The sequence below is a fragment of the Candidatus Zymogenus saltonus genome (assembly GCA_016929395.1).
Classification (GTDB): Bacteria; Desulfobacterota; Zymogenia; order Zymogenales; family Zymogenaceae; genus Zymogenus; species Zymogenus saltonus.
In genome coordinates, this window is record JAFGIX010000010.1 from 1 (window position 1) to 57,468 (window position 57,468).

The window sequence follows — 57,468 nt, forward strand, 5'->3', positions numbered from 1 at the left end:
ACCCCTTACTAAAAGTATCGACAACCACCCCACTAAAAATACCGACAACCCCTTACTAAAAGTATCGACAACCACCCCACTAAAAATACCGGCAACCGCCCCAATAAAAATGCCGACCCCCCCATCTGAACAAGATGCCTGCCGCAATATCGACCAACCAACACTCGACCAACCAACACTAGACCAACCAACACTCGACCAACAACCAACCAACCAACACCCAACTAACAAACACCAACCCCCTCCCCAAAGTTTTACTCCCCCAGGCTCCAGCCCCGACCACAAGGTCAGCCGAAAGGCTGCGTTCCTAAAATGCTCATAAAAGGGGGGGAAAAGCCCCTTAAAAGGACTTTACGACACAAAATCCCAGTTTAAAATATAATAATTTTCTTATTTTGTCAATATTATGTTTTACCAGTTTAAATCCCCATCGATCATGCTCACCCTGTCTATTACGACGTCGCCCAAATCCGCCCCCAGCTTCCCGAGTATGTTGGTAGCCACAAGGAGAAGGTAGAAGAGAGGGATTATAACGAGGATATATCCGAATTTGATCGACATGAGCAGATAACAGATAAAGAAAAATACGAGGCTTACCAGCCAAACAATAAGGACATTTATAGTATAGGTCTTTACAGCCTTTCTGATGTTAAGGAGGACCTCCGAAAATGCAAATATCGTCTTCAGCCTCTCGTCACATTTCAGCATGTAGATTATCGCCATTGGGAATATATAGGCGGACGAAAGGGCTAAAATTGTCCCGATCATTACAATGAAGAAGCCCAGCAATACCGCCCACGCCGATTTGACCACTACAAACAAAAACATCCCTATGGAAAAGGGGATAAAAAAAGGTATGCCGTAGACCACAAGCGCGAGAATGAACTTCCCTCCGGAAAGAAACAATCCCATAAAATCGTTCCAGAGGGGCATCCCCTCCCTCTCAACCATTATCTCCCTCATCCCCCTCATAGCATAGCCGGCCGCCACTGCATTACCCAAGAGGGGAACTAAGTTTATCGCACATCCCAACAGGAACTTCAATGAAGTTTTTCTCCCGTTTACGGGATATATAAGAGTCTCTACTATTTTTTCCATACTCAATCCAATTAACGTCAAACAGAGCGGTTTCCCCTCCCCGCCCTATCGGTGCATCTAAAGGGGTATCCCCTGCCAAAAAAGGTCGAATCGGCACACTTCCGTATTTGTATCAAAGTATACTGCTTATGGTGTCTCTAACGATACTTGTGGCAATTTTGTTGTTTATTATTTCCAGAAATCCCCAGACAACGATTCCCCCGATGACGGTCATGACGGTGTAGGCCAGGATCGTCGTCTTGGGACACTCCATCAAAATGGAAAGGCCTTGATACAGGATGTAAATACCGTAAATGGCGATAATCAATCCGAGGAGAAATCCCGCCGTCGATCCTGTCAGGGACAGCCTGGGATGGATTGATAAAAACCCGCCGATGAGGGAGGGGGTACATGCGTAGGCGATGGTCTTGAACGCCTGAAGGAAGTTTTCCTTCCCGCCCATTTTGGGGGCCAATAGGTTCACGATCAAGGCAAGTATAAAAACTCCCCCAACGGTCAAAATATACTGTACCATCACATGGATCAGTGTGGATCCGACAGCTATCCTGATATTGCCCTCAGGGCCGCCCGAAAAGCCAACGGCCGTATATCCTATAAATGTCGTCATAAAGGGTACCAGGGCGAGCATGCAAAGATAGATCAGAGTCTGCTGGAGGGTATTGCGCTCTTCCTTTAACAAATAAAGAGTATCACCCGGCTTTAGCAAAAGCCCAAATATTTTTTCAACTATACTCATATTACCCCCATATAAACGATATTATAAAATAACTACGGTAAAACTACACCTGGAATCCATCCAGATCGGTATTTCTCTCTATTCAGGTCGTTAAAAACTTTAGAAAAAAACTTAAACATCAGTTAATGAAATTTTTGCAACCATCTCTATAGAATAGCGTTGAATAGAAATGTTGTCAAGAAAAAGAATTTACACAATATTACATCCTTTTACGAGCATATCACAAGGAAGAAAGCTTGTTCTCCGAGATTAGATGAACCCAGTTCCTCTTCATTACATCGATGGCCTCGTCCAATTTATCCACCCCGACGATCAGAATTGCGTTGTCGCCTATACGCCCGATGTAGGGATACAGGTAGTGGACGTTGATATTGGCTTCTTTCAGGGGCTTAAGCACGGCGTTCAATCCCCCCGGGTGGTCCGGCGTCTCCACCGCCAAGACGTCCCTCTGCCTGACCTTGTAATCCATCCCCTCGAGGACCAAGATCGCCTTTTTGGGATCATCGACCACCATCCTTATTGTTGTAAGGTCGGATGTGTCCGCGACGGTTATCGCCCTGATATTTATCCCCTCCCCACCCAAGACATCCGATATCTCCGAAAGCTTCCCCGGGATGTTCTCTAATACCACTGAAATCTGCTTAATCCGCATTGTACAAAACCCTTTCCGCTGTTTATTTAACCTCTACCAGTTCTACTCTATAGATTCGTATCCCAACATAAGCGCCTTTGAATTCATCTCTATGACCTTATTTTTCCCCTCAAATATCTCACCCAGTCCGTCAAGGGCCGCATCAACGGAAACCAGATTCCCCTTCTTTATAAAGGCCCCCAGCATCACCATATTTGCGGTCCTCATATCACCGATCCCCTCCGCCAGATTTCCCGCATCAACCAGGACGTATTCGATGTCCCCCCTGCTCGGGACTTCGTCTATCATCGTGGAGTTGAGAAACAGAATCCCCCCAGTTTGGACCTTGTTCTGAAAGTTGTGGAGGGAGGGCTTGTTCATAACGACGATAAACTCCGGGGAAGACGCGATGGGGGACGCTATCTCCTCATCGGAAACCGCCACCGTGCAGTTTGCGGTACCCCCCCTGACCTCCGCCCCGTAGGACGGGAGATAAGTCACCACCTTGTCCTCCATCATCGCGGCCACCGCAAAGGCGTATCCCATCATAAGGACTCCCTGGCCGCCGAACCCGGCAAATATGGTCTTAATCTGCATTTACGGCCTCTTTGACTCCTTCCTTTTCCGTAATATCCTTTATAACCCCAAGGGGATACTCCTTTGACATCACCTCGTCGATCCATTTGCACGCATCCAGGGGTTTCATCTTCCAGTTTGTCGGGCAGGGGGAGAGAACCTCCACGAGTGAGAAGCCGATATCATCCATCTGTATCTGAAAGGCCTTTCTGATCGCCTTTTTGGTCTTCTTTATAGCGGAAACGCTGTTTACCGTGGTCCGCTCGATATACGCGACGCCGTCGAGGAGGGCCAGCATCTCGCTTATCTTTATCGGCGCTCCCTCCCTCCTCATATCCCTCCCGAAGGGAGATGTGGTGGTCTTCTGATTAAAGAGGGTCGTCGGCGCCATCTGTCCCCCGGTCATGCCGTAGACTGCGTTGTTTATGAAGATCGTCGTGAACCTCTCGCCGCGGTTTGCCGCGTGGATCGTCTCCGCCGTGCCGATGGCCGCCAGGTCCCCGTCGCCCTGATATGTAAAGATCAGACAATCGGGAAGAATTCTCTTCATGGCCGTCGCCATGGCGCCGCCCCTGCCGTGGGCGGATTCAACCGAGTCGATATCGAGGTAGTTATAGGTCAAGACGGCACATCCCGCGGGCGGGATGCAGATGGCCTTCTCGGCGAGGTCCATCTCTTCTATGAGCTCGGCGATAAGCCTGGTAACGATGCTGTGCCCGCAGCCGGGACAGTAATGCATCGGGACTTTCTTTAGATACTTTGGTCGGGAATAAATCTTTTTCATCTCCCTATAATCCCTTCTGTAAATATTGGCGTGATATTATCCTCGAAAGCTCCACAGGCGTCGGCACAACCCCGCCCGGCCTTCCGTAAAAGTAGACCTCCGACGCCCCCTTCAACGAGAGCTCCACGTCTTCGACCATCTGGCCCGCGCTCATCTCGAAGACGAAGAAGAGAGAGACCGACTTCACCCATTTCCTTATAACCTCGGAGGGAAACGGCCAGAGGGTGATGGGGCGTATCAAACCAACCTTAAGCCCCTCCTTTCTCGCCCTCTTAACGCCCCCCTTCGCAATCCTCGCGGCCGTGCCGTAGGCGACGACCGCAAGTTTTGCGTCGTCCATCATGAACTCTTCGCACTTGACCTCTTTTTTCGTGATCATCTGATATTTGCGCATGAGCTTCCAGTTGTGCTCTTCCATCTCCTGCGTATTCAAAATGAGGGAGCAGACGATCCTCGACGGCCTCCCCTTCGCACCGGTTATCGTATAATCCTTTTTCGGGAGCTTCCTGGGCTTGTAGTTGTCGAACGTCACCGGCTCCATCATCTGCCCCAGCATTCCGTCGGCCAAGATAATAACCGGATTTCTGTAGTAGTCGGAAATGTCGAAGGCCTCCATCGTCAGATCAGCCAGCTCCTGACAGGAGGCGGGCGCCAGGACTACCACCCGGTAATCGCCGTGGCCGCCGCCGCGGGTTGACTGGAAATAGTCGGACTGGGCGGGCGAGATGTTCCCGAGGCCGGGGCCTCCCCTCACCATGTTTACGATAACGGCCGGGAGCTCGTCCCCGCAGAGAAAGGAGATCCCCTCCTGCTTCAGGCTTATTCCGGGACTTGAAGACGAGGTCATTGCCCTTGCCCCCGCCGCGCTGGCCCCAAGAACCATATTTATGGCCGATATTTCGCTCTCGGACTGGATAAATATGCCGTCCTTGACCTCGGCAAGCCTTCTCGACATATATTCGGGAAGCTGATTCTGTGGCGTTATGGGATAGCCGAAATAGCAGGTGCACCCGGCCCTCACGGCGGCCTCCCCCACCACCGTGTTTCCCCTCATAAGCTTCTTGCTGCTCTTTTGCCTGACGACCTTCTGTTTGCCGCCGTCTTTGGCTTCCCCTTCCATATCAATGCTCTGCTTCACGATACACCTCTATCGCCACATCAGGACACGCAACCGCACAAAGGGCGCACCCGGTGCACCTGTTCTCACCGGAGTCAACGACCCTGGCCGGATAGTATCCCTTCAGATTAAGATTGTCCGATACTTCAATCATATCCCTTGGACACGCCTCTATGCAGAAGAGGCATCCCTTACAGGCTTCCTCGTCTATTACTATCTTCCCTTTCAATTATTTATTCCCCTTAGGTGATCTCTATAATATCAGATTAAAACTATAATTTAATATAATTCAATTCAAAATGTCAAGAAAATTAATTACACCGCAGCTACATTATGCCACACTTCGATAAAAATGTAAAAGTCTAATCTCCTCAATAAATACACCCATTATGACGATAAAAAGGTTTGCTTTTATTTTTATTTCATATTACCATACAAAAAAATCTTGAAGGGATTTAGGAAATGAAAGACGGATTTAAAACAAAACTCGATCCTATATTCTATCCTGAAAGCGTCGCCATTATAGGGGCCAGCAACAACTTTGCGAAGTGGGGATCTTTTATCACGGCCCACATGATCGTCGGCGGGTACCTCGGGAAGATCTACCCGATAAACCCGAAGAAAGATACGATATACGGAAGGAAGGCCTATAAAAATATCGCCGACGTTCCAGGGAAGGTGGACCTCGCCATAATAACCACCCCCGCAAAGACGGTCTTCAACGTCGTCAAAGAGTGTATCGAGAAAAAAGTCGGCGGTATCGTGGTGGTCACGTCCGGCTTTTCCGAGACGGACGAGGAGGGAATTAAGTTTGAGAGGGAACTGGCAGAACTTCTGGAAAAGGCCAAGATACCGATGGTTGGGCCGAACACGATGGGTGTAATGTGCACCCAGAAGCGCCTTTTCTCAATAGGCGCCCCCCTATATCCCCACCGTGGCGATATCTCGTTCATGTCCCAGAGCGGGAACCTCGGAAACCAGATGCTCGAATGGGCGGAGATGCACAGCGTCGGCATGGGCAAGTTCGTGGGATCGGGGAACGAGGCGCTCCTGAAAAAGTCGGATTTCCTGAGATATTTCAAAGACGATCCCGACACCAAGGTAATACTCCTCTACGTTGAGGGGGTCGAGGAGGGAGAGAAATTTCTCGAGATCGCCCAGGAGACCACAAAGAGAAAACCGATTGTGGCCCTCAAAGGCGGAAGGACCGAGGCCGGCGGTGTCGCCGCCCGCTCCCACACCGGCTCCCTTGCCGGGGACAGCGAGATAATCACCTCGGCCTTTAGGCAGGCGGGAATTATCGAGGCGAGGACCCCCACTGATATGCTCGATTACTCCATGGCCCTGGACAACCTCCCCCTCCCCAAGGGCGACAGGGTGGGAATAATCACCCTGGGCGGAGGCTGGGGCGTGGTCACGTCCGACAACGTGGTGGAGTGCGGGCTTACCGTCGCCAAGCTCGGGAAGAAGGTGATCGACAAGCTCGACAAGATCCTCCCCCCCTTCTGGAGCAAGAGAAATCCCGTAGACCTCGTGGGACAGATAAACCCGGAGGCGTACGTGCAATCGGTGGAGGCGGTCACTTCATCCGACGACGTGGACGCCGTGATCTGCCTCGGGATCGTCGGGGTTTCCAGCATGGGAATCCGCTCCTTTGCGGCCTCGGCCACGGCCGCCGACCTCGACAACATCGAATACGCAATCCGTCAAGCACAGGGACGCCTGGCATCGATCGAGAGGAGTTTCCTGGACAAGGTAAACGAGCTCATGAACGAATACAAAAAGCCGATCATTAACGTCTCTCTCTACGCCGGGGGAAGGAGGGAGCGCTACCAGTCGAGGACGGGCTATTCCGAGGTCGTTTACTCAACGCCGGAAAAGGCGGTGCAGTCCCTCGCCGCCATGTACGAATACTACAAATATCTCTCCGGACACGGCATTACGGAGCTGAAGGGATTCCTATAAAAACTCGGCTTAGTCATTTGCCTCGCTCATCAATCAAGGGGGAGTGATTTTTTTAAGAGATGGCCCCAATCTTATTCGGGAGACATGAGCTCCGATTTATATATGGCGGGGCCTTCAAAACGGCCGCGGCCTGTTGTCATGGGTCTTGAGACCCTCCCTCAATTCTAGACACCGAAATAGAGGAGATCAAAAACAGAATTCAGTGAATTTTTAAGTATAACGTAATTTTTTTTGCAAAACGACATTATACGTGTAATCCTTAAATTAGATCTTTCCACCCGAGAACGTCCGTCCGCTCAAAACACCAAAAAGTGCAATAATATCAAGTATTCCTTCAAATTCATAATTTGGATCGATTCAAATATTGAATTTTTTTGCATAAATTCTTTACTATTTCCTTTTACCTGTTGACAATAAGCAATTTATAGTAAAAAATATAACAAGGGGCCTAATAAACCATGTTAAGGGCCTTTATAAATATGATAGAGCATAGAAGTACCTTTACCAAATGGAGGACGTTTTATTTTCGGTCTTAATATATAAATGGCCTAAAACCAGCGCCGCTCAAAATTGAGGTTTTTCAAAATCGAGCTTAAAATCTAAACTCTGTGACGCCTGACAAAAAGCGAAGGAATCGTAAAGAAGTATCAATAATGCTCTTTTCCGCTTCCGACGATTTCATTTCCTCCCATACTCGATTTTGAAGAATTTTTCAAAAACCACCCAACGGTGCCTTAAATCACATAATTAGTACTTCAGATGATGTATTTATGCGATTAACAGTCCAATAGGCTCGTATAGTCAGATTAGCGAAGATTACCGTAAAAATGGTGTTAGAGAATATGATTATTGAAGATTCAAGAGAGATTTTAGGGGCATCAGCAATCAGGGGAGAGATGCTCAATCTTGAGGTGGGCTGCGCCCCAAACTAAGGGAGATAAAAGTACCGATTTTTTATAATGTTAAGGAGGAGGTATCTATTATGTCGAAAAGATTAATTTTCATGTTTCTGGTCTTTTTCGGATTGACGGCCGTATCGGCGGGCGAAAACACATTTTCCACCCTTGCCAAGGGGTATTATGCATCGGGGATCGAAGAGAAGGTGGAGGCGGTCTTTTACGATGCGGACGCATTTTCTTCATTCTTTAAAAAAAACTACATTGGAGTGACGCCGGCACCAAAGATCCCCGAGGTGGATTTCAAAAAGGATATGGTGGTAGCGGTCTCCCCGGGGCCCAGGATGTCCGGGGGATACGATGTTGAGATAGTCGAGATTGTCGAGATGGAAGGAAAGCTCGTGGTTGAAATCCGATACAGTGAGCCCGGCCCGAGCGCCATCGTGACAACGGCCATCACCCAGCCCCATCACATAGTATCCACACCTAAGAGGGATCTGCCGGTGGTGTTCAGATGGGAAGAGAAAAAATCCGAATGATAGCGGGAAAGGTTAAATCATTTTTCAAAGAGGTTGTTTCGAGTCTAACAATCCCCTTACAATGGCAAGTAAATAATGCCCGATAAGTTCAAAATTTTAAATCCGGAGGTTGTCGAAGAGGCCCTCTTTAGAGGCGGAAAGTCGAGAAACGGCCTTATCAAGGAGCTGGGCAACATCTCCTACGAAATGGTACACAAGGCGATGCGAGGGGAACCGGTGCCTCCTGAGATAGCATATAAAATAATAATCACCATCGAGAAGCTCAACGGCAAGACCGGGGATGACGTAGACTTCGATCATTACCTCGAGGAGCTGTCCTTAGAATAGGGTTTGACCTTTGTTATCTATGCTTCTTCCCTTGATTCTGAAGGAGCCTTATTAAACAGCTTTTGAAACAGATGAGAGCTCCCGCCATAAAAGATCGCAACACAAAAACCGACGGGTGGGAATTACAGGAGATAAGAGATCCGGACAAAATCCAATTGTAGAAAAGCATGCGGGTCGTTAGGTGTTACGGCCCAATCGTTTTTTCTATTTTTAGTCTAGTCTTCCGGGGGGCTTGGAGATCAAAAAAATGGTGGAGATGATGGGATTCGAACCCACGACCTCAGCGTTGCGAACGCTGCGCTCTCCCAACTGAGCTACATCCCCACGCGATAATTTTCGGTATTTTTAGCACCAATCGCGATGCTTGTCAACATCTAAAATATTTAAAATCTCCGCCGCACCGACAATACTGATAATCCCTCTTCCCCCCTTCCCCCTCAAAACTTCAGCTTTTCGAGATCGCCCGTGATGTTTCCAAGCTCGAACCAGAGCCTCGACATCTTGATATTGACGCCCACGAACTTCGTCTGGATCAGCTCGAAGATGATACCGCCGATCTCCACCGTATCGAGATAGGCGTATTTCGTCACCGACCCTCCGGCCTTACCCACGCTCTTTATGACACCGGACTGGAGGACGCCGATTCCCATCTTGTCTAAAGCCTCCATCCTTTTGTCGAAGTCGGAGACGAAAAAGCCAAGGTGGTGAAGACCCTCTCCATGCTTTTCTAGGTGGTCAAGGTAGATATTGCGATCGCCTTTTACATGCCTGATCAGCTCGAACTGGATCTTCCCGGAAAAGGCCATCACGATATCCACGTCGAAATCGAGCCTCTTCTTTCCCCCCAGGTTGTGCTCCTCGTCAGAAAGCCCTGCCCTGAACCAGGGCTTAAGTCCGAATGTATCGGAGTAGAACTTAGCCGTCTTTTCGATGTCCTTGACGACAATCCCCAGCTGACCCAGCTTCGGAAGTTTCAAAACCTTGGCAAGCCTTTTCGCCTTATCGTCCATCTTTTCACCCCCCGAAATCGATTTTATTAGAACAATCCCTCCGACCCCCCTCCCTAACTTAAACTGATTCCCCATAAATCTCTATCTAACTTTCGACACGACCTCCCTCGCAAAATCCTCGGCCGCCCTCTCGTCCTCCTCGTCAGGATGCTTGTCCAGCTTCTCCATTCTCTTCGCCCACTCATCGTCCGGGATCTTCTTTGCCTGCTGGACCATCGGCCGGATATTCGGATCGAGCCTGCCCCGGCAGTCGAAACACCCAAGATATTCGATCCCCTTAGCCTTCGCCGCATCGGAAAAAGCGTTAATTCCCCTATCAAAGCCCTCTTTTCTCTCGTACACACCCGACGCATGGGTGACGAATCCCGCGAGCCTGAATCCGGGGGAGTCCGGCAATGCATTCAGAAACTCCCCTGCCGCGGCCGAAAGCCCGCCGGCGTGGATGGGAGACCCCAGGAACACCAGGTCAAAGGCTTTTACGTCTTCCGCCCTCACGTCTTCGAGCCTCTTGATCTCCGCATCGTGGGAGGCCTCAACCCCCCCCAATATCGCCCCGGCGATCTTCTCGGTGTTTCCGGTACCTGTGGTATATGCAATCAGGACTTTCATCGCGAATCCCCCAAGTATATAAATCGTCGTTTGGCCCTATACCCTCACCACATATTTCCGGGCATAAAAACCACCCTGCAGTTTTTTCAACACCCCTTCCGGCCCCTTCAATCAAAAATACCGCACATCTAAATCGAGAATCCTAATCGTGCGGCTAAATCATGTTGTTTAACCGCTTCTTCGTCTCCTCGGCCTCCTTAACCATTCGACTCGTTCCTCGCTCATGGCGGGCCTAAGACAAGGGGCCTATCAAAGGCAAGGGGCTTAAGCCCCTTGTCTGTCCTGATCCCGTCGAAGGGAGCCTGCCGAAGGACATGGTGAACCATCCAAGTAACTAAATCATCTCGTTTAACTTCTTTTTCGTCTCCTCCGCCTCCTTCACCATCCTCTCCATCAGCTCCTTGATCGTCGGCACGTCTTCGATCAGGCCGGTTACCTGCCCCACAGGGAGGATACCCCTCTTAACGTCCCCGTCCTCGGTGGCGAGGTTCGCCGCCCGGTAGGTGTTTGCAAGATAGGCCATCTGAATGGCGTTTTTCGGCCCCGAGGCGAGCACCCCGAGGAAGAGCTTGAAAAACGGGAGCTTCAGCTGCTTTGCAATAATCCTCGAGTTGAAAAACGCCGCCGGGAGATTCAAGCCCCGCTTGACCGCCCTTCGTGTGGCCTTCGTGTCCATGCAGCGGCACGGGATACCGTCGATCCTCGTCGAGTATATCGTATCGTATATCGTCTTTTCGATGGAGAGGTCCTTGAAGTTCTGATGGAGGGGGCTCTCCGCTGTCGACATGAAGCGGCTTCCCATCGCTATACCTTCGGCCCCGAGGGCGAGCGCCGCGGCAAGAGCCATCCCGCTGGAAAATCCGCCGGCCGCGATGATCGGTATATTCATAGCCTTGGAGATGCTCGGGATAAGTACCAGGCTCGTGGCGTCCCCGCCGTGGCCCGCCGCCTCGTGCCCCGTAACGATCAGCCCGTCAGTCCCGTAGTCCTGGGCGCGCTTTGCGTGGTAGTGGTTTATCACCGTGGCAATCACCTTGCCGCCGTATTTATGGGCCTTGTCCACCAGCCAGTCACCCTTTCCCAGGGCGAAGTTTATCACGGGGACCTTCTCCTCAATTAAAATCTCGGCGTTTTCCCTCCCCGCCGGAAGCAAGAGGGACGCGTTGGCGCCGAAGGGTTTATCGGTCAGAGACCTTACCTCTTTTATCGCCTCTCTCGTCTCGTCCAGGCTCAACGGGCCTGTCGCCAGAATCCCCAACCCTCCGGCGTTGGAGACCGCCGCCACCACCTTGGGAATGCTGATCCAGCTCATCCCCGAAAGTAGTATAGGATACTTGATACCAAAAAGTTCCGTAATCTTCGTCTTCATAAAAACCTCGTATTTGGTTACAGTTCAGCTCGATATGATCTGTCGCATTTTTTGCCCGAATAGAGTAGCACACCCAACCGGCTTTTGTAAAACCTTATTTAAAGGGACTCCGAAAAAAAACGACGGTGAAAGTAGTTATTGGGATGATCGAGCCGGATATTCGCTAAAGGAAGAGGGTCTCCCCGTGGGCGATCTTGACCAGGCGATCGGAAAGACCCGCGGCCTCCATCTCCCTCTCGATATCGATGGGCGGAAAGTAGACAGGCTCATCCCCCAGGCGGAACGTCCCCCAGTGGATCACCATCAGCCTCTCGGCGTTGAGCTCCCTGAAAGCCCTGACCGTCTCCTTCGGATCCATGTGGCTCCCCTTCATGAACCACCTCGGCTCGTAGGCGCCCAGGCATATTATCGCAAGGTCGATCTTGCACTGTTCGCCTATCTCCTTGAAGTAGTCGAAATAGGCCGTATCCCCAGAGACGAAGATATTACCGCCCGAGGCGGTCTTTATGAGATACGATCCCCAGAGGGAGCGGTTCGGCCCCTCGATCGGGTCCCTCATCGTCCAGTGGTTACAGGGAAGGAGGGTTATCTCGAATCCGCCGTTCCTGTAGCTCTCGTACCAATCGAGCTTGGTTCGGTTCTTCATCCTCAATATCTTGAAGATCCAATCGTAGCCCAGGGGAGTGACCAGATGGGTATTCCTGTCGAGTCTTCTCAATGAATTGAAATCGAGGTGGTCGCGGTGGCCGTGGCTGATCAGGACGTGGTCCGGGGCGGGCATCTCCGCCACGTCAAAATTGAGGGGCGTGAAGTCCCTGATCTTCCCTATGAACCTGTAAAAAACGGGGTCGACCAGGAGATACTTGCCCTCATCCTTTATCAGCACGGTGGAGTGCTTCAGGAAGGTTGCGGACAGCCCCTTGTGTTTTTTAACGGCGTTCCAGTCCACGGAGACGCCCACGACCCTCTCGTCCTTGTAAAAACCCTTGAACCTGTTGTCGGAGAGGAACTTCCACTTGAAGAGATTCTTGAAGCCTCCCTGATCCTTGATGCTCCCGAAGGGACTCAGAAAGCGCTCAAAGCCGTGATGGAGCTTCTTCTTGGCATATTCTCTCAAGGAAAGTCCATCGTAGTTTACGATGAGCGCCCTCTCGTCCTCGGATTCAGCCACATCGGCTCCCCTTGAACACGATGGAAACAGGGAGAAAACAGCCACTCCCTTTGAAAGGGCGGCTATTTTTTTCAGACACGTCCTTCTGTCAATTTTCTCTGTGTACATTGCGCTTAGTTAAATCATCGATCAAGTTGGAAATCTTCTATAAGTATATTACAAATACCTCGTTTTGTAAATGGTTTATATCGTTAAGGCTGGTTTTTTTTAGTAAGTGCAAAAAGTGCTTCGAGGCGGGCCGTAAAACGGCGACCGCCCCTCCCCTCTTTACAAAGGCTCACTAAAAAAGGGCTTTGTCAACAGTCTGGACAAGGGGCTTAAGCCCCTTGTCTCAGCCAAGCCCCTTGTCTTATATAATCCCCTTGTTTTAGGGAGCGCGGCAATCGGGTGTTAGATTATCGTATGGAATGCTTTTATGTCTTGTCAGCTTTTTCGATCATTTTCATAAATTCAATTATAGGAATTTGACTATCCTTCTTTGATAAATAACCGGTATCACCATGTTCAAAAATGGTTCTAACGGCTTGCATTAGTATCTCTTTTTTTGAATCCTTGTTTTCCACTCCCTCAATTAATAAACGATACGTGTGTAAAATATTTTCCCTATGCTTGTTCATTGTATACAAGTGCATATTAACATTAAATATTCTGATTACTTGATAGAATATAAATGTTACGAACGAGATAATTACAATTCTAATCAGTATAACTTGAAATGATATTTTTACATCAGATTTTTTTTCGATCATATCCGTCAATTTATCTAGTAATAATTGTAGGTCTTTGTATATAAAACACGCAATTCCTATTCCAATAACTAGAAAAAATAAAGCAATAAAAATGTTTTTAGACGCCTGTTTACCAAATATACCAGTGCCAACTATTTTTTTAAAAAAACCAGCAAACCTACTAATTCCAGTTTCTACTGAAGCTTCTCTAAGCAATTCTAAAGTTCTTTCTGCCACTTCCGATTGTTTTTTCGAAAGGTAAATATCAAAATCTCTTATAAAATTGTAAGAGTTTTGATAACTATCAGTTGTTCTTCTGAATAGTTGTTCTTTTTTAGCTAAAGCGTCATGTTTTTGAGGATCAAATGAGCTTATTTCTTCTGCTATTTTTGTGAATTCACTTAAATGCTGAAGAATTTGTTGTTTGTTATGTTCAGGCAATGGATTAAAGAAATCATGCTCATTCTCAAGTTTAGTATAGTATTCATACATTCTCTCTAATTGTGGGTATACTTGTGTGAATTCATAATCCTTGTTTTTTCTTTCCAAAGATGGAAGGTCAATTTTTTTCAACTTATCTATGTATCCAATTATCCTATTCATATTAAATCCCCCACTTCCCAATAATTAATTTAGAATGATTTTTTAAAGACCTATTTAACAATTATACAATCATGGTCTAAAAAATCTACTAAAAAATGATGAAGCCTAAACCACAAAACCATCGCACCCCAGCCACCTTTTCAATAAAAACCCTACAAAAAACACTTGACAAACAACTTCCCTCTATGCTATTCACATTATCTTATGCTTGCGGAAAAGAATCTTGCATAGGAAGTGCTCACCTCAAACGGTTTAATTAGATTGTGGGTGCCCTATGGAAAAACTGCTCCTCCTAATTATCAGCGCGGTATTGGTAAATAACTTCGTCCTCGCAAGATTCCTGGGCATATGCCCATTTCTCGGAGTGTCAAAAAAGACGGAGACCGCCATCGGCATGGGAATGGCGGTCATCTTCGTAATGAGCATTGCGTCACTCGTCACCTGGATTCTCCAGTATTATATCCTTACCCCTTATAATATCCAATATCTACAAACTATCGTGTTCATCCTTGTCATAGCCTCTCTTGTCCAGCTTGTCGAGATGATAATCCAGAAGGTAAGCCCAGTCCTCTATCAGGCATTGGGGATATTTCTCCCCCTTATCACCACGAACTGCGCTGTTTTGGGCGTGGCCGTTCTGAACATCCAGAAAGGCTACAGCTTCTGGGAGTCCGTTATCTTCGGCGTGGGCGCGTCTTTGGGGTTTGCCCTCGCGCTGATCCTGTTCGCGGGAATCAGGGAGCGACTCGACCTCGCCGATGTGCCCAAGCCCCTCAGGGGTACAGCCATCGCCCTTGTCACGGCGGGGCTCCTATCACTGGCGTTTATGGGATTCGCCGGCCTCGTCAAGTAGTCGAGGACCGGGGTGTCGGGGCAACACAAAAGGCAGGAGAACGGGAAGGTTGGGACAGCGGGGCTGGAGGGGCAGCGGAGGGGCTGGACAAAGGAAAATGGAGAACAGCGGAAAGGGCAAGGTAACGGAAAGGGAGGCGGAGCCGAGGGATGGAAACGGATGAACGATGGACAAGGCATTTGAATCTGTCGAAATCTTAAATACGGGAGGGGAGGGATAAAATCATGCTGTCAGCCCTGTTGACATTGGCGGGATTGGGCCTCATCGCGGCTTTGGGACTCGCCGTGGCCTCCCGCGTCTTCTACGTCGATATCGATCCAAGGATAAATACGATCGCCGACCTCCTCCCAGGGGCCAACTGCGGAGGCTGCGGCTACCCCGGCTGCAGCGCCCTCGCCGCGGCGATAGTCAGCGGAGAGGGGAAGATCGAAAGCTGCTCCGCCGTCGACGAACAAAGCGCCCTCGCCATAGCGGACGTCATGGGGATCATCTACACCGAGACCGAGAAGAAACACGCCGTGATACACTGCAATTTCCCCGCGGGAGGCGTCGGCGAAAAATTCAGATACCTCGGCGTGACCGACTGCCGCGCCGCAAACATGATGTCAAACGGGCCCAAGCTCTGTGCCTACGCCTGCATCGGCCTCGGAACGTGCAGGGACGTCTGCCCCTTCGGCGCAATAACCTTAACCGAGGCGGGGCTTCCGGTGGTCGATATAGACAAGTGCACCGCCTGCGGGAAGTGCGTCGAGGCGTGCCCCAAGTCGCTGATCGACCTCGCCCCGGTAAGCAAGACCGTCCACGTCCTCTGTTCATCGAGGGAAAAGGGGGCAGCGGTCAAAAAACTATGCAGTGTGGGGTGTATATCGTGCATGGCCTGCGAAAAGGCGTGCCCCTTCGAGGCGATAAAGATAACAGACAATCTCGCCCGAATCAATTACGACAAGTGCAGGAGCTGTGGTATATGCGTCTCCAAGTGCCCCACGGGCTCGATCGTCGATTATCGGGATTACCGCCTCGTCGCCGAGATCTCGGATAAGTGCAACGGCTGTACCCTCTGCGCAAGGGCGTGCCCGACAAACGCCATCTCCGGCACACCCAAGGAGATGCACGTGGTGGACGGTGAGAAGTGCATCGGGTGCGGCATCTGCGTGGATCAGTGCAAGAGGAATGCTGTGACCTTAAAAAAGGTCGAGGGAGTAAAAAGGGCGGTCGTCGCCGGTTAGCCGGCTTGTAATGAGTTGGGGAGGGATGAACTGGAATGGCTTAAGGATATATTGGCTTTAGGTAAAGGCACTAAACGGTTTTAATAAATAATATCGCGATAATAGATAGAAAAGGGGAGACAAGGGGCTTAAGCCCCTTGTCTGGCTCCCTTATCTGGCCCCTTATCTCTAGGGAGAAGATCGAGCCCATGAATAAGAAGAAGACATACAGGTTTTCGGGGGGTGTTCACCCGCCTGAGGAGAAGCTGACGAGGAGTCTCCCCATAGAAGAAATGCCCCCTCCGAAAAAGGCCTACATCCCCCTCTCCCAGCATATCGGCGCGCCGTCGAGTCCGGTGGTTGAGCCGGGAGACAAGGTGAATATCGGAACGAGGCTCTCCGATCCGGGCGGCTTCGTGTCGGCCCCGGTCTTCTCCTCGATTTCGGGGAAGGTGGTTGAAATAGTCGATCACCCCCACACCCTCGGGAGGTCGATGCCCACCGTCGTTATCGAGGCGGAGGGAACAGACGAGTGGGACAAATCAATAAAACCAAGGACAGATTACGAGGCCCTCTCCCCGGACGAGATAAAGTCTATAATCCAAAACGCCGGCATCGTGGGAATGGGGGGTGCCACGTTTCCCACCCACGTCAAGCTCTCGCCGCCCAAGGAGAAGCCGATAAACGCCTTTATAATAAACGGCGCCGAGTGCGAGCCGTACCTGACGGCGGACCACCGCGTCATGCTGGAGATGCCTGAGAAGGTGGTGTCCGGCGCCATGCTCATCGGCAAGGTCCTCGGGGTCAAGAAGATATACGTGGGGATAGAGAACAACAAGATGGACGCCGTAGAGGCGATGAGGGATGTGGTGAAAGAGGACAATGTGGAGATAGTCCCCCTGAAGGTACGGTACCCCCAGGGTGCGGAAAAACAGCTTATAAAAACGATATTGAACAGGGATGTCCCTTCCGGGGGGCTCCCCATGGACGTGGGCGTCGTCGTCCAGAACGTCGGGACGGCGGTCGCCGTTCACGACGCGGTGGCGCTCGGAAGGCCCCTCGTCGAGCGTATAACGACAGTCACCGGCCCCGGAATAAAAAACCCGAAAAACCTTAAGATAAGGATAGGGACTCCTATATCGGAGGTGATCGACTACTGCGGGGGACTCTCCGAGGACGTGGGAAAGGTGATCCTCGGCGGGCCGATGATGGGTCTCGCCCAGTACGACCTCTCCGTCTCTGTAATCAAGGGGACGTCGGGTATCCTGATCCTGACCGATGAGATGCTCGACACGACCGCCCAGGGGCCGTGCCTCCGCTGCGGGAACTGCGTCACGGTCTGCCCCATGGGCCTGACGCCCCTGATGTTCGGGAGATACACGGAGCTTGGGATGTTCAACGAGGCGGAAAGGAACAACGTCATGGACTGCATCGAATGCGGATGCTGCGCCTACGAATGCCCCTCGCACATTCCGCTTGTCCATTACGCCAAGTACGCAAAGGCGGAAATTCAGGCCGCAAGGAGGAAAAGGGCGTGACCAACGAAAGCGATGACAAAAGGGGCGCGGCGAAAAAGGGTGAGATCAAGAAGGGTATGACAGAAAGTGGAGCCGGCTATATCATAACCACATCGCCCCACATCCACACGGCGGATTCCATTCCCAGGGTGATGTACTCGGTGGTGATCGCCCTTATCCCGGCCGTTATCGTCTCCGTACTCTTCTTCGGCAAGGCGGCGATTGTAATCTACTGCCTGAGCATAGTCTCCTGCCTCGCCTGCGAGGCGATAGCGCAAAAAATTATGGGCCGCCCCATAACGGTAACCGATGGGAGCATCCTGGTCACGGCAATTTTATTTGCCATGAACATCCCCCCGTCGTCCCCCTGGTGGCTCGTCGTCTTAGGCTCGGTGATCGCCGTAGTCCTCGGAAAGCAGATCTACGGAGGTCTGGGGTACAACCCCTTCAATCCGGTTCTGGTGGCGAGGATCTTGCTTTTGATCTCATTCCCCGTCCAGATGACATCCTGGATAAAGCCGGCGCCCCTCTTCTCCGGGGCCGACCTCGTAAGCGTGGCGACGCCACTGGGCGAGGTCAAGACGGAGCTGATGCTCAAGGGCGCCATCGACCTTAGCAGGTACAATTATCTCGATTTCACGACCGGGTTTATGGGCGGAAGCATGGGGGAGATGTCGGTCCTGGCCCTCCTTCTGGGAGCGGCATTTCTTCTCTATCGCAAATATATAACGTGGCACATCCCGGCGGGCTTTATAGGCACCGTATTTGTAATGACCGGCATATTCTGGCTGGTCGACCCGACGAGGTACGCAAACCCGATCTTTCACGTCCTCGCCGGCGGGCTCGTCCTCGGGGCGTTCTTCATGGCGACCGATATGGTGACCTCACCGGTATACCCGAGGGGAAAGATAATCTTCGGAATCGGGTGCGGAGTAATCACCGTGGTGATCCGCCTCTTCGGCGGATACCCGGAGGGGGTGGCGTTCTCCATACTCCTCATGAATGCCGCAACGCCGATAATCGACAGGTACACTGTTCCCAAGAAGTTCGGCTACATAAAGATAGACGAGGCGAAGGCGGGTTAGCCGGGGCTGTAGAGAACATTTCTAGTGGCGGAGCGGGGTATTTAATTGAGATGGGGGATGGGAAAAAGATTTGAAAGGGATAGGAGGATGGGAGGAAGGTATAAGGGGGATGGGAAAATTTTTTAAGGCAAAAATGACGGCAATAAACAGAAGAAACAGGATACGGGGGTAGCGATAGATGAAGGAGATTGGAAAGCTCATTCTCGTTTTGACACTGATCTGTCTCGCGGCGGCGGCGGCGCTCTCCCAGATCGAGAAGCTTACCAGAGAACCGATAGCCCAAGCCTTGAGGGAAGAGAAGCTCAAGGCCATCAGGAAGGTGCTCCCTGAATACGACAACGAGCCGGACAAGGAGAGCGTGTCGATTGTCGTGGGCAAGGACGACTCCGGCAAGGATATCGAAAAGGAATACTATATAGCGAAAAAGGGTGGAGATCTGGTCGGCGTGGCCTTCGAGGGATCCTCCTCGGAAGGATACGGCGGTGAGATTGCCGTGATGATAGGGGTCGATAAAGAGGACACCATAAACGGAATAGAGATAATAAAACATGCGGAGACCCCCGGTCTCGGCTCCAAGATCACCGAGAGCGTCTTCCTCTCGATATTTAAGGGGAGAACCCTCGAAAACACCAAGTGGGCCGTGAAAAAGGACGGGGGGGACATCGACCAGATCACCGGCGCCACCATATCCCCCAGGGCGGTGGTCTACGCGGTTGATAAGGAGCTAAAGAGGTTTTCAGAGCACAGGGAGGAGATCCTCGAAATGGTGAAGATGAAAAAAAGGGACGAGGGCGCTCCATCGAGCGAGTGACAAACAAATCGAAAGTAAAAAGAGGGGTTCGATATGTCCAACCTAAAAGAACTCACCAAGGGCCTCTGGAACGAGAATCCGATATTCAAGCTCGTTCTGGGAATGTGCCCCACGCTTGCCGTCACGACGGCCGCAATAAACGGAATAGGGATGGGGCTTGCAACCACCTTCGTCCTTGTCTCGTCCAACCTCGTCATTTCGATTATGAAAAACGTCATTCCGCCCAAGGTCAGGATCCCCTCGTTCATTGTCATCATCGCCTCGTTCGTCACCATAGTGGATCTCGTAATGAACGGCTATTTTCACGACCTCCACAAGACCCTCGGCCTGTTTATACCGCTGATCGTGGTCAACTGTATAATCCTCGGCAGGGCCGAGGCCTTCGCCTCGAAGAACGGGATTGTTGCCTCTCTGCTGGACGGCCTCGGAATGGGAATCGGGTTTACCCTCGGGCTGTTTGTCCTCGGCGCCATCCGGGAGGTATTCGGAAACGGCACCATATTGGGGATCACCCTCTTCGGCGAGGGCTTCTATCCCCTGATAGTCATGATACTCCCCCCAGGGGCCTTCATTACACTGGGCATCCTCCTGGGGCTGATGAACAAGATTGAAGAGTCGAGGGGAAGAGCATAAATTTTGAACGGGGAATGCCGGAGTTGTCCGAATTTGATGAGGAGGAGGGGGAAAAGGTTAATTTTTGAGATTTCGGGGAATTACATTGACTACAGACGGGGGAAGGTGATGGTAAAGTGGGAGGAAGGTGGGGGGAAGATGGGGCGAGGATCGATTGTTAAAAAAGAGCAGGGGCGGTCGTAAGGAGTAGTTTGTATCCCCCTTATCACTCGGAAGGTCGATTTTGTGATTTTGATATAAGTGATATAGAATAGATTTAAAAGGCCGGTCGTAAGGAGCAACTTGTACCTTCTTATCACGGGGAAGGTCGATCTTGATATAAAAATGAGTTGCAAGGGGGTCTTCCCCTTTCTGTTGGAGCTGTAGATTTTTTAAAACCAATTAAAGGGAATGGGTGATTAAGGTGGCAAAGATACTAAAAAAAGAGAGGCTGTCGGAAAACACGGTCAAGATGGTGCTGGAGGCGCCGCTGATAGCCGAGAAGCGGAAGGCGGGTCAGTTCGTAGTCTTGAGGATAAACGAGCAGGGGGAGCGGATTCCCCTAACCATCGCAAACGCCGACAAGGATGCGGGAACCATCACAATAATCTTCATGGAGGTCGGAAAGACAACATCGCTTCTGGGCACCCTCAAAGAGGGGGATAACATCATGGACCTCGCGGGTCCCCTCGGAAATCCCACCCATATCGAGAAATTAGGCACCGTTGTATGCGTCGGGGGCGGGGTCGGAATCGCCCCGATGTACCCGATCACCGAGGCGATGAAAAAGGCCGGAAACAGGGTCATAACCATAATCGGCGCAAAGAACAAGGATTCCCTCATCATGGAAGAGGAGATGAAAAGCGTCTCGGACGAGTTCCTGATATGCACCGACGACGGCTCCTACGGGACGAAGGGCTTCGTGACCCAGGTCCTGGAAGACGTGATAAAACGAGGCGAAAAGATCGATGTTGTTGTGGCGATAGGCCCCGTTGTCATGATGAAGGCCGTAAGCAAAGTGACGAGGCCCCACAATATCAAGACAATAGTGAGCCTAAACTCCATCATGGTGGACGCCACCGGGATGTGCGGCGGATGCCGGGTGTCGATAGGCGGGGTTTCCAAGTTCGCCTGCGTGGAGGGCCCTGAGTTCGACGGCCACGAGGTCGACTTTGACGAGCTGATGACGCGTCAGAGCGCCTATGGAAAACAAGAACACGAATCGATGCAGTGCTTTTTGCGGGACAAGAAATAGATACGGGAGCAGTCAAGATGGAAGTTAAAGATCGAATGAAAATACCCAGGCAGAAGATGCCTGAACAAGACCCCAAGGCCAGGGGCAAGAACTTCGATGAGGTACCCTACGGTTACGATGAAAATACTGCGGTTACGGAGGCTCAGCGCTGCCTGAAGTGCAAAAAACCTCCCTGTGTGGAAGGGTGTCCGGTGGAGATAGACATCCCCGGTTTCATCGTCTGTATCGAAAACAAGGACTTCGATGGAGCAATTAGGAAGATAAAGGAGACGAACGGCCTTCCCGCGGTGTGCGGCAGGGTATGTCCCCAGGAAGACCAGTGCGAGGTCAGGTGCGTTGTCGGGAAGAAGGGGGATCCCGTGGCTATCGGGAGGCTGGAGCGCTTCGCCGCCGACTACGAGCGGAACAAAGGTAATGTCTTTATCCCCGAGATTCCGAAATCGACGGGGAAAAGGATAGCGGTCGTTGGATCCGGGCCGGCGGGACTCACCGCCGCGGGAGACCTCAGGCTCATGGGCCACGATGTGACCGTCATGGAGGCCCTCCATAAGGAGGGGGGCGTCCTCGTCTACGGAATCCCGGAGTTCAGGCTCCCCAAGGCGATAGTCAAGGCGGAGGTCGATTATCTGGGCAAGCTCGGAGTAAAGTTTATAAGCAATTACATCGTCGGAAAAACCAGGACGGTCGACGAGCTGTTGGAGGAATACGATGCCGTCTTCCTCGGCACTGGGGCGGGCCTTCCCCTCTTTCTGAATATCCCCGGCGAGAACCTGATCGGCGTCTACTCCGCCAACGAATACCTGACGCGCTCAAACCTGATGAAAGCCTACCTCTTCCCCGAATACGACACGCCGATAGTCAGGGGAAAGAACGTCGCAGTCTTCGGCGGCGGAAACGTCGCCATGGACAGCGCCAGAACGGCCCTGAGGCTCGGCGCGGATAACTCCTACATCATCTACCGGAGATCGAGAGTGGAGATGCCCGCGAGGAATGAAGAGATCCACCACGCAGAGGAGGAGGGAATAAACTTCCAGCTCCTCACGAACCCGATCCGCTTCATCGGGGACGACAAGGGAAGGGTAAAGGGGGTTGAGTGCCTGAGGATGGAGCTGGGCGAGCCGGACGACTCCGGCAGGAAGCGCCCCGTTCCGATCAAGGGATCGGAGTTTGTAATCGAAATCGACACGGCGGTCGTGGCGATCGGAAACAGCCCAAACCCGCTGGTCCCGGCGACCACGCCCGGCCTCGATACATCGAAGCGTGGCACGATAATCGCCGACGAGGAGACAGGCTTGACGTCGAGGGAAGGAGTCTTCGCCGGCGGCGACATCGTCACCGGGGCGGCGACCGTCATACTCGCCATGGGCGCCGGCAAGAAGGCCGCCAGGGCGATTAACGAGTATGTGATGAAGAAATAGTCCGGGGGGTTGGGATGATTGTTTTGTAACTAACTGGTGGAGTGGTTCTTGTGTACATGTGGGAAGGGGGGAAATGTCTGTTGGTGGTGGGGGGGGGAAGGTTGCTCGGAGTAAGCTTATTATAAAAAACAGGAGACTCAATGGCTTGGGTCCCCTTTTTGTGTCCTTTTGTGCTATAATCGTGCCGCTTGAGAACCGAGTCGAAACAAAAAACGAACAATTTTATTTCACGGGGTGTCCATGAAGGAGATAAAGATCAGGGTCAAGAGGGTAGGCGGATTTTCGGGAAGGCTCCCCCAATACAAGACCGCCGGCTCTGCGGGTGTTGACCTCACGGCCCACCTCGAAAGGAGCTTATCTATCAGGCCGATGGAGCGGGTTCTGATACCCACCGGGATTGCTGTGGAGATACCGGAGGGGTACGAGGGGCAGGTAAGGCCAAGGAGCGGCCTGGCCTTAAAACACGGCATCACGACGGTAAACACCCCCGGGACGATAGACAGCGACTACCGGGGCGAGATAGGGGTGATTATGGTAAACCTCGGCGACACCCCCTTCGATATGAATCCCGGAGACAGGATCGCCCAGCTCGTTATCTCGCCGGTCGTCCATCTAGTGTGGGAGGATGTGGACGAGCTTACGGACACGGAGAGGGGCGAAGGCGGCTTCGGCTCATCAGGCAAGTGAGGTGAATATATGGATATAAAAGGGGACATAAAAAACCTCAAGAACTACGATGTTCCGATGAACGAGTCGACCGCGGCGATCCCGCCCCGCGTAATAAAGGTGGTGGAGAGGGCGGCTATGGGGATATTGAGGGAGCGGTTGGGGCTTTTGAGATTAATGAAGCTCGGCCTCATGATGAAGAGCGCCGAGAGGGAGTTTTCGGCGGTGGACTTAGGCACCGTCAGGGAGAGGGGCCTCACGGACGAGGCCTTTATAAAAAACATCATATTACAGTCCTCCGCCTTCTGCGCACTTACGGAGATGGTCGGGGAGGAGGACGCCCTCGAGACATCTTACGAGATAGCTGAGAGGACGGCCTTGGAGTTGATGTCCGAAATATTGCCGTCGACCTCAGATTTCCTCGCATTAGAAAAGCCCCTCGACGCCGCTAAGTCCTACATCCTGGCGCTCATGGAGGCGGACAAAAGGGCGGGCCTCCATGAGAACGAGCTGGTCTACGACTCTGCCGACGCCTTCCAGATCAACGTCACATACTGCGCCTTCCGCGAGATCCCGAGGCTCCTGGGCGTGCCGAAGACGGCGCTCCCCAGCTGCTATGGAGACGACGTCTTCTTCCCCCAAATCTGCGGGGAGCTGGGGCTTCGCTTCGTCAGGAAGGGCGCCCTCGCCAGGGGGGACGACTTCTGCGACTTCAGGTTCGAGGTTATCTGAACCCTACGCCTCAAATTGCAACTCACTTCCTTTTCTATTTCGGCTGTCTTTGTGAAATGTGGACGGCTTCTATTGAGCCTTAATATCTTATACGGCAACTGGGGATAAACGGGCGGATGTTGTTTTCAGAGAAGGAGCGATGCACCGGCTGCCCCCCCGCCTCGAATGAAGGCCCCAGCACGTCTTCCTTGGACATTCAAGATATTGTCGTTGGGTACGGATGCCGCGGTTTCTCTCGGTCAAATCAGTTCGTTAAAATAAAAACGGCGACCCCGGCTACCCCCTCGCGTTGAAAAAAGAGACGACGGCATCGGCAACAACTTCTTTCTCCACATCCACCGTTATCGTGTGGAGGGACTTTTCGACTATGGCCCTCTCTTTTATCGCGGACGACACCCCGTTGTAGATGATGTCGACGCTCTCGAAGGCCACGACCGAATCTATCTTCGACTGCATTATAAGAAGGGGTGTATTTATTTTCGATAGATTTGACCTGACGAGCTTCATCAGCTTCACGATGGAGACGGTCGCCCTGACCGAGTCGTGGTCGTAGCAGACGTGGGTATCCCCACTCTTATCGGCCACGTCCTGAATCGTCTTCGGCACGTCAGGGATTAGGTACATAAGACCCGTTACCGCGGCAACGGGGAGGAGGGCCCTCGCCTTCCATTCAGCGAACCGCATCGGCGTAGAGAGGGAAGCGGCGCCCCTTATATCGTCCCCGTAGTCTATGGCGAGCTTCAGCGTCAGAAGCCCCCCCATCGAGAGGCCGGCTACAAAGAGGTCTTTGAATTCGCCCCGAATCTCCTTGAAAATCTTCTCCACCGATTCGTATATCTCCTCCCACCTGGTCCTGTTGAGCTCCTTGATGCTTGTCCCGTGGCCCGGGTGGAGTGGGGCGAAAACATGGTAACCCTCCCCGTTCAGCCTCTCGCCGAGGTATCGCATCTCGGAGGGCGTTCCGGTCAGGCCGTGGAGGAGGAGGGCGGCCTTTTTAGAGCCCTTGGCCGAATGCTCGAAGGGCTCGGCTCCTTCCATAACATTTTTAGGGATTTTCAGTTTGATCATTGTCTTCCTCACGTCAGGAGAAGTGGTTTTTCTTTATCATCGATATCGGGTTCGGTTAAGGGTTTGCCGTCCGGCCCCAGAAGCGTCAGCACCCTGTTCCCATCCCAGGGGCGATCCTCCTCCCAATCGATTATCGCGAGGACCGGTCTCGTCTGGAACCAACCGTCGATGACGCCTTCGATCCTCTCCCTCTTGGGAAGGGCGTTGGCGAGGTCAGAGTGGAGCGTGATCAATATCCCGTCGCAGGCGTAGTCCTTTATCGCCCTTAACAGCTGATCCGGCTCCATCGGCTCCTTAGCCGCCATAAGACGGGGGTCTGTGTCGAGCCTCCTCAACCTCTCCCCGGAAAGCTCCTTTAGGATCACAAGCGCCGTCTCAATGCAGCGGACGGCTGGGGAGGAAACCGCCTTGGTAACCCTGAAGTCATCTCCCATGAGCCTTCGGATACGGCCCGCCGCCGACTTCGCTCCCTTTACCCCCTTTTTCGAAAGAAACCTGGGCGGGGCATCGTCCGTCTCCGCGTGGGTTACAAGGATAATCCTCATGGAAAATCAGTCCTGATATATATCGTACTTGTTCGGGAGGCCTTGCCGGTTCGGATCATCGCCTCATGCGAACGACTTTATCAGATCGAAGAAGGCCCCCGAAAAGACCATCAGGGTCTGGTTTCTGTTTTCGAGATCCAACGCCGTCTCGAGGGAAGGGGCGTTGACGTTCTGATCCAATGCCCGCTTTGTGAGCTTCAGCGCCCCCCGTGTCTTCTGGAGGAGCACTTTTGCGACCTCAAGCGCCTCCCCTACCAGACTATCCAAAGGAACGACCTTGCTGACAAGCCCTATCCTCAACGCCTCGTCGGCAGGGACCCTCCTTCCGGTCATTACGATATCGGTCGCGTTGGAAAGCCCCACGAGCCTCGGCAGGAAGTATGTAGTCCCCAGCTCGCCGCCGGTCAGCCCTATATTGATAAAAGGCGCCAGGAAAAAGGCCTCGGGCGCGGCTATCCTTATGTCGGAGGCAAGCGTAATGCAGAAACCGCCTCCCGCCGCCGGGCCGTTGACCGCCGCGATCACCGGCTGGGGTATCCTCCTTAATCCCAGGATTACCGACGCGTACCTCTCCTGAACCATCTTGAGGAATATCTCCGGGTCGGAGAAGGGCTTTGCATCCTTGTGGGCCGTCGCCGACTGAAGGTCCGCCCCGGAGTTGAATCCCCTTCCCTTCCCCGTCAGAACCAGGACCCTGATCGAGTCGTCATGATTCAGCCTGTCAAAGAGATTGTCGAAGTCGTCCAGCATCGCCGTATCAATGGCGTTTAGGCTCTCGGGCCGGTTGAAGGTAACAAGAGCGATCCCCTTTTCCGGCTCCTCAAATATAAGGGTCTTGTAATCTGTCATATCTACACCTTTATCAACTCGTAGTCTCTGGTTCCAAGGCCGACCTTCTCTCCGTGGGAGAGCTGGATCGACCAGTCAACGTTCGGATACACCCCCCGAAACTTGTCTCCTCCCTGCTCCAGGTTTTTCTTCAAGGCCGTTCCCTCTATTCCGGCGGCCCCGTTCACGAGGTCGACGGACGCTTGGTCTATAGCCACGGGATCCGTTCCGCAGACGATCCCGATGTCCCCGACAATGGGGGCGTCCGAGAAGGGGTAGCAGTCGCACGCCGGCGTCACGTTGATGATGAAGTTGAAGAGGACCATCTTCTTCTCCTTCCCCTTGACGACGCCGAGTGTGTATTCGGACATCTTTCTCTGAAACTCCTCGAAGGATGAGTCCCAGACGATCTTTATCGATCCGTTGGGGCAGCTCAGGATGCACTGCCCGCACCCGATGCATACCTCGGAGTTGATGACCGCAACGTCCTCTACGATGATGGCGCCCGATGGGCAGTTCTCGGCGCAGATGCCGCAGGCGATGCAGCTCTTCGCGCTCACCTTAGGCGATACGTTGCTATGCTGGGCGAGCTTTCCCTCCCTTCCCGCGCACCCCATACCGAGGTTTTTTATCGCGCCGCCGAAGCCGGAGAGCTCATGCCCCTTGAAGTGGGTCAGGGCGATCAGGGAGTCCGCCTTGACGATGTCGGCCCCGATAACGGCGCCCTTGAATATCTCGCCGTCGATCGGGACATTGACGACGCTGTCTCCCCTGAGGCCGTCGGCGATTATTATCGGGGCGCCCAATGCACCTGGCGTAAAACCGTTGTCGTGGGCGCACATCAGGTGCGATACCGACTCACCCCTGGCCCCGATGTAGAGGGTGTTGCAGTCGGTTACAAAGGGAAGACCTCCCGCCCCCTTGACGACGTCAACAAACGGCTTGCAGTAGGCGGGCCTTAAGTATGCGGTGTTTCCCCGCTCGCCGAAGTGGACTTTTATGGCCGTGAGAGCCCTTTTTGAGATCTTCCCCGGCACGTCGACCGCCTTTATCAGGGCTCCGATCTTGGTAAAGAGGTTTTGCTTCATGTCGGCGCGGGCGTCCGCGAAGTAGATTTTTTCTGCCATCAAACTTCTCCCATCTGCAGTTTTTTTCTGTAAAAAGCCTTAAATGAATACGGCCGTTGCCTTCAGCATTATGACTCAAATTGCGGCGCGGTGTCAATAAAGTTTTATCGATAAAACGTCTCTCGGTGTCAATTGTACAAAAAGAAGCCGTCGAATTTAGTTCCAATCTTCTTTCAAATCTGCTATAATAATTTGATGATTTTAGAAATGGGAAAAGTTATCGAATCGAGGGACGGCATGGCCTTAGTTCTCGTCAACCGCAGCTCCGCCTGCGAGGGGTGCGGGGCTAGGGGGGCGTGCCATACCTTCGGCGGCGGCAGGGACGCCAAGGTAAGCGTGGACAACGAGGTAGGGGCAAAGGCGGGGGACATGGTGGAGATCGGCATCGAGGAGGCGTCTTTGCTAAAGGCGTCTTTTCTTGTCTACATCGTCCCGATAATAGCGCTCATTTTGGGCGCCGGGGCGGGGCAGTTGGTCTCCGGACAGGTCGGCATCGCAAAGGAAGGGGCGGCGGCCTTCGGCGGGCTCCTGGCGCTGGTAGGGTGCCTTATTATTATCAGGCTCTTCGATCCGGTCTTCAAGAGGTATCGGTCAATGAGGCCCAAGATCATCAGAATCTGTGAAGGATAGAGCTTTATGGCTGACGGCGTAAAGGTAATCGCCAAGAACAAGAAGGCGAGGTTCGAGTACTTCATCGAGGACACCTTCGAGGCGGGGCTGGTGCTCGTCGGCACAGAGGTGAAGTCGCTCAGGGAGGGAAGGGCGAACCTAAAGGACTCCTACGGCCAGGTGAAAAACGGCGAGGTCTTCCTCGTGGGCGCCCACATAACGCCCTACCCCTACGGGACGCACAAAAACCACGACCCGATGCGGGAAAGGAAGCTCCTCCTCCACAAACGGGAGATAAAGAGGCTCTACGGGAAGTCGAGGGAGCGGGGCTACACCCTCGTCCCCCTGACGATATATTTCAAGAACGGAAGGGCGAAGGTGGAGATAGGCCTCGGCAAGGGCAAGGCGAAGTACGACAAGCGGGAGTCGATAAAAAGAAAAGACGAGAAGCGCGACATGGAGCGGGCGATGAAAGACCGGGGGAGGAAGCATTGAACGGGGGTCGGCGAAGGCTGTGGTTGCGAGAAGAGAGCCTTTTTAAAAGGCAAGCGACGAAGCAATCGGGTTAATACAAGCAACACGCGGTTGCTTTGTTTATAAATTAAGTCTAATTCCCTTCGGAAGCGGGGATTCAGAATATACTGTCATTCCCGCGGAAGCGGGAATCCAGCAAAAAAAACTTTCTGGATTCCCAATCAAGTTGGGAATGACAGAATAAGGATTCCCGTTATAGCCGCCGGGAACGACAAAGCGGATTTCAATCACTCGAAAATAGCAAGGAGTGAGCCTGCAAAGCGACGAAGCAATCGGGTGAAACTATTTAACAAAAACGGTGTTATCTGAATTAATTTGTGACTTGATATTTTCAAAATCAAGGTATATATTATTCATCCATTCTAAAACATCATCTTAACGGCTCTTTGAAATCAAATCTTGGGGGCGACATGGTTTCGACGGGGATAATTGATCTCGATGCTGCATGCCGGGGAGATTCACCTACCCGTTAATCACGGTGGAGAAAAATATAATCGCAGACAACTACGATTACGCTCTGGCCGCGTAAATAGGCCAGCGTCCTGATTTCCCGTTCCCACCGGGGATGAAAGGACGTCGCAATGTGGGATAAGCCACAGCCGACGCCCGTAGGCGGTGGATTAAAACCTAACGGGCTCCCCTCTTCACAGGACCTCTTCGCCGGGGGCCGGAAGGGGCGGTAAAAAACGGCGAATAAGCATGTAGACGCCTCGGGTGAAGGTCTTCGGACGCGGGTTCGATTCCCGCCGCCTCCACCATTCGACAAGCTCATGATGGACTTAAGACAAGGGGCTTAACCGAGACAAGGGGCTTAAGCCCCTTATCTGTCTGTCCTCTTGTCTTTCTTTTTCCTCCCTTTTTCCCCCATTTCCCAATAAACATTGACACCGATGAAAATCGAATATATCATATTCCGAAATATATTTCGGAGTTGCAAAGATGGCTGATAAGGACAAGCTGTGCGTTATCTGGAGCTCGGCGGACAAAGAAGTGGCGTTGGGCACCGCCTTCATGTATACCTTGAACTCGAAGCTCCGCGGCTGGTGGGGGACGGTCAAGCTCATCGTCTGGGGGCCGTCGTCAAGGCTTCTCTTAAAAGACAAGGAGCTTCAGGACCATATTGCGAAGATGATGGACGCCGGGGTGGAAATTCAGGCGTGCAAGTCATGCGCCGATATATACGGCATATCCGACGACCTCTCCGCGCTCGGAATTGACGTGCAGCATGTGGGGGCTTCGCTGACGGAGATGCTGAAGAGCGACGACTGGGCGGTGCTCACATATTAATAAGTAGATATGCCGAGATGGGGGTGAAAAATGCCCGATTGCCGCGCCCGCAATGTATACTGTCATTCCCAACTTGATTGGGAATCCAGATTGATATTTACTGGATTCCCGTTTTCACGGGAATGACATATAATGAAAGACCAAAATAAGACACTCACAAAAAAAGGCCTTCATTGCGGGGAGTAAGCCTGCGAAGCGACGAAGCAATCGGGTGAGAATTTTTAGGAAAGGAAGGATTGACTAATTTCCATTGTTTACAACTCGTCCTCCTCGATTTCAGCGATCTTCATCAGCGCTCTTAAGAGACCTATCTTAAGGTCTTTGTTGCCGTGAACCGGCACACTTATTCGCTCTTTCCTCCCCTCCTTCATATAGATATGATGACTTCCCCTTATGATCTTCAGCTCCCAGCCCTTCTTTTCAAGGATTTTTGCGAACTCCTTTCCCGTAACTGCCTTCATACCGCGATTTCCAGAACCACATCCTCATCGGAAATCTCGATCTCCTCGGTATCCAGCGAGAGGCACGCCTCCACCGCCTCGTAGATATTGGGCAGGAGCTCCTCCCACGTGTCCCCCTGGGTGACGCAGCCCGGTACCGCGGGAACCTCGGCCCAGTAGCCCCCCTCCTCCGCTTTGTGTACAACGACCTTCAGCTTCATACTGACTCCAAAATATCAATGGGTTGATATTGATTGATATTATCACATTTTGCCGTTGAATTGCAAAAATAATGATGGGTGAATCAAGTGCGGGGTTGATTGGGCAAGGGGGTCGGCAAGGGCCGTCACTGCGAGGAGCGAGCCTGCTAAGCGGCGAAGCAATCGGGTGGATATATGGAAAATGGGTGGTGGGGGGAGATTATTTCCCCTCGCCCTCCACAATGGCGATCTCCTCATCGGTGAGGCCGTAAAGCTCATAGACGAGGCTGTCAATCTTATCTTCTAGAAAATCAACATCTGCATGTTTAGTATCATCTTTTTTTAGTTCAATAATTTTTCTTACATTATTTTCAATTTCTTTACATATTTTGTTTTTATCTTCATCACTTTTTTCCGGTAAATAAATTGGGAGCTGTTTTATATACTTATTTTCAAAAGAATAGAAACCACCTCTTAAAGCTGTAGATATTGACTTCAGATATATCTCTAATAACGATGAATTCAAAATTCCTAATAAATATTCGTAGTTTATATTCACTTCACTATTTAGTAAAATCCCATAAGCACCCGAAACACCTGCACTAAAAATGAAACCTCCTTTAGTATCATAAAAGAATGAGCTATTAAAAGCATTAAATGGTGTTAATATCTTATTTCTATCTAGTAATAGCATATTTTGAGGTCTACTATATGACCACCATATTTTTTTAAATCTGCCCTTTTCTCTTGAATTTAGAATCTCTTTATTTTGTTTTCTTGACAAGTAACTATATGCCAAAGGATAATTATCTAATAATTCTTTTTCTGTAAATAAAATCCCTTTTTCGTTATATGGGAAAATAATTAATTCATTCGTTTTTTCTACTTTATACCTCTTTATTTTTTTCCCTTTTACATAAGGTTTTAAAATTCCTTTTTCTATTTCTATCTCTTCACCAACTGAATTAGAAAAACATCTGATAGTTTTTTCACCTTTTTCAGAAATCTCCAATATAAAAACAGGATCTGCGCCAGATTTAGGCCCTTGAAAAATATTTGATGTGATTTCTTCCAAAGTTTGTTTGTTTCTTCTTACTTTTTCAATAAGCAATTCCAATTTTGGGTCTAAGAAAACCCAATTATTTTCTGACAATTCTGACGAACTAATGTTTAAATAACTAATGCCTTTATTTACTTCATTTTCCAAATTATCAATCTCCTCGTCAAATTTATAATAATCAAAATGAATCTGTGCTTTTTTTGTTAAGAAAAGTAGACAAGTATAATTTGTTGCATTCTCAAATATTTGGTTAATACCAAAATTTAGTATCTTGTAAATATTTCTATTTTCCGAAATAATTCTCCTTAAATTTTGACCATAATTAGAATTAAAAAACTTATGTGGGCAAATAAAACCCATTAAACCATTATTAGATAATAGTTCTAAAGCCTTTTCGATAAAAATTATATATATGTCGACATTACCACCACTCGCAGATATATAACTTCTTTTTAGAAGCTCCGTTGTTTTCGGTTGGAATTCTTGTAAAATTTGAGTTTTCAAATATGGTGGATTACCAATAATACAGTCAAATCCATTATTCTTAATTATCGTACCAAAACCAAACTTCTCATTATCCCAGTCAAATGGATTAGTTTCTTCTTCCTCAAATAAATCAAACTCATAGAGATGTTTTCTTGATAATAGCGAGTTACCGCATTTGATGTTATCCCCGAGGTCGGGGAGCGCCCGCTCCTTGAACATCTTTAGCTGCGTGTTTATTGTCTCCTCGCTCTCCCCCTCCAGCACCTTTAAAAGGAGCGAGAGCTTGGTCACCTCCACCGCTTGATTGTCAATGTCGACTCCGTAAATATTGTTCAACAGAATCCGTTTCTTCTCGGCCGTGGTCAGCTTCCATTCGCCCCCCGCCCCCTGATACAGCTCTTTCTTGTGCTTCTCCACGCCGTCCGCTTCGTAGAAATTTCTGTGCCAGTCAAGAAGCTTCTGATACGCACCGATTAGAAAAGAGCCTGAGCCGCACGCCGGGTCCAGAATCCGCATCTTGGATACGCGGTTAGGAGCGCTCCCCTCAAGCAGTTTGCCAACCGTGTTATCCACTATGTAGTCAACGATATAGGTAGGCGTGTAATAGACGCCCCCCGCCTTTTTGACCTCCGGCTTTTCCTCCACCACCGCCCGGTGGGAGGGCGTAAGCCTTATGACCTTCCCCAGAAACTGTTCATACACCTGCCCCAGAATGTCAATGGGTATGAAGGAGAACACATAGGGGCTTTCGGGGTAATAGAGGTCTTTGATTATATCTTTTAAAACCCTGTCGTCGATATCGAGAGACAGCGTCAACGTGTCCGGGTCTCCGGGCCTGTCTCTCTCCCTCGAAAAATGGAAGAGGCCGGAGTTGAACCTGTCGTCCGCCTGATGGTATATTTGAATCAGCCTCCGGTATATATTCTCGCCGTTAAGAAGAGACATGAGCCTCCCCTGATCATCTATGCCCCTATCCTCGCATACCCTCAAAAAGATAATTCTGTCGATTGTTTTTTGAACGGCGAAATTTAGATCTCTCGTTGTGAGGCTCGGATTTCTTATGGCAATATTTCTTGCCAACAGATCGCGCCAAGACTCGATCTCCTTCAAAAACTCCGAGTCCACCTCTTCCTTTGGAGATTTTTTATCCTCAAAAAACCGGTCATAATTTCCCTTAAGAACGGCCTCCTTTGAAAACACATCAGAAATAACTCCCCACTTTTTCTCGTATTCTTTATACGTAAAATAGCACACCCTGGCATTGGAGGCCTTATCGGTTTTTACAGGCTTAACGCGGCAGTCATAGACGGCGAATTCTTCAAAGTCGGTGAGGATAGAAAGGGGCATCTTCGCAGACCATGCGTAACGCCTGAGCTGAAATGCGGGGGCTATGTCTTCCTTTATATCAACGGAAGGTTTTTTTGCCTCAAGGAAGAATTTCTTTGTGCCGCCAATCCTGAATGAATAATCGGGCGCCTTGGTCACCCCGCCCACCTTTACGACCGCTTCGTGAATCACATCCCTGTACTGCGGCGCATAGCCTTTTTCATTGTTGACATCCCAACCCAATGCGGTAAAAAAAGGGTTAATGAATTCACTTCGTATCTCGGCTTCCTTATAATGCCCGGAAAGATAGGCATCCCGATTACGATCAAAGATATCGACAAGCTCTAAAATCTTTTCTGGCACATCCATAATCATCCTCGAAGTCATTACCTATTATTAAATTTGAGAGCAAATTTCACCATACTATATAATCTTTCCCTCCCCCCCTACTCCCCCGGATACCTCAGCTCTTTCGGCAGGATGGTCAGCTTATCGGTCCCGGTGTACTCGTTGTAGTTGTAGACCGCTATGACCTCACCTGTGGCCGGGGCGTCCTTGTTGAGGTAGGCGATGTTATACATCGCGGAGTTCAGGAAATATTCGTGGGAGAGGTAGAGGTTCAGCTTTTCTATCTCGGAGTCGGTGATGTCCGGCTTCACCCCGATGTTCATGTGGGCCGGCGACTGCTCGATTACGGTAAAATCGACCACGTCTTTGACGTCCGGTATGGGAGTGACCGAATCGGGCGTTTTGGGCTCCTCCGTTTTTTCTCCGCCCTTAAAAATCTCGAAACCGAATTCCTTTTCGAGCACATTGTTAAAGAACACGATCGATCCGACAACCAATCCAACTAAGAGAAGGACTATTATCAAACATCCTACACAGAAAGATCGATTTCTGGATTTTCCACGGTCGGGCTCCATCGGTTCAACGGGTTGTTTCATTTCAGTAGTTTCCATCAATTACCTCCCAGTCTCTCGTAGGTTGGGTCAAGTGAATGTGCCTTTTTAAACGCCTCTTCCGCCTCTTTGTCCCTTCCGAGAGACCAGAGGATTTTATAGTGGGAATAATGGCATCCGGCGCAATTCGGATTTATCTCGATCGACTTTTCTATGTCGGAAAGCGCCTTCACGCCGTCTCCCTTGATGAAGCGGGCGATGGCGCGGTTCGCGTACGCCACGTAGCTTTTCGAGTCGAGCTTTGTCACCATGTCCAGATCGGCTATCGCCTCGTCGAGTTTCTTTAGGGCAAGCTGGAGAAGGCCCCTCTCCAGATACGCCTCCTTGAAGTCGGGCTTTAGCTCGATCGCCTTCGTGTAATCCTCAAGGGCGCTGTCATACTTTTTGAGGTAGGAAAGCGCGACCCCCCGACTGAAATAGGCGTCGTATATGTCGGGATTGGTGGGGTTTCCCTCGATGGCAAGGGAGTAGAGCGATACCGCCTCCGCGTATTTCCCATCGTCCATCATCTCCTGCGCCTTGTCCCAGATGCTCTTTCCTCCCTCCTCGGATAAGGCCGTTCCCAGGGGGAAAAGGGCCGCAATGAACAGTAGAACTATCAATACCAAGAATTTCTTTAAAAACACGCTCTTTAAAAGTACGTTTCTAAAAAACACGATGTTTACCTCTCGTTTGTGCCGTTACCGATTCGCCTTGAAAAGCTCATATTTTCTTTTACCACAACAGGTGGTGAAAAATCAAGCTAAAACCTATGATTTCCCGGAAGCTCGACTCCTTTTGCCCGGGCCGAAAAGATACCTCCCGACCAAAAGCGATATCTCGCCTATCAGCTCTTCGTCGTCGAACCTATCATTCTCGTACAGTACGAAGTGGTGCGTCATGGATTCGATCGTCCACGCGACGAGCCTTGCTGCAAGATCCGGATTTATCGTCTTGACATTCGGGGCTTTTGAGACGGCCGTCTTAAGCTCCATAACCATGAACTCCTCGAACTCGGCGATAATATCCCCCAAAGGCCCTTCCCAGGGCGTCTCCTCGAAGATCACCCTGTCGGCGAGACCGACGATGGGCATGTCCCCTTGGAAGAAAATGCTTGCCGACGTCTTGAGGTTCATCCCGGTTCCGGACAAGATCGTTGTGGAGATGGTGTCAAGGCTATGCAGCGGGAACAGGGACGACACCCTCCTGTACGAGCGGGTGGGCGAGGCGTTCTCCGCCATCAGGAAAACGGCTGATGTAAAAAGTATAAGAAGATGGTTTATGAGAAACGTCTGGACATTGTCGCATTACGACTGGACGACCGGGCTTGTAAGTTTAAATATCCCGATCCTCCTTATAAACAGCGACAACGACATGGTAAACTCCGTCAACGCGATGGGGCTTATCGAGAGACAGCTTCTCGACTGCCGCGGCTACAGGATCGTCGAGGGGGGAAGACACTTCTTCCAATACACAAGGTCGGAACGGGTAATAGAGCATATGGAGGAGTTCTATAGGGAAATCTCGTAATATTGGGTGTTCAATAGATACGATTTAGTGAGCTTGAGGTACAAGAGGGACAAGACAAAATATCCGTATGTAAAAAATATGGAGATTGAACTCGGGAGATTGTCGTCAAGCCGATTACAACTCTTTTTTAATCGTCGGGAAAGAGGGAATACCGGTGACCGGAAACGGCAATATGTTTTTGTTGCAGCCGGGAGACAACAAATCAACGGGCATCGGGAAATCGGGGGTGCAGATTGTTTTATATCCAGTATTGCAAGTATGGCCAAGTACGGCAACTATAACAGGTTCGGAGAATGTGTCTCTCATCAGCGGCAATCAAGGGGTATGAGTGAAATCTGGAATTGGGAACAACAACGGGACCTTCAGTGATCAGGCAACCATCATAACGGGAATGTCCGTACATTCGACGACCTTGACGGAGATATCGCCGACGAGCACCCTCCTGGGTCCGATCTTGCCGGTCTTCGGCATGACTATGAGATCGACCTTGTTTTTTTTCGCCTCCTCCGTAATCCTCGATGCGGGCTCTCCCTCGACGATATCAATAAAGACCTTCATCATGTTGTTAGGCGCGGTCTTCTTGATTGAGTAGAGCATCTTGTATCTATCTTCCTCCAGCTCCTTTCTCTGCTCTTCCCGCTCAAGATCGGAGATCTCTTCCACGGCGTTAAGGGATTTTGTTTTTATAACGTTAAACAGTATGATTTCGGAATTGTGGACAATGGCGAGCTCATAGGCAATCTTGATGGCGTTTTCGGATTTCTCCTTTGTCTCTATGGGAACCATAATCCTTTTAAACATCCGGACACCTCTTTGAAAGACTTATATTTTTATATTTTACAAGGGGGGTGCTTTCTCGGCCAGTTTGGCCTTTACCCTTTTCATCTGGAAAAACGCCTCCCGCTCCTTTTCCGCGAGGTTGTCCTCTAAAAATTTCAGCGTCTCCTCGTACTGGGGAATAAAGATGTTTTCGAGGGCGTTAACTCTTTTCTGGGTCTTTTTGAGTTCGATGGCGAGCCTCCACACGGCCACCTCCACCTCCGTAAGCTCCACGATCCTCTCCAGCGCCTCCCTGAATCTCGTCGCCGCCTCATCGACGGAGCTCTCGGTCCCGCCGGGGTAGAAGTAGGGTCTCTTTTCCGTCTTGGTAATGTCGATAATCGGCACGACCACCCCCATGATGGTCCTGTCGGTGATCTTCATCGAAATATCCGGCATAACGGCCATCGACACAGCCTCCACCTTGTTGACCCCCATCCTCATCAGCGCGCGCCTCAGGGCCTTATAGGCCTTGGAGAGTACCTCCTCCGCATTTGTCCTTGCACGCCTCACATCCTCGATCATGTGCATGACCTCCATGACGAGGATCTCCCGCTTCTGGTCGAGGAGCTGGTAGCCGTCCTTGGCGAACTCCAGCTGCCCCTTGATCTTTATGAGGTTGCTCTTTGTGGGTGAAACGTTAAGCTTGTTTGCCATATACAATTACTCCAAAGGTGACGGCATATATTTTTCGATCTGCTCTTCCTTGACCCTCACGAGCTCCGCCCTGGGAAGGATCGAGACGAGTTCCCATCCGAGCTCCAGGCTATGGAATATCGAGCGGTCTTCGTCCATCCCCTGGGAGATGAACCTCTTTTCAAACTGTTCGCCGAATTCGAGATACTTCTTGTCCACCTTGGAAAGCTCATCCTCGCCGATGACCGAGGCGAGCATCTCCACCTGCTTCGTGGTGGCGTAGGCGGAATAAAGTTGGCTTGAGAGGTTCATGTGATCCTCCCTCGTCCTCCCCTCCCCTATCCCGTCGTTCATGAGCCTTGAAAGAGACGGCAGGACGTTGATGGGGGGGTAGATCCCCTTCTTATCGAGGTCCCGGGAGAGGACTATCTGCCCCTCGGTGATGTATCCCGAAAGGTCTGGGATCGGGTGGGTGATGTCGTCGTTCGGCATGGTCAGGATCGGTATCTGGGTGATGGAGCCGGCTCTCCCCTTGATCTTCCCCGCCCGCTCGAATATGGACGAAAGGTCGGAGTAGAGGTAGCCCGGGTATCCTTTCCTGCTGGGGACCTCCCCCTTCGAGGTGGAAATCTCCCTCAGGCTCTCGCAGTAGTTCGTCATATCGGTGATCACTACAAGGACGTGCATCCCCTTGTCGAAGGCGAGATACTCCGCCATCGTAAGGGCGCACCGGGGCGTTACGAGGCGTTCGATGGACGGGTCGTCTGCGAGGTTCAGAAACATCACCACGTTTTTCAAGGCCCCGCTCTCCTGGAAGCTTTTTCTGAAGACGTCCGCCACGTCGTGCTTTACTCCCACCGCCGCAAAGACCACTGCGAACTCCTCCTCCTCTCCCAGTATCTTCGCCTGCCTGACGATCTGGGCCGCAAGCTGGTTGTGGGGAAGCCCCGAGCCGGAGAATATCGGGAGCTTCTGCCCGCGGACCAGGGTGTTCATCTGGTCAATGGTCGAGATGCCGGTCTGGATGAAATCGCGGGGATATTCCCTTATTATCGGGTTTATGGGGGCGCCGTTTATGTCCCTATGTATCGTGGTGATCGGCTCGGCGCCGCCGTCGATCGGGCTGCCCAGGCCGTTAAAGACCCTTCCCAGCATATCGGATGATACCGGAAGTCTCAACGGCTCGCCCAGAAACCTCACCCTGCTCCCGGTGATGCTAAGGCCACTCGTCCCCTCGAAAACCTCCACCACCGCGAGATTGCTGCTGATCTCCAGCACCCTTCCGTGGAGCCTGTTGCCGTCGGGAGATGTTATCTCCACCATCTCCTCGAATCCCACGTCTTTTATCCCCTCGATAAAGATCAACGGGCCTTTGATCTTCTGAAGACCTACATATTCTTTTACAACCGCCATCACTTCAACTCCTTTGATCAGGAAATGAGTGTATCAAACTCTTCATCTACCTGCTTGAGTATTTTCTCGAAATCCTCTATCTTGTCGTTTTCGATCTTTCCCTTCATCCTGTTTAGCTCGTTCAAGATAGGGAGCTCCCTTATCTTGTAGATCGGAACTCCCTGATTTATTATGATCTGCGCCCTCCTGTAGAAGTGCATAATGAGAGCCATCATCTTTATCTGCTTTTTCGGCATACAGTACATGTCGATGTCGTCAAAGGCGCTCTGCTGGAGAAAGGCGTTTTTTATAAGCTTGGCTCCGTCCACAACTAACTTCTGCTCGTCAGGCAAAGCGTCCTCCCCTACGAGCCTTACAATTTGCTGCAGCTTATCATCTTGGCGCAGGATCTCCATCGCCTCGTTTCTCATTATCTTCCAATCCCTGTCGCCGTTTTCCCTCCACCACGTCTCCACCTCGTCCATATATTCGCTGTAGCTCTCCATGTAGTTGATGGCGGGGTAAAACCTCGCCGAGGCCAGCTCCTTGTCCAGGCCCCAAAAGCACCTGACGAATCTCTTTGTGTGCTGGGTCACCGGCTCCGAGAAATCACCCCCCGGCGGCGACACCGCCCCTATGGCGCTTACCGACCCCGTCCCTCCCCCCAGCGTTTCCACGCGCCCGGAGCGCTCGTAAAACTCGGCAAGCCGGGTCGCCAGATAGGCCGGAAAGCCTTCCTCGGCCGGCATCTCCTCCAGGCGCCCGGAGATTTCCCTCAAGGCCTCTGCCCAGCGAGAGGTGGAGTCCGCCATGATGGCGACGTCGTAGCCCATATCCCGGTAAAACTCCGCCAACGTGATCCCAGTGTATATGGAGGCCTCCCTCGCTGCCACCGGCATGTTGGAGGTGTTGGCGATGAGAATAGTCCGCTCCATCAGCGGCTTTCCTGTCCTGGGGTCTTCCAGCTCCGGGAAATCGACCAGAACGCCGGTCATCTCGTTTCCCCGCTCCCCGCACCCGATATAGACGATTATATCGGCGTCCGACCACTTGGCAAGGTTGTGCTGGGTTACGGTCTTGCCAGTGCCGAATCCCCCGGGGATCGCCGCCGTCCCCCCCTTGGCGATCGGAAAGAAGGTGTCTATGATCCTCTGGCCCGTAATAAGGGGAATGGACGGCGCGAGTCTCCCCGCATAAGGCCTTCCCACCCTTACGGGCCACCGATGATACATCTTTACCTCTTCAACTCCCTTCTTCGTCTCTATTTCGCATATCACGTCGTCCAGGGTGTACTCGCCCTCCGGGACGATCTTCTTTACCTTGCCCGAAATGTTGGGGTGCAAAAGGACCTTGTGAGTTATCACGAATCCCTCCGGAACCGTTCCCAGAACCGCCCCTCCTTTTAGATCGTCGCCGGCGGAGACGGTCGGGGTGAACTTCCACTTCAGCTCCCTCGATAGGGGGGACACCTGAACCCCCCGCTCGATGAAATCCCCGGTCGATTTCAATATCGTCTCCAGCGGTCTCTGAACCCCGTCGTAGATGTTGCTTATGAGACCGGGGCCCAGCTCCACCGATAGGGGAAGGCCGGTGCCGAACACCTCCGCCCCGGGCTTTAAGCCCGTCGTCTCCTCGTACACCTGTATCGTGGCCACGTCCCGTTCAAGCTCGATAACCTCCCCCGATATCCTGTCCTCCCCCACCATCACCATCTCCATCATATCGATCTCTTTCTCTACCCTGGCCTTTACCACCGGACCGCTTATCCAAATAACGGCTCCGACCTTGTTTTCCATCATCTCTCCTTATTCAAAAAGAATCTCGGAAATCCTGACCCTTATCTCGTTCCTCTTCCTGTCGAGGATGCTGTCAAAGGTGTTGTCAATAGAGACCTTGCCCCCCTTCTCCCGAACGATCACCCCTCCCATATCCTCCGAAACCTCGTTTAACGTTATCTTCAATCCCTTCTTTTTCGTGTTCTTGGCTATCCTCTGTACGATCTCGTTTGTGAGCGCCAATCCCTCCCCCTCGTAGACATCGACCGTAAACTCCTTCCCCTCAAGCTCCGCTATGGAGGATTCGACCTGTTTTATGAGTATATCCTTGTACTTCTTAGTCTTCTTCAGCTCGTTGAACTCCTGCCGCGCCCTGCGAAATGTCTCCTCTATCAACGTCTCTTTGGAGTTCAAGACGATCTTCTTCACCTCCATCTCGGCGGTGGAGAGGAGCTTCTGTTTTTCCTTTTCCCCCAGCTGTTTTCCGGTATGGATTATCCTGTCGGAGTTCTCCTTCGCCCTGCTTTTAGCATCCTCCATGATCTTCTTCTTAGTTTCCTCTGCGCTCTGGATAATCCACTCCGTTTTGTCCTTCGACTCGTTCAAGACGATCTGTCCCAGGCTGTCAACAGACTCCAAGGGTGCCATTTGCCGTCCTCTCAATAAATCCTTAAAATCAGATCTTTATCCCTATTGCGCTCTTTACCAGATCAGAAATGGTGATCTTGTCTTCGAGGGAGCCGCCGATGTCTGGAATCTCCACCAGGAGGGGGAGATTCCTGTTTATGATGATATTTTCTATCTCCGGCCTTATCTCCTGGGCCACCCTCTCCGTTATCAGGATGATCCCTATCCTTTCCGACTCCACGGCCTCGTTGAGAGCCATCAGTCCTTCCCTGGAGTTGTTGACGCTCCTGCCGTTTATTCCCGCGAGGGAAAAGCCTATAACGGTATCGCTGTCGCCGATTACGAAAAATTCCATTTCACTTCCCGCTTCGTCATTAACCGAGCTTGCCGAGGATCATGATCGATATGATCAGTCCGTAGATACAGACTCCCTCCGCCAGTCCGACGAAGATAAGGGCACGGCCCGCGAGGTCCGGCTTTTCGCTCAACGCCCCCATGGCGGCGGAGCCGACGCCGCTGACCGCGATCCCCCCGGCGATACAGGAAAAGCCGGTTGCCAGGGCCGCCGCGATGTATCCCCAAGACTTCACCTGATCGGATACGCCCCCGCCCCCGGTGCCCGTCGCCACATCGTGGGATGGAGGAGCACCCTCGGTTTCGGTATCGGTCTGAAATCCGTAACTCTCGGTGGGCGTTAAAATTCCGAACATCATTACGCCGGTCATTCCGGTAACAAGCAAGACGTTCAGCAATATCAGTCCTATAACTATCTTTTTGATCTTCATGAAACAACTCCTTTTTTATTTTATGACTCTATTTTTCTTCGCCGAAGGCCCCTACCTTCATGGGAGAGAATATCTTTCCCTCCCCCCTGTAAAATTTACCGAAGAACTCGTAATATATAAGCCTTACAGATTGTATCGACACCACGAGGCCTTCGAGGACGATAACAAGCGCGTTTCCCCCTATCATCATCGATATAGAGGCCAGCCCGTACGTATCCCCCTTTTTCAACATCTCCACCAGCATCAGGATCGCCCCCATCAGCGCCACGTGGGCCAGGGAAAAGGCGGCCACCCTGATAAACGAGACGCTGTTCGAGAGAAAACCGGTGCAGGTGTCCAGGACCTCCACCAGAGACCCGAGGAAATACTCCCCAGTCTTCTTTATCAGCGGCCTCTTGTTGGAAAAGAGGTGATAAATCGGCTCCCTCAAGAAGATGATCAAGAGGGGAACCCCCACGATCGAGATTATCCCCCACGTAGGTATTTTCACGGCTTCCGGCTTGGCGAACGAGACCACGACTACGAAGATCGCCCCCCAGTAGAAGATCGTTCCCACGAGACCGTGGTTCTCTAAAAGCCCCACCTCGAAGTCCCTTGCCCTGATGGAGTTTATGATATTAATAATAAGCCCGATGCTGATGAAGAATATCCCGAAGGCTATGGCCGAGACCATCAACGAATCGATATTCTCCATCGGGCTGAAGACAAATCCGTAGTGGATTGCGTGGTAGCCGAAGAGTTCGCCGAAGATCACGCCGAAAAACATCGAGGAGACCCCGGCGATGTTCAAGATGCTCCCGAGGTCCTTGGCGGCCTTGTATTTTTTCTTTACCAAAAGTCCGATGAGAAAGAGACAGAGCCCGTGGCCGATGTCCCCGAACATTACACCGAAGAGTATTATGAACGCCATCCCGATTATCGAGGAGGGCTCGATCTCGTTGTAGTTCGGGGGGCCGTAGGTGGTAACGAGGGTCTCGAAGGGGGCCAGGAACTTCGGGTTTTTGAATATCACCGGGACCTTGACCCTGCCTGTTCTCACCTCCTCGATCTCCTCCGGTCTCGTCGTGCTCAAATAGAAGGGATTTTTCAGGGTGGCTTTCAATGCCTTTTCGAGTTTGTCGGCGTTCTCCTCGGCCACCCAGCCGGTAATGAGGGCCGTGCTCTCGGAGATACCCATCGACTTAACCGCCTTGAGGATATCGAGATTCGTCTCGAGGTGCTCCTTAGTCTTCAATATCTCTCCCCTCTCGGTCCATCCGAAGCCCCTCAGCTTGTTTTCGCTCTCCGTAATCCTGATCTTTATGTTCTCTATTCTGGCCTCGATCTCCTGTATCGCCTCCTCGGGATTTCCTTTACAGTCCTGAGGAAGCGGCACGGGCTCAAATCCCAGGTTTCTTATTTCGCCCATGAGCTTGTCGGCGTCCTCGGCAAGGCAAAAGACAGCCCCCAGCTCTCGATCGCCCCTGGTATCAAGCTGGATATAGGAGGTGTATTTTGTCGTAACATATTCTTCGAGGCTGCGGGAGACCTTCAACGGGAAGTAGCCGAGCGACATGTGAAGTACCTTTAAGGATCGCATCCTTTCAAGATCGGCGTTTATCCCGATCATGTTTTTTGCCTTCTTTAGATTATCCTCTTCGGATACGAGCATATCCCTCAGGGAGAGGACTTGATCGCCTATGGACTTTATCCGGTTGTAGTAGCCCTCGATCTTATCCTCGAGGGCGTCGATATCTTTCAGGGGATTTACGTCGAAATTGCCGGGAGCTATTGGGGCGTCTTTGGGGATTTCGGTGTCTTCTATTATCTCGTCGAGCTGTCTCTTGGCGGTCTGGTACCGGGAGACAACCTCGAGCTCCTCTCCCGGCGTCCAGCCCATATCCAGCAGGCCCGGCGTCTGCCCGACCTCTTCCAGGTGCATTATGCCGAGTCGGCCTATCTCCTTGGTCACAACGGCAAGGTCCCTATCGAGGATAAGGATATTGGCCCTAATCATTGGCACGGGACGAAACATCTATTTACCCTTTCGGCATTTGGATTTTAAAGCAATTAAGCCTTTAGTGGCTTCAAAAAATAACTTCTTACCCAATAGAATCTCTTCTGAAATTGTGCCGCCTGGGACAATTTTCGCTCAGCCGATTTTCAGATCACCGTTTTACAGGTTGCTAATTTGCAGTTCTCTTTTAGATCGCGCTTTCAGGTCGCGTGCTTTTAGTTCAATATTCCACTCCAGATCAACAGGGTAGCTACAATTATATTTCATTTAGGTTCCAAATTCAATTCATTCACATATCAAACAAAGAAAAAAAGCTTCGCCTACATGACAAGGCTTGCCGATATTTCATCTTCGGCAAGGTTGTGTCTTTTCCCCTCGGCTATACACTTGAGGTTTCCCACCTCGAGCTCCTTTAAGGCGAGGTAGCCGATGATTGTGCCGATATTGAACGGAGAGCCCGAAAGAACTTTCCTGGCGCTGGCCGCCATGATGCGGTTCAGGCCCATCTCCAGCTCCGGTAGATCGCCGTAACTCCCCACGTGTCTCCCGTAATATGAGCTGTTTATTATGTCCCTGTAGTCCTCTTCGGTGGCCCGGGTCAAGGACTCCAACTCCGTTTTTGCAAGCCTGTATCTTATCGGGATGATCATCGATTTTACAGCATCCGAGGGCACATCGTAATAGAGCCTGTATCTCAAGGTCCCCATGATGTTGAAACAATCTATAATGGTGCCGATATAGCCCTTCATGATCTTCTCGTCGTTGCCCGTCAGGTTCTTGAGATTTTCGAACATACTGAAATAATATGTCTCGTCCATGGGGCGCTCGAGCAGGACCGTCCTCCTGTCTTTCACAAAAAGGGGGAGCACCTGCCTCAGCGATATTCCATATCGGGTTGAGCCCAGATCGGACACAAACTCGTCGACGTCTTTGCTGTTTATCAGCCTATCGTAATCTATATTGGAAAGACCGTTGGTCGGAATCAGCGCATCGCTTATCAAAACGGGGCTTATACCCTTGAACTTCCCCCTCAATATGATCTTGAGGTTTTCCACCTCCAGCCTCGAGATGAGATGAGCTATAAAGGTGTTTTCTTTTTTTGACGTGAAGAACTTGAGTATGGTCTTGTAGGTGGCGATTAGGCTCCTGTCGAAGGCCCTGGTGACCTCCGTAATCTCCGCCTCGCCGGAGCCGAGTCCCAAGAGCGTATCTCCGTAGTCGGTATCGATCAGGGCCTTGACAAACGCGTCGAGCTGGGTGGTCTCCATGAGCTGTTTGTACCTTGCCCCGTCGAAGAGGCGGCTTTTCATGCCCCTTATCTTGGCGTTGATAAAGGAATATTTTTCTACTTCAAGCAACATATATTTTCAATCAATCCTTATACGATCAATCCGATCACAATAACACCGGTTTAACAGCCCCGCCTCACCCCAGCCCCCCCTACCAAATTGCCCCAACCCCCCAACCCCCCCCTATCAAATTGACCCGACCCCCACAACAAAATTGACCCGACCCGATTATATCTCGAAGAACTCGGAGATCACCGTCGCCGCCGCCTCGTCCATCCTCTTTTTCGCCCTGGCCTCCATCTCCTGAAGGTTCTTTTTTGTGCGGAGGTGGATTTTTTCGGCCTCCTCCTTTGCATCCACGACTATCTTTTCCCTGATCTTCTGGGCCTTGTCTTCCGCCTTGAATCTCATCTCCTTCAGCATTTCATCCGCGTCCCTCTGGGCCTCCCCCTTTATCTGGTCCGCCCTCCTGTTGGCGCCGTCCAAAATTTCTTGTGCCTCCGCCTCGTACTCGAGCATCTTTTTAAGCTCTTTTTCCACCTTTTGATCCCCTATTACTATTTATATTATATACGAGACCTTCCACCTGACGCTAATTGAAAATCCCCCGACCCCCCTAAAACTCCCCGACCTCCGTAAATTACCTGCTCCCCCCAGTAAATTGCCCGACCCCCCTAAAACTCCCGACCCCCCCCTCTAAAAAAAACACCCCTTATAAAAGGGGCCTATATCGAACAGATTCTATTCCACTTGTTGAATCAATGCAAACACCGAATGCATACAAGGCTATAACGAGATTTTTAGATGGAACCTTCATAATAGTCTCATCACCCTAACGTTATAGGTAGGTATAATCTCACAGGGAATTTTATATATCAAGAAAAAAACTATTGTTCCTTTATTTTTTTTAGTTTTTTTACAATTTCGTCTAACCTATTAAGGGCGTCCAGCGGGGTCATGTCCTGCGTATCGAGCGCCGCCACTTCCTCGAAGAATTCCCTCTCGTCGCCGTAAAAGAGGTCGAGCTGCGAATCCGTGTGTCTCTCCGGTGCTTTGTCCCCTGCTATCAGGGCGGGGATGCCCCTCGTGGTGAATTCCCCTCTCTCGATGTTTTCGAGGATCGCCTTCGCCCTTTCGATGACCTCATGGGGGATCCCCGCGAGCCTCGCCACGTTGATCCCGTAGCTTCGGCTGGAGACCCCTTCTTTTATGGTCCTCGAGAAGATCATCCTCCCGTTCCACTCCTTTGCGGATATGTAGTAATTTTTTACCCTCTCCTTGACGGCCGAAAGCTCCGTCAGCTCGTGGTAGTGGGTGGCAAAGAGGGTTCTGGGTCTCAGCGTTGCATTGTCGTGGATATATTCGGCCACGGCCCAGGCTATGGACAGTCCGTCGAAGGTGCTCGTACCCCTCCCTATCTCGTCGAGTATGACAAGCGACCTCCCCGTGGCGTTGTTCAGGATGTTGGCCGTCTCGACCATCTCCACCATGAATGTGGACTGCCCCCTGACTATCGAGTCCGACGCCCCGACCCTCGTGAATATCCTGTCGACCACGCCTATCCTGGCATGGCTTGCAGAGACGAAGGAGCCTATCTGGGCCATCAGGACTATTACGGCAACCTGCCTTATTATGGTGGACTTTCCCGCCATGTTGGGGCCGGTGATGATGAGGAGCTGTTTTTTGCTCGTGTCAACGGATATATCGTTTGCCACAAAAGTCCCCTTCGGGAGGGCCTTTTCCACCATCGGGTGTCTCCCATCCCTGATCTCTATGATCAGGGACTCATCCACGACCGGCTTTGTAAAATCGAGGTCGATGGCACAGAGGGCGAGGCTCGTGTAGACGTCAAGCGCAGCTATCGATGCCGCCGCCGCCTTGATATCCCTTATCCAGCCCTTGACCCAGTCCCTTAATTCCACGAAGATGTCGTACTCAATCGCCTTGATCCTATCGTCGGCACCTAAGACCTTCGCCTCGTACTCCTTGAGCTCCGGGGTGATGTATCTCTCGGCCGAGACGAGGGTCTGCTTTCTTATGTAGTCGTTCGGGACCTTGTCGGTGTGGATATTCGAGACCTCGATGTAGTAGCCGAAGACCTTGTTGTATCTAATTTTGAGCTTCGGGATTTTCGTCCTTACCCTCTCCTTCTCCTCGATCCTCAATATCCAGTCCTTACCCTCCCTGGAAATCGATCTCAACTCGTCCAGCTCCTCGTTCACGCCGTCGGCGATAATTCCGCCGTCCCTAAGGGAGGGCGGCGGCGACTCCACAAGCGTCTTGTCGATCTTTTCGACAAGCTCGGCGAATTCGGCGAATCCCTCCGTTATCTTGTCTATCGCATCGGCCTTGAATCTCTCGAGCGACTCTCTCACGACCGGTATCATCTTAAGCGACCCGGATAGGGCCGCGAGGTCCCTCGGCCCAGCGATGTTCGTGGAGACCCTGCCGACAATCCTCTCGATATCTGAAATTTGAGAGAGCATTTCGGTTATCTCCAGAGTCCCTCCCCTGTCGTTGTAAAAACTTTCCACGGCGTCAAGCCTCGATTGGATCTCGGTAACGTCGGTTAAGGGATAGTTTATCCAGCCCCTCAGAAGCCTCCCGCCCATCGAGGTTACCGTCCTATCCAATAGCGAGAGGAGGGAGCCGCTCCTGGCGCCCTCGTAGAGGGTCTTTACGAGCTCCAGGTTTCTCTTCGTGACGTCGTCAACCAGCATGAACTCCGAGGGGACGTAGAGCCTCGGGAAGGAGAGGTGGAAAGCTTCGCCCCTCTGATAGTCGACCACGTATCTCAAAAGCCCGCCCGTCGCCGAGAGCGCCAGGGGCGTTTCCTTGATTCCCAGCCCATCGACGCTCCCAAGATTGAATATCTCGCAGATCGTCTTTGCGGCGGATTCAGTAGAAAAAGGAGAGGGGTCCATGTAGGTTATGAGGAGATGGGAAAACACGGTGTACAAGGGCTCGGCGTCCGCCTCCCCCTCCATCCCCTCCGGCATCACCACCTCTCTGGGATTCAGCTTGGATATTTCGTCGATAAGCTCGAAAACGTCATCGAGCTCCGTCGTCCTGAACTCCCCAGTGGAAAAATCGAGGAAGGACGCCCCCCATCTGTCCCCGCCCTTGACGAGGCCGGCTATGTAGTTGTTCTCCTTAGACTCGATCCCGCCGATTTCTCCAGAAAGCCCCGGCGTGACCACCCTGACGACCTCCCGCCTGACGATCCCCTTCGCCTTTGCCGGGTCCTCCACCTGCTCGCAGATCGCCACCTTGTAGCCGTTTTTCAATAACCTCGATATGTAGTTTTCCGCGGCGTGATACGGGACACCGCACATAGGGACGGGATTTTCTTTCCCCTTGTCCCGGGTGGTGAGGGCGATCTCGAGGACGGGCGAGGCCTCCATTGCGTCCTCAAAGAACATCTCGTAGAAGTCCCCCATGCGATAGAAGAGGATGCAGTCGGGGTAATCCTCCTTTATCTTGTGATACTGTCTCAACATGGGGGTGAGGTCTTGCATCGATCTCTATATCCTTGAGAGTACTATTTCTTCATATTAAAAAGGGCGGACGGGATTAAAAAGAGAAACCTTGAAAAATCCTGATCCACCCTTGGAAAAGCGAAATTTTTTAAAGAAGCCTTCCTACCACCTCACCAGCGACGAGGCCCACGTAAAGCCAGCTCCAAACGCCGCGATCATTAAAATATCTCCATCATGGATTACGCCCTGTTCCAGCATCTCGTCGAGGCAGATCGGGATTGTGGCGGCGGTGGTGTTTCCGTATCTCTGGATGTTATGCCACACCTTCTCCTCCGGGATGCCCAGCTTGTGGGCTACGAACTGGTTGATCCTCATATTCGCCTGATGGGGCACCAGATGATCGATGTCTTCAATTTTAAGACCGTTGGCGTCCAAGGCCTCGTGTATTACCTCAGGCAACCTCGTCACGGCGTTCTTGAATACGTTCTTTCCGTTCATCTTGGGCCAGACCTTCCCACCATCGAGCATCTGGTGGGTGATCCTTGGAAACGTACGGCACGAGGTAGCCTCTATCCAGAGCTCACGAAATCCGTTGCCGTCGGCGTGGAGGTGCGAGGAGAGTATGCCCTTATTTTCATCGTCGCTGACCCCGATTACGGCGGCCCCGCCCCCGTCGCCGAAGATCACCGTGACGTCCCTCCCCTCGTCGGAGAACTGAAGTCCGGTGGAGTGGACCTCCGCCCCGACAACGAGCACGTGGTCGTACATTCCGGTCTTGACGAACTGGTCTGCTATGGCCATGCCGTACATGAAGCCGGTGCACTGGTTTCTGACGTCGAGCGCCGCGACGCCTGGTATTCCCAGCTTCTCCTGCAGAAGACACCCCGAGCCCGGGAAGGTGTGATCGTAGCTCAATGTCCCGAAGATTATCATGTCGATATCCTCCGGCTTTATCCCCGCCCTCTCGATGGCGATAACGGACGCCTCATATCCGAGGTCCGATGCTCCGGTGTCATCCTCCACGTACCTCCGCTCGACTATCCCGGTCCGCTCCTGAATCCACTTGTCGTTGGTCCTCATCACTTTTGACAGATCGTGGTTCGTCACCACCCTCTCCGGCAGGCATCTGCCGGTAGACAATATCCTGGATCTCCTCATATCTTCTCCTCTATTTTTTAAAACCTCAGAGTCTCAATATCTTCGTCATCGATCGGCCTTGCCCTAATTTCTCCTTCGATCTTATCCACGGCGCCGCCGACCCCCCCCCTGACGCTTCCCTCGTTTCGAGCCTTACTATACCTCGCCAGGATCGATATTGCAAGGGAGATATGATCGTTGTTATAATCCCCCCTCATAAGGCCCAGGGGGCCGGGGACATCCACGAGCCTTACGAAGATCGATCCGCTGCCCCCCATCTTCTCGATAATCCTGTTCTCCCCGTCGTCCCTCCCCAAGGTCAGGATCACGCCCCCGCCGAGGTGAAAGGGCCTTCCCGCCCTCATCATTGAAATATATTCCGGGGCAGGAGTCCCCTTTACCCCGTAGAGCCTCCTTATCCTTTTCGAGATGATCGGGTCGGTGAGACAGCACCCCCCTGCCGGCGCCTCGAATTGTTCTATTCCGAGGCTCCCGGCAAGAGCGATTTGGGGTTTCCTTCCCCTGCCGGAAAGTCCTAAGAGCGACCCTCGATCAACGTACCCCTCCTCCTCCAGAACGGTCGGCTCGAGGAGTCTTGCAGAGAGGGGGCGAAGCAAAATCCCCCGGCAGTCCGACTCCCGCTCGATTATCCTCAACGTGTCCCTCCTCTGGGACATGGGGCGCTGGCCCAGGACCTCCCCTGTGACTATGAGCCTTGCCTCCCCGCCTTCGGCCGTATCATCGATGTACCTCTTCGCCTCCGACACCATCATTATCTTGCAGTCGAGGCATGGATTGAAATCCTTGCCGTAGCCGTGGGGGGGATTTCCCACAATCTCGATGTATTTTTCGGAGATGTCGATAACCTCAGCTTTTATGCCGTAGAGATCGAGCATCCTCGCCTTGAATTCCCCGGCGTACTCGTCATATCCCAGACCCGGCCCCATCCCGAAGAAGGGTGTCACGAAGTTGAGCGCCAAGACATCGATCCCCATATCCATGACGAGGCGCGTCGCGAGCAGGCCGTCAAGCCCCCCCGATATGAGGGAGACCGCCCTGACGGCTTTCAGATCCACCCCCCTATCCCCCCTATCGATATCGACACACATCCCGTTTATCCGATCTCCTCTCGATATGACATTTAACGTCGCCTATATCTTTTTAACCCTGACGCCGAGGTCAACGCTCTCAACGACCTCGACCTTCTCCCCCTTCTTTATGGGGGCGTCGCTTGTGGCGTCCCACCACTCCCCGTAGACGTACGCCTTGCCTCCGTCCTCGTTGATGTCTGTCTTGGCGACCCCCCTCTTCCCGACTATCCCCTCTTTCCCGGTGCTGGGCGTCTTCAAATATGCCTTTGCCGCCAGTCCTATAACGGCGATGAAAAACGCCGCCACACATATCACCGTTACGATTATCGTCCACATAGATGGCCTCTGAAACTCCAGATTCGATTTGAAAAGCATTACCGAGCCCAAGAAGAGGGAAAGCACCCCGCCGACCGTCAAGAGCCCGTAGCTTGTCACCTTTATCTCCAGTATGAAGAGTATCACCGCCAGAAGGATCAAGAGCACGCCGGCGAAGTTTATCGGGATCGATTGCGACGCGTAAAGTGCAAGTATAATGCTGATACCTCCTATAACGCCGGGGAAGATCGCCCCCGGATTGGATAGCTCGAAGTAGATCCCCGCGATTCCAAGCATCAAGAGTAGATAGAAAATGGTCGGATTTGTAAGGATATATATGAACTCCCTCCTGAAGCCCATTTTGTATTCGACCCGCTTCGCGTTTACGAGAGAGAGCTTTATCTCACCCTTACTAGTCATAAAGGTCTTTCCCTCGATCTGGGAAAAGAGACTGTCAATATCCTCCGCGAGAATATCCACTATGTTTTTCGACAGCGCCTCGGTCGAGGTTATAGACTTGGCCTCCGTCACCATCAGAACCGCAAGCTCCACGTTCCTGTCGTTGCTCTCCGCCAATCCCGTAATGTACGCGACGCTGTCCTCCATCACCTTTTTCATAAGGGTCTCGGTGTTTCCGTCCTTCTCCTGAGTCTTCTCCTTATCCCCCTTCTCCGTCGGGAAAACGCTTTTATCCTTATCCCCGCCGACGGGCGTCATCATGACGGGCGACGCCGCCCCGATGTTCGTGTTTGGGGCCATCGCCGCTATGTCGGAAGCGATTGTGATGAAGGCCCCGGCGGAGGCCGCCCTGGCGCCCTTCGGGGAGACGTAGACGATCACCGGAATCTCCGTGTTTATTATCGCGCTTATAATATCGCGCATCGGCTCCATCAGCCCACCCGGGGTGTCCAGCTCTATGAGGACGGCGTCGTATCCCTTTTCCTCGGCGTCCTTGATTCCGTCGATTATATATTCCGCCGATATCGGGTTTATCGCCCCCTTAAGCCTCAGGATGCTGACCGTGTCGGCGTTCTCGGCCCGGGTCGTCACCCCCTCCTGCCCAAGCAGGACCGGGCCAAGGGCGAGGATAATCCCCAGCAGAAATATCGCGACCTGCACCTTGAGGATCGTCTTTCTTTTTCTCAAACCATTTATATTCATCTTCTCTCACTCACCTTTCATCAGTGTGTTGTACATATCCCTCACTTTCTTCATGTCCTCCCAGGTCTCCCGCTTCTTCGCGGGGTCCCTGAGGAGATAGGCGGGGTGATACGTAGGCATAACGAGGCTTCCAAAATGGTCGAGGGTGTGAAATCTCCCCCTCGCGCTTCCCAGAGACCCCTTTGTCCCCAAGAGGTTATTCGTGGCGACACCGCCCAGGGTCACGATGATCTGTGGCCTTATCGCCTCGATCTGATCCATCAGAAAGGGGATGCACGCCTTGACCTCGTCCGGCTCCGGGACCCTGTTTTCCGGGGGGCGGCACTTCACGATGTTTGCGATGTAGACGTCCTCCCTCTTCATGTCGATCGCCTCTATGATCTTTGTCAGGAGCTGGCCCGCCCTCCCCACGAATGGGATCCCCTGTATGTCCTCGTCCTTTCCCGGCCCCTCCCCCACGAACATCAGTACCGCGTTCGGGTTCCCGTCGCCGAAAACTATATTCTGCCTTCCGGAGCTCAGCTTGCACCTTGCGCAGTCGCCGAGCCTCTCCCTGATCTCTTCGAGCGTCACCGAGGGTCTCTCCCCCTCAAGATTCAAGGACTGCAAAGATGTCGCCGTCGCCGCAGTCGGTTCCCCAACCGTCTCGACCACGACCTTCTCCTCTGCCACCACCTCCTTCATCCGCTCCCTCGCCTCCACCATCTGCGCCCCCTCGCCGAAGAGCGCCCTGATGCCGGGGCCGTCCGGGATGTAGTCACAGCCCAGCGCCTTAAGATACTGCAGGGCCGAGACGGCCTCCCTGACTAATTTTTCCCTTTCCTCTTCTCCAGCCATATCTCCTTTACCCTGTCGAGGATGTACTCAGCCACCCCTTCCTTCATCATGAGGGGCGGCGAGTCGACGGCGCCCTTGGCATCGATAATCTTGACCTCGTTGGTGTCCGCCGCAAAGCCGGCGTCCGTCCTCGATACGTCGTTGATCACGATCAGGTCGAGGTTTTTCTCCCTGAGCTTTCTCTCGGCGTTCTCCATGAGGTCCCTCGTCTCGGCGGCGAACCCCACGAGTATCTTGTCTCCCTTTATCCTGCCCAGACCTTTAAGAATATCCTCGGTCCTGCCGAGCTTTATCGCCTCGCCGCACTCCTCCTTCTTCAGCTTGTGGTCGCTCTTTTTAAGGGGAGTCACGTCGGCGACGGCCGCCGCCTTTATTACGGCGTCCACCCCGTCAAACCTGGCGTTGACCTCCCTTCCCATGTCGGCGGCGCTGGTCACCCTTATCGTCTCGACGCCGGCGGGAGGCGACAGGCTCGAAGGCCCCGTGATCAGCAGGACATCGGCGCCCCTGCTCCTGGCCCTCCTGGCGACGGCGTACCCCATCTTACCCGTGGAGTGGTTGGTGATGTAGCGGACCGAGTCGATAGCCTCTCTCGTCGGCCCTGCGGTAACCATCACCCTTAACCCTTTAAGGTCGCAGCTCAAGCCCCCCTTCTTGAGGTCGCCCGCGAAGAGGTCGCTGACGGACGCCATGATCTCCGCCGGCTCGGCCATTCTCCCCGCGCCGATAACGCCGCAGGCGAGCTCACCCTCATTAGGCTCAACGAAGAAGTAGCCGAACTTCCTCAACTTCGCAATATTTTCCTGGACGATCGGGTTTTCGTACATGTTGACGTTCATGGCGGGGCAGAAAACAACTGGAGCTTTTGTGGCCATGATCACCGTGGTCAGCATGTCGTCGGCGATGCCGCCGGCCACCTTACCTATGACGTTCGCGGTGGCGGGGGCGACGACGACGAGGTCCGCCGCCTCGGCGATGTCGATATGCTCGGTCCTGGCGGGGGACTCGTACATCCCGGTTACGACGTCGTTTCCGGTCAGTGTCGAGAACGTCAGGGGCGTCACGAATTCCTGGGCGTTTTTCGTCATAACGACGGTGACGCCGTGGCCGGCTTTAACCAATAGCCTTGACAGCTCGCACGCCTTGTAGGCGGCGATGCCGCCGGTGACGCCGAGGATGACGTTTCCTGTTCTTTTCAGCTCTTTCATGTTGGGTATTATAATATTAAAAGCCGTCGGCTTTGTCAATCTATTTAAGGGGAATGAATTGCGGTTTGGGGAGTGCAGGTGTCTATTTTTAAGCGTGAAAAAAACCGATAATGATGTTGACAGGTTCTATCGTTAATTATAGAATTCGCAGAATGCTTGAAACGGACTTTTTATTGGGAAAAAGAAAGGGGTAAAAATGGCAAACAAATTGCTCGATAATGCAAGGAAGCCCACAAAAACCATCGGCGGTAGATTAATGCTGTGGGGGATGAACCTCGGGCACAATCCTATGGCGATCTGGGCACTCTCGCACGTCGACCTCGGCGGCAGCGAGAGGCTTTTGGATATCGGGTGCGGCGGGGGCAAGAACCTTGCAAACCTCCTGAAGCTCGCCCCTAAGGCGAAGGTCTGCGGCATAGACTATTCGCCCGCAAGCGTGGAGAAGTCTCTCTCCTTCAACCGGGCGGCGGTAACAGCAGGCAAGGTCGAGGTAAAGGAGGCGAGCGTGGAGGCGATCCCATACAAGGATAAAACCTTCGACGGCGTCACGGCGTTCGAGTCGATTTATTTCTGGCCGAACATCGCGGACAGCTTCAAAGAGGCGGCCCGCGTGCTTAAAAAGAACGGCGTGTTCATAGTCTGCAACGAGGCGCAGGGCCCCGAAGGACTTGAAAGAATAATAAAAAAGCTGGAAATAAACATTTACACAGGTGAGGAGATAAAAGGCTTTTTGGAGCAAGCGGGGTTTTCAAATATAGAGATCGACAAGCACAAAAAAGGTAGATGGCTGTGCGTGGTGGGAAGGAAGTAAAAAAACTTAAATAGGTGCATTTTGCCTGTGAAGCCGAGGAGGACGTTTCCCCTTCTTCTCGGCTTTTTTACTTTACGTGCTATGATACTAAAGGCCGGTGGTTTTGGGGAGCTGTTTGGGGGGGGTGGGGGTCTGTTTTTCAGTGTTAAAAATGTGACGTATAATGATGTTGACAGTTTTATCGTTAATAGTTTTGTTAGAATAATATGATATAAAAGGATTTTAAAACTTGACAATAAAATTTATGATATTTATAATATTATCAAATAAAATAGGTGTTTTTTATGTGTTCAACGTGGATTGCTTTATCAGCAATTTCTACATTTATACTTGCTTTAGTTGCTATCATTACAGCTTTTAAAGACGAAATTATTTCTTTTTTTAGAAAACCAGAATTGAGCATATCTTTTGAGCCTTTTCCTCCAGATTATCATAAAACTATACTAAGGAGAGTGAATAATCCATCAATATGGGCTGATACATATTATGCGAGAATTAAAGTTCACAATTCAGGAAAAACAAAAGCAGAAAATGTAGAAGTTTTAGCAAATAAATTGTATAAGATACTTCCCGATGGGAAAGAAAAAATAGTCCCTGATTTTATTCCAATTAATCTTTTCTGGACATATTTTTTTGATAGTCCAATTTATCCACATATTTCACCAGATAGTTACAGATATTTCACATTATTAAGAGTAGTAGATCCAAAAATGAGACATGCTCTTGATGAAGACAGAACTTGGGATGGAATAGACCCTGAGAATACTATTATAGGATTTGAGACTTTTGTTAAACCTTATAGTAAAAAAAATTTACAACCAGCTGGTAAATATATTATAGAATTGAGAATTTCTGCATCAAATATTCCTAAAAGTATTAATCATAAAGTTCAGATTATTCTCACTGGTAAATGGTCTAAAGATGAAGAAAGAATGTATGAAGATGGAATTAGAATTAACATTCTTAATAATAAAGAAAATTGAATAGCATTAGTCACAAGTTAAATTGACAGTTTCCCTTCCCCTCTATATATTCACCCGATTGCTTCGTCGCTTCGCAGACTCGCTCCTCGCAATGACGGGCTTTGCGACCTTCCCATTTTACCAAACACCGTCATTGCGAGCCCGCCGCAGGCGGGCGCGGCAATCGGGTTGTTCCTTCCACCAAATTATAATACTGCTCTATCCTACATGTGCTCACCCGATTGCTTCGTCGCTTCGCAGGCTCGCTCCTCGCAATGACAGGCTTTGCGACCTTCCCATTTTACCAAACACCGTCATTGCGAACTTGCCGAAGGCAGGCGCGGCAATCGGGTTGTTCCTTGCAACGTACTCTCCCGATTGCTTCGTCCGTGTTTGATAGACAGACAAGGGGACAGACAAGACAAGGGGCTTAAGCCCCTTGTCCCATCCCAGATTAGCCCCTTGTCTATCTCTCCCCGCAATGAACAGGCTTTACCGCCACCGTCACCCCACCCTCCCCGCCCCCCGCGCCTCAAAACCATAGTTGATTTTTTATCCAAATTGAGTTAAAATCTCTAAGAAAATCCTTTAAGGGAAAAAATATGCATCTGTCCAGAGATTCGATCATCAAGGCCCTGTCCGGCTCGGCCGGGGAGATAAGAGAGAAGTTCGGCGTCAGGAAGATCGGGCTTTTCGGGTCATACGCCGAGGGCGGGGAAGAGAGCCTGAGCGACATCGACATCCTGGTGGAATTTGAGAAGAACACGCTGGACAACTACATGGATCTCAAGGTCTTTCTCGAAACGCTATTCAACCGCGACGTCGACCTCGTAATCGAAGACAACCTGAAGCCGCGG

The 57,468-nt window shown here is 51.6% G+C and carries 58 protein-coding genes, 1 tRNA gene and 1 other RNA gene (1 of these 60 only partly in view); 21 read left to right on the top strand and 39 right to left on the bottom strand.

Annotated elements, in window-relative coordinates:
* Window positions 1-411: 411 nt before the first annotated feature.
* The 7 genes from JW984_02140 to JW984_02170 form a co-directional block, all read right to left on the bottom strand.
* Window positions 412-1,098: a DUF4013 domain-containing protein gene (locus tag JW984_02140; GenBank protein MBN1571977.1), complete on the bottom strand. Its 687-nt coding sequence runs from the start codon at window positions 1,096-1,098 to the stop codon at window positions 412-414.
* A gap of 112 nt (window positions 1,099-1,210) precedes the next feature.
* Window positions 1,211-1,834, bottom strand: a complete 624-nt coding sequence (locus JW984_02145) for a YIP1 family protein (protein ID MBN1571978.1) — start codon at window positions 1,832-1,834, stop codon at window positions 1,211-1,213.
* A 220-nt stretch (window positions 1,835-2,054) separates the two neighbouring features.
* A complete protein-coding gene (locus JW984_02150) occupies window positions 2,055-2,486 on the bottom strand; it encodes an ACT domain-containing protein (GenBank protein MBN1571979.1) in 432 nt (143 codons plus the stop codon).
* Between the two features lie 42 nt (window positions 2,487-2,528).
* Window positions 2,529-3,062 (bottom strand): 2-oxoacid:acceptor oxidoreductase family protein, encoded by a 534-nt coding sequence (locus JW984_02155; GenBank protein ID MBN1571980.1) that lies wholly within the window; start codon window positions 3,060-3,062, stop codon window positions 2,529-2,531.
* Window positions 3,052-3,825, bottom strand: coding sequence for a 2-oxoglutarate oxidoreductase (locus JW984_02160; protein MBN1571981.1), 774 nt, complete (start codon window positions 3,823-3,825; stop codon window positions 3,052-3,054). The genes JW984_02155 and JW984_02160 overlap by 11 nt, the downstream gene beginning before the upstream one ends.
* A 4-nt stretch (window positions 3,826-3,829) precedes the next feature.
* A complete protein-coding gene (locus tag JW984_02165) occupies window positions 3,830-4,945 on the bottom strand; it encodes a 3-methyl-2-oxobutanoate dehydrogenase subunit VorB (protein ID MBN1571982.1) in 1,116 nt (371 codons plus the stop codon).
* Window position 4,946: 1 nt separating this feature from the next.
* Window positions 4,947-5,171 (bottom strand): 4Fe-4S binding protein, encoded by a 225-nt coding sequence (locus JW984_02170; GenBank protein MBN1571983.1) that lies wholly within the window; start codon window positions 5,169-5,171, stop codon window positions 4,947-4,949.
* 233 nt (window positions 5,172-5,404) lie between these two features.
* On the opposite strand from JW984_02170, the gene JW984_02175 reads away from it, so the two are divergent.
* The 3 genes from JW984_02175 to JW984_02185 all read left to right on the top strand — a co-directional run bounded on the left by JW984_02175 (window position 5,405) and on the right by JW984_02185 (window position 8,669).
* Window positions 5,405-6,907, top strand: a complete 1,503-nt coding sequence (locus JW984_02175) for a CoA-binding protein (protein MBN1571984.1) — start codon at window positions 5,405-5,407, stop codon at window positions 6,905-6,907.
* A gap of 982 nt (window positions 6,908-7,889) precedes the next feature.
* Complete coding sequence (locus JW984_02180; protein MBN1571985.1) at window positions 7,890-8,342, top strand: protease complex subunit PrcB family protein; 453 nt, start codon at window positions 7,890-7,892, stop codon at window positions 8,340-8,342.
* 75 nt (window positions 8,343-8,417) lie between these two features.
* Entirely contained in the window at window positions 8,418-8,669 is a 252-nt protein-coding gene (locus JW984_02185) for a hypothetical protein (protein MBN1571986.1), read from the top strand.
* Window positions 8,670-8,917: 248 nt separating this feature from the next.
* Here the strand turns inward: JW984_02185 and JW984_02190 are convergent.
* From JW984_02190 to JW984_02215, 6 genes are all read right to left on the bottom strand, one after another.
* Window positions 8,918-8,993: transfer RNA gene (locus JW984_02190), tRNA-Ala, on the bottom strand.
* A 113-nt stretch (window positions 8,994-9,106) separates the two neighbouring features.
* On the bottom strand, window positions 9,107-9,679 hold the full coding sequence (locus JW984_02195) for a VOC family protein (GenBank protein MBN1571987.1): 573 nt from the start codon (window positions 9,677-9,679) through the stop codon (window positions 9,107-9,109).
* 81 nt (window positions 9,680-9,760) lie between these two features.
* Complete coding sequence (locus JW984_02200) at window positions 9,761-10,288, bottom strand: hypothetical protein (GenBank protein MBN1571988.1); 528 nt, start codon at window positions 10,286-10,288, stop codon at window positions 9,761-9,763.
* Window positions 10,289-10,622: 334 nt separating this feature from the next.
* Window positions 10,623-11,657, bottom strand: a complete 1,035-nt coding sequence (locus JW984_02205; protein ID MBN1571989.1) for a nitronate monooxygenase — start codon at window positions 11,655-11,657, stop codon at window positions 10,623-10,625.
* 163 nt (window positions 11,658-11,820) lie between these two features.
* Window positions 11,821-12,828 (bottom strand): MBL fold metallo-hydrolase, encoded by a 1,008-nt coding sequence (locus tag JW984_02210; protein MBN1571990.1) that lies wholly within the window; start codon window positions 12,826-12,828, stop codon window positions 11,821-11,823.
* Window positions 12,829-13,241: 413 nt separating this feature from the next.
* On the bottom strand, window positions 13,242-14,159 hold the full coding sequence (locus JW984_02215) for a hypothetical protein (GenBank protein ID MBN1571991.1): 918 nt from the start codon (window positions 14,157-14,159) through the stop codon (window positions 13,242-13,244).
* Window positions 14,160-14,433: 274 nt separating this feature from the next.
* Here JW984_02215 and rsxA point away from each other — a divergent pair, with 274 nt between their 5' ends.
* From rsxA to JW984_02265, 10 genes are all read left to right on the top strand, one after another.
* Window positions 14,434-15,012 carry an electron transport complex subunit RsxA gene (gene rsxA, locus JW984_02220; GenBank protein MBN1571992.1) on the top strand — a complete coding sequence of 193 codons (579 nt, stop codon included), beginning with the start codon at window positions 14,434-14,436 and terminating at the stop codon, window positions 15,010-15,012.
* 224 nt (window positions 15,013-15,236) lie between these two features.
* Complete coding sequence (locus JW984_02225) at window positions 15,237-16,238, top strand: 4Fe-4S binding protein (GenBank protein ID MBN1571993.1); 1,002 nt, start codon at window positions 15,237-15,239, stop codon at window positions 16,236-16,238.
* Between the two features lie 188 nt (window positions 16,239-16,426).
* Complete coding sequence (gene rsxC / locus JW984_02230; GenBank protein MBN1571994.1) at window positions 16,427-17,755, top strand: electron transport complex subunit RsxC; 1,329 nt, start codon at window positions 16,427-16,429, stop codon at window positions 17,753-17,755.
* Between the two features lie 56 nt (window positions 17,756-17,811).
* A complete protein-coding gene (locus JW984_02235; protein MBN1571995.1) occupies window positions 17,812-18,819 on the top strand; it encodes an RnfABCDGE type electron transport complex subunit D in 1,008 nt (335 codons plus the stop codon).
* A 178-nt stretch (window positions 18,820-18,997) separates the two neighbouring features.
* Window positions 18,998-19,630 (top strand): RnfABCDGE type electron transport complex subunit G, encoded by a 633-nt coding sequence (locus tag JW984_02240; GenBank protein ID MBN1571996.1) that lies wholly within the window; start codon window positions 18,998-19,000, stop codon window positions 19,628-19,630.
* A 33-nt stretch (window positions 19,631-19,663) separates the two neighbouring features.
* Complete coding sequence (locus tag JW984_02245; GenBank protein ID MBN1571997.1) at window positions 19,664-20,263, top strand: electron transport complex subunit E; 600 nt, start codon at window positions 19,664-19,666, stop codon at window positions 20,261-20,263.
* Window positions 20,264-20,666: 403 nt separating this feature from the next.
* Window positions 20,667-21,497, top strand: a complete 831-nt coding sequence (locus JW984_02250; protein ID MBN1571998.1) for a sulfide/dihydroorotate dehydrogenase-like FAD/NAD-binding protein — start codon at window positions 20,667-20,669, stop codon at window positions 21,495-21,497.
* Window positions 21,498-21,514: 17 nt separating this feature from the next.
* A complete protein-coding gene (gltA, locus tag JW984_02255; GenBank protein ID MBN1571999.1) occupies window positions 21,515-22,915 on the top strand; it encodes an NADPH-dependent glutamate synthase in 1,401 nt (466 codons plus the stop codon).
* A gap of 240 nt (window positions 22,916-23,155) precedes the next feature.
* Window positions 23,156-23,602, top strand: a complete 447-nt coding sequence (dut, locus tag JW984_02260; protein MBN1572000.1) for a dUTP diphosphatase — start codon at window positions 23,156-23,158, stop codon at window positions 23,600-23,602.
* A 9-nt stretch (window positions 23,603-23,611) separates the two neighbouring features.
* Window positions 23,612-24,313 carry an L-2-amino-thiazoline-4-carboxylic acid hydrolase gene (locus JW984_02265; protein MBN1572001.1) on the top strand — a complete coding sequence of 234 codons (702 nt, stop codon included), beginning with the start codon at window positions 23,612-23,614 and terminating at the stop codon, window positions 24,311-24,313.
* Between the two features lie 276 nt (window positions 24,314-24,589).
* Here the strand turns inward: JW984_02265 and JW984_02270 are convergent, their stop codons facing one another.
* From JW984_02270 to JW984_02285, 4 genes are all read right to left on the bottom strand, one after another.
* A complete protein-coding gene (locus JW984_02270; protein MBN1572002.1) occupies window positions 24,590-25,381 on the bottom strand; it encodes an alpha/beta fold hydrolase in 792 nt (263 codons plus the stop codon).
* 8 nt (window positions 25,382-25,389) lie between these two features.
* Window positions 25,390-25,926, bottom strand: a complete 537-nt coding sequence (locus tag JW984_02275; protein ID MBN1572003.1) for a histidine phosphatase family protein — start codon at window positions 25,924-25,926, stop codon at window positions 25,390-25,392.
* 63 nt (window positions 25,927-25,989) lie between these two features.
* Window positions 25,990-26,775, bottom strand: coding sequence for an enoyl-CoA hydratase/isomerase family protein (locus JW984_02280; GenBank protein ID MBN1572004.1), 786 nt, complete (start codon window positions 26,773-26,775; stop codon window positions 25,990-25,992).
* A 2-nt stretch (window positions 26,776-26,777) separates the two neighbouring features.
* Window positions 26,778-27,881, bottom strand: coding sequence for a DUF362 domain-containing protein (locus tag JW984_02285; GenBank protein MBN1572005.1), 1,104 nt, complete (start codon window positions 27,879-27,881; stop codon window positions 26,778-26,780).
* A 207-nt stretch (window positions 27,882-28,088) separates the two neighbouring features.
* On the opposite strand from JW984_02285, the gene JW984_02290 reads away from it, so the two are divergent.
* From JW984_02290 to JW984_02305, 4 genes are all read left to right on the top strand, one after another.
* The gene (locus JW984_02290) at window positions 28,089-28,511 is read left to right on the top strand and encodes a SoxR reducing system RseC family protein (protein MBN1572006.1); all 423 of its coding nucleotides are present in this window, start codon (window positions 28,089-28,091) and stop codon (window positions 28,509-28,511) included.
* 6 nt (window positions 28,512-28,517) lie between these two features.
* Entirely contained in the window at window positions 28,518-28,985 is a 468-nt protein-coding gene (gene smpB / locus JW984_02295; protein MBN1572007.1) for an SsrA-binding protein SmpB, read from the top strand.
* A gap of 440 nt (window positions 28,986-29,425) precedes the next feature.
* Window positions 29,426-29,782: a transfer-messenger RNA gene (gene ssrA, locus JW984_02300) on the top strand.
* Window positions 29,783-29,963: 181 nt separating this feature from the next.
* Window positions 29,964-30,311 (top strand): DsrE family protein, encoded by a 348-nt coding sequence (locus JW984_02305; protein ID MBN1572008.1) that lies wholly within the window; start codon window positions 29,964-29,966, stop codon window positions 30,309-30,311.
* 254 nt (window positions 30,312-30,565) lie between these two features.
* Here the strand turns inward: JW984_02305 and JW984_02310 are convergent, their stop codons facing one another.
* The 6 genes from JW984_02310 to JW984_02335 form a co-directional block, all read right to left on the bottom strand.
* A complete protein-coding gene (locus JW984_02310; GenBank protein MBN1572009.1) occupies window positions 30,566-30,772 on the bottom strand; it encodes a type II toxin-antitoxin system HicA family toxin in 207 nt (68 codons plus the stop codon).
* Window positions 30,769-30,972 carry a type II toxin-antitoxin system HicB family antitoxin gene (locus JW984_02315; protein MBN1572010.1) on the bottom strand — a complete coding sequence of 68 codons (204 nt, stop codon included), beginning with the start codon at window positions 30,970-30,972 and terminating at the stop codon, window positions 30,769-30,771. Before JW984_02315 ends, JW984_02310 begins: the two co-directional genes overlap by 4 nt.
* A gap of 199 nt (window positions 30,973-31,171) precedes the next feature.
* Entirely contained in the window at window positions 31,172-34,192 is a 3,021-nt protein-coding gene (locus JW984_02320; GenBank protein MBN1572011.1) for an N-6 DNA methylase, read from the bottom strand.
* 77 nt (window positions 34,193-34,269) lie between these two features.
* On the bottom strand, window positions 34,270-34,782 hold the full coding sequence (locus JW984_02325) for a hypothetical protein (GenBank protein ID MBN1572012.1): 513 nt from the start codon (window positions 34,780-34,782) through the stop codon (window positions 34,270-34,272).
* Entirely contained in the window at window positions 34,782-35,438 is a 657-nt protein-coding gene (locus JW984_02330) for a tetratricopeptide repeat protein (GenBank protein ID MBN1572013.1), read from the bottom strand. Before JW984_02330 ends, JW984_02325 begins: the two co-directional genes overlap by 1 nt.
* Window positions 35,439-35,531: 93 nt before the next feature.
* Window positions 35,532-35,855 (bottom strand): hypothetical protein, encoded by a 324-nt coding sequence (locus JW984_02335; GenBank protein MBN1572014.1) that lies wholly within the window; start codon window positions 35,853-35,855, stop codon window positions 35,532-35,534.
* Between JW984_02335 and JW984_02340 the strand changes: the two genes are divergently transcribed.
* Window positions 35,848-36,291 (top strand): alpha/beta hydrolase, encoded by a 444-nt coding sequence (locus JW984_02340; protein ID MBN1572015.1) that lies wholly within the window; start codon window positions 35,848-35,850, stop codon window positions 36,289-36,291. The two genes, JW984_02335 and JW984_02340, sit on opposite strands and share 8 nt — an antisense overlap.
* 369 nt (window positions 36,292-36,660) lie before the next feature.
* On the opposite strand, the gene JW984_02345 is transcribed toward JW984_02340, so the two are convergent.
* The 16 genes from JW984_02345 to coaBC form a co-directional block, all read right to left on the bottom strand.
* Entirely contained in the window at window positions 36,661-37,092 is a 432-nt protein-coding gene (locus JW984_02345; protein MBN1572016.1) for a universal stress protein, read from the bottom strand.
* Between the two features lie 36 nt (window positions 37,093-37,128).
* Window positions 37,129-37,767: a V-type ATP synthase subunit D gene (locus JW984_02350; protein ID MBN1572017.1), complete on the bottom strand. Its 639-nt coding sequence runs from the start codon at window positions 37,765-37,767 to the stop codon at window positions 37,129-37,131.
* A gap of 6 nt (window positions 37,768-37,773) precedes the next feature.
* Complete coding sequence (locus JW984_02355; GenBank protein ID MBN1572018.1) at window positions 37,774-39,159, bottom strand: V-type ATP synthase subunit B; 1,386 nt, start codon at window positions 39,157-39,159, stop codon at window positions 37,774-37,776.
* Between the two features lie 17 nt (window positions 39,160-39,176).
* Complete coding sequence (locus tag JW984_02360) at window positions 39,177-40,937, bottom strand: V-type ATP synthase subunit A (protein ID MBN1572019.1); 1,761 nt, start codon at window positions 40,935-40,937, stop codon at window positions 39,177-39,179.
* A 6-nt stretch (window positions 40,938-40,943) separates the two neighbouring features.
* Entirely contained in the window at window positions 40,944-41,561 is a 618-nt protein-coding gene (locus JW984_02365; protein ID MBN1572020.1) for a hypothetical protein, read from the bottom strand.
* A 28-nt stretch (window positions 41,562-41,589) separates the two neighbouring features.
* Window positions 41,590-41,895, bottom strand: a complete 306-nt coding sequence (locus JW984_02370; GenBank protein ID MBN1572021.1) for a Vacuolar H+transporting two-sector ATPase F subunit — start codon at window positions 41,893-41,895, stop codon at window positions 41,590-41,592.
* A 19-nt stretch (window positions 41,896-41,914) separates the two neighbouring features.
* The gene (locus JW984_02375; GenBank protein MBN1572022.1) at window positions 41,915-42,325 is read right to left on the bottom strand and encodes an ATPase; all 411 of its coding nucleotides are present in this window, start codon (window positions 42,323-42,325) and stop codon (window positions 41,915-41,917) included.
* Window positions 42,326-42,353: 28 nt separating this feature from the next.
* Complete coding sequence (locus JW984_02380; GenBank protein MBN1572023.1) at window positions 42,354-44,339, bottom strand: hypothetical protein; 1,986 nt, start codon at window positions 44,337-44,339, stop codon at window positions 42,354-42,356.
* A gap of 302 nt (window positions 44,340-44,641) precedes the next feature.
* Complete coding sequence (locus JW984_02385) at window positions 44,642-45,682, bottom strand: V-type ATPase subunit (protein ID MBN1572024.1); 1,041 nt, start codon at window positions 45,680-45,682, stop codon at window positions 44,642-44,644.
* A 156-nt stretch (window positions 45,683-45,838) separates the two neighbouring features.
* Window positions 45,839-46,150, bottom strand: coding sequence for a hypothetical protein (locus JW984_02390; protein MBN1572025.1), 312 nt, complete (start codon window positions 46,148-46,150; stop codon window positions 45,839-45,841).
* A 347-nt stretch (window positions 46,151-46,497) separates the two neighbouring features.
* Complete coding sequence (gene mutS, locus JW984_02395) at window positions 46,498-49,128, bottom strand: DNA mismatch repair protein MutS (GenBank protein MBN1572026.1); 2,631 nt, start codon at window positions 49,126-49,128, stop codon at window positions 46,498-46,500.
* Between the two features lie 123 nt (window positions 49,129-49,251).
* Window positions 49,252-50,247: a ketoacyl-ACP synthase III gene (locus JW984_02400; protein MBN1572027.1), complete on the bottom strand. Its 996-nt coding sequence runs from the start codon at window positions 50,245-50,247 to the stop codon at window positions 49,252-49,254.
* Between the two features lie 17 nt (window positions 50,248-50,264).
* Window positions 50,265-51,302 (bottom strand): thiamine biosynthesis protein, encoded by a 1,038-nt coding sequence (locus JW984_02405; GenBank protein ID MBN1572028.1) that lies wholly within the window; start codon window positions 51,300-51,302, stop codon window positions 50,265-50,267.
* A 75-nt stretch (window positions 51,303-51,377) separates the two neighbouring features.
* The gene (locus tag JW984_02410) at window positions 51,378-52,793 is read right to left on the bottom strand and encodes a nodulation protein NfeD (protein ID MBN1572029.1); all 1,416 of its coding nucleotides are present in this window, start codon (window positions 52,791-52,793) and stop codon (window positions 51,378-51,380) included.
* Between the two features lie 6 nt (window positions 52,794-52,799).
* Entirely contained in the window at window positions 52,800-53,630 is an 831-nt protein-coding gene (locus tag JW984_02415; GenBank protein ID MBN1572030.1) for a uracil-DNA glycosylase, read from the bottom strand.
* On the bottom strand, window positions 53,600-54,838 hold the full coding sequence (gene coaBC, locus JW984_02420; protein ID MBN1572031.1) for a bifunctional phosphopantothenoylcysteine decarboxylase/phosphopantothenate--cysteine ligase CoaBC: 1,239 nt from the start codon (window positions 54,836-54,838) through the stop codon (window positions 53,600-53,602). Before coaBC ends, JW984_02415 begins: the two co-directional genes overlap by 31 nt.
* Window positions 54,839-55,034: 196 nt before the next feature.
* On the opposite strand from coaBC, the gene JW984_02425 reads away from it, so the two are divergent.
* The 3 genes from JW984_02425 to JW984_02435 form a co-directional block, all read left to right on the top strand.
* Window positions 55,035-55,649: a class I SAM-dependent methyltransferase gene (locus tag JW984_02425; GenBank protein ID MBN1572032.1), complete on the top strand. Its 615-nt coding sequence runs from the start codon at window positions 55,035-55,037 to the stop codon at window positions 55,647-55,649.
* A gap of 284 nt (window positions 55,650-55,933) precedes the next feature.
* Entirely contained in the window at window positions 55,934-56,632 is a 699-nt protein-coding gene (locus JW984_02430) for a hypothetical protein (protein ID MBN1572033.1), read from the top strand.
* Between the two features lie 581 nt (window positions 56,633-57,213).
* Window positions 57,214-57,468: the 5' portion of a nucleotidyltransferase family protein gene (locus JW984_02435; GenBank protein ID MBN1572034.1), read on the top strand. It continues 48 nt past the right edge of the window; only the first 255 of its 303 coding nucleotides appear in the window; its start codon is at window positions 57,214-57,216; its stop codon lies off the right edge, out of view.

Bases quoted from the DNA above. Each gene is read 5' to 3' on its own strand.
- JW984_02140 (MBN1571977.1), bottom strand. From the start codon at position 1,098: ATGGAAAAAATAGTAGAGACTCTTATATATCCCGTAAACGGGAGAAAA.
- JW984_02145 (MBN1571978.1), bottom strand. From the start codon at position 1,834: ATGAGTATAGTTGAAAAAATATTTGGGCTTTTGCTAAAGCCGGGTGAT.
- JW984_02150 (MBN1571979.1), bottom strand. From the start codon at position 2,486: ATGCGGATTAAGCAGATTTCAGTGGTATTAGAGAACATCCCGGGGAAG.
- JW984_02155 (MBN1571980.1), bottom strand. From the start codon at position 3,062: ATGCAGATTAAGACCATATTTGCCGGGTTCGGCGGCCAGGGAGTCCTT.
- JW984_02160 (MBN1571981.1), bottom strand. From the start codon at position 3,825: ATGAAAAAGATTTATTCCCGACCAAAGTATCTAAAGAAAGTCCCGATG.
- JW984_02165 (MBN1571982.1), bottom strand. From the start codon at position 4,945: ATGGAAGGGGAAGCCAAAGACGGCGGCAAACAGAAGGTCGTCAGGCAA.
- JW984_02175 (MBN1571984.1), top strand. From the start codon at position 5,405: ATGAAAGACGGATTTAAAACAAAACTCGATCCTATATTCTATCCTGAA.
- JW984_02180 (MBN1571985.1), top strand. From the start codon at position 7,890: ATGTCGAAAAGATTAATTTTCATGTTTCTGGTCTTTTTCGGATTGACG.
- JW984_02185 (MBN1571986.1), top strand. From the start codon at position 8,418: ATGCCCGATAAGTTCAAAATTTTAAATCCGGAGGTTGTCGAAGAGGCC.
- JW984_02195 (MBN1571987.1), bottom strand. From the start codon at position 9,679: ATGGACGATAAGGCGAAAAGGCTTGCCAAGGTTTTGAAACTTCCGAAG.
- JW984_02200 (MBN1571988.1), bottom strand. From the start codon at position 10,288: ATGAAAGTCCTGATTGCATATACCACAGGTACCGGAAACACCGAGAAG.
- JW984_02205 (MBN1571989.1), bottom strand. From the start codon at position 11,657: ATGAAGACGAAGATTACGGAACTTTTTGGTATCAAGTATCCTATACTA.
- JW984_02215 (MBN1571991.1), bottom strand. From the start codon at position 14,159: ATGAATAGGATAATTGGATACATAGATAAGTTGAAAAAAATTGACCTT.
- rsxA (MBN1571992.1), top strand. From the start codon at position 14,434: ATGGAAAAACTGCTCCTCCTAATTATCAGCGCGGTATTGGTAAATAAC.
- JW984_02225 (MBN1571993.1), top strand. From the start codon at position 15,237: ATGCTGTCAGCCCTGTTGACATTGGCGGGATTGGGCCTCATCGCGGCT.
- rsxC (MBN1571994.1), top strand. From the start codon at position 16,427: ATGAATAAGAAGAAGACATACAGGTTTTCGGGGGGTGTTCACCCGCCT.
- JW984_02235 (MBN1571995.1), top strand. From the start codon at position 17,812: ATGACAGAAAGTGGAGCCGGCTATATCATAACCACATCGCCCCACATC.
- JW984_02240 (MBN1571996.1), top strand. From the start codon at position 18,998: ATGAAGGAGATTGGAAAGCTCATTCTCGTTTTGACACTGATCTGTCTC.
- JW984_02245 (MBN1571997.1), top strand. From the start codon at position 19,664: ATGTCCAACCTAAAAGAACTCACCAAGGGCCTCTGGAACGAGAATCCG.
- gltA (MBN1571999.1), top strand. From the start codon at position 21,515: ATGGAAGTTAAAGATCGAATGAAAATACCCAGGCAGAAGATGCCTGAA.
- dut (MBN1572000.1), top strand. From the start codon at position 23,156: ATGAAGGAGATAAAGATCAGGGTCAAGAGGGTAGGCGGATTTTCGGGA.
- JW984_02265 (MBN1572001.1), top strand. From the start codon at position 23,612: ATGGATATAAAAGGGGACATAAAAAACCTCAAGAACTACGATGTTCCG.
- JW984_02270 (MBN1572002.1), bottom strand. From the start codon at position 25,381: ATGATCAAACTGAAAATCCCTAAAAATGTTATGGAAGGAGCCGAGCCC.
- JW984_02275 (MBN1572003.1), bottom strand. From the start codon at position 25,926: ATGAGGATTATCCTTGTAACCCACGCGGAGACGGACGATGCCCCGCCC.
- JW984_02280 (MBN1572004.1), bottom strand. From the start codon at position 26,775: ATGACAGATTACAAGACCCTTATATTTGAGGAGCCGGAAAAGGGGATC.
- JW984_02285 (MBN1572005.1), bottom strand. From the start codon at position 27,881: ATGGCAGAAAAAATCTACTTCGCGGACGCCCGCGCCGACATGAAGCAA.
- JW984_02290 (MBN1572006.1), top strand. From the start codon at position 28,089: ATGGGAAAAGTTATCGAATCGAGGGACGGCATGGCCTTAGTTCTCGTC.
- smpB (MBN1572007.1), top strand. From the start codon at position 28,518: ATGGCTGACGGCGTAAAGGTAATCGCCAAGAACAAGAAGGCGAGGTTC.
- JW984_02305 (MBN1572008.1), top strand. From the start codon at position 29,964: ATGGCTGATAAGGACAAGCTGTGCGTTATCTGGAGCTCGGCGGACAAA.
- JW984_02310 (MBN1572009.1), bottom strand. From the start codon at position 30,772: ATGAAGGCAGTTACGGGAAAGGAGTTCGCAAAAATCCTTGAAAAGAAG.
- JW984_02315 (MBN1572010.1), bottom strand. From the start codon at position 30,972: ATGAAGCTGAAGGTCGTTGTACACAAAGCGGAGGAGGGGGGCTACTGG.
- JW984_02320 (MBN1572011.1), bottom strand. From the start codon at position 34,192: ATGGATGTGCCAGAAAAGATTTTAGAGCTTGTCGATATCTTTGATCGT.
- JW984_02325 (MBN1572012.1), bottom strand. From the start codon at position 34,782: ATGGAAACTACTGAAATGAAACAACCCGTTGAACCGATGGAGCCCGAC.
- JW984_02340 (MBN1572015.1), top strand. From the start codon at position 35,848: ATGGGCATGTCCCCTTGGAAGAAAATGCTTGCCGACGTCTTGAGGTTC.
- JW984_02335 (MBN1572014.1), bottom strand. From the start codon at position 35,855: ATGCCCATCGTCGGTCTCGCCGACAGGGTGATCTTCGAGGAGACGCCC.
- JW984_02345 (MBN1572016.1), bottom strand. From the start codon at position 37,092: ATGTTTAAAAGGATTATGGTTCCCATAGAGACAAAGGAGAAATCCGAA.
- JW984_02350 (MBN1572017.1), bottom strand. From the start codon at position 37,767: ATGGCAAACAAGCTTAACGTTTCACCCACAAAGAGCAACCTCATAAAG.
- JW984_02355 (MBN1572018.1), bottom strand. From the start codon at position 39,159: ATGGCGGTTGTAAAAGAATATGTAGGTCTTCAGAAGATCAAAGGCCCG.
- JW984_02360 (MBN1572019.1), bottom strand. From the start codon at position 40,937: ATGATGGAAAACAAGGTCGGAGCCGTTATTTGGATAAGCGGTCCGGTG.
- JW984_02365 (MBN1572020.1), bottom strand. From the start codon at position 41,561: ATGGCACCCTTGGAGTCTGTTGACAGCCTGGGACAGATCGTCTTGAAC.
- JW984_02370 (MBN1572021.1), bottom strand. From the start codon at position 41,895: ATGGAATTTTTCGTAATCGGCGACAGCGATACCGTTATAGGCTTTTCC.
- JW984_02375 (MBN1572022.1), bottom strand. From the start codon at position 42,325: ATGAAGATCAAAAAGATAGTTATAGGACTGATATTGCTGAACGTCTTG.
- JW984_02380 (MBN1572023.1), bottom strand. From the start codon at position 44,339: ATGTTTCGTCCCGTGCCAATGATTAGGGCCAATATCCTTATCCTCGAT.
- JW984_02385 (MBN1572024.1), bottom strand. From the start codon at position 45,682: ATGTTGCTTGAAGTAGAAAAATATTCCTTTATCAACGCCAAGATAAGG.
- mutS (MBN1572026.1), bottom strand. From the start codon at position 49,128: ATGCAAGACCTCACCCCCATGTTGAGACAGTATCACAAGATAAAGGAG.
- JW984_02400 (MBN1572027.1), bottom strand. From the start codon at position 50,247: ATGAGGAGATCCAGGATATTGTCTACCGGCAGATGCCTGCCGGAGAGG.
- JW984_02410 (MBN1572029.1), bottom strand. From the start codon at position 52,793: ATGAATATAAATGGTTTGAGAAAAAGAAAGACGATCCTCAAGGTGCAG.
- JW984_02415 (MBN1572030.1), bottom strand. From the start codon at position 53,630: ATGGCTGGAGAAGAGGAAAGGGAAAAATTAGTCAGGGAGGCCGTCTCG.
- coaBC (MBN1572031.1), bottom strand. From the start codon at position 54,838: ATGAAAGAGCTGAAAAGAACAGGAAACGTCATCCTCGGCGTCACCGGC.
- JW984_02425 (MBN1572032.1), top strand. From the start codon at position 55,035: ATGGCAAACAAATTGCTCGATAATGCAAGGAAGCCCACAAAAACCATC.
- JW984_02430 (MBN1572033.1), top strand. From the start codon at position 55,934: ATGTGTTCAACGTGGATTGCTTTATCAGCAATTTCTACATTTATACTT.